The organism is Pseudomonas sp. 8(2025), assembly GCF_052665325.1.
This window is the reverse complement of record NZ_JBQOIE010000012.1, coordinates 164435-220335: the sequence shown is the minus strand read 5'-3', so window position 1 is coordinate 220335 and position 55901 is coordinate 164435. Positions and strand designations below refer to the sequence as shown.

Below are 55901 nucleotides of genomic sequence, written 5' to 3'. Positions count from 1 at the left end.
CTGAAGCCGGGCGCCTCAGGTGGCGCCCGGGCGGTACAGTTCCAGCAGCGAATAGGCCAGCCCCACCACGGCCACTGCCAGCAGCACCAGGCTCGACACCCCCGTCACCAGGCGCTTGTACTTCAGCGAGAAGCCCTGGCGCGCCACCAGGATATAGGCCCCCAGCACCGCCAGGTCGATCAGTACCCAGACCAGGGTCAGCAGCAGTGCGCTGTGTTCGAAGGTGCGGCCGACCTGGATGAACTGGGGGAAGAACGAGACAAAGAAGATGATGTCCTTGGGGTTGCCGATGCCCACCACAAAGCCGGTGGCCAGGCCCCTGCCGCGCCCGGCCAGGGGCTTGGCCGGTGCTTGCGCAGCGGGTTGGGCGGCGGCCTCGCGCAACCCCTGCACGGCCAGCCAGGCAATGAAGCAGCAGCCCAGCACGCTGATCCAGTGGATCAGCCGTGGGTCCAGGGCCAGCCCGCCGGAGAGCATCAGCACCGCCAGCAGGGCCAGCAGCAACGACGCCGCGTTGGTGCCCAGGGCGGTCAGCAGCGCCTGGCGCGGGCCGGCGTTCATGCTGGTGCTGACGATCAGCGCCACCACCGGCCCCGGGGTCGCCACCAGCATCAGCACGCTCAGGGTATAGGCCAGCAATAACGACATGTTCACATCCACCCGGCAACTCCTCGATCATTGGCAAAGGCCCTAGCCTGAAGGCTTGAGCCTGCGTTGAAAAACGCAAAAAGCTGTGACCTACTATGATTTTTAATCATGCTGAGTGCTTGCCGATGGTCGAGTCCCTGCCGCCGCTCTATGCCTTGCGCGCCTTTGAAGTGGCGGCCCGTTCCAGCTCCTTCACCCGGGCCGCAGAGGAGCTGTCCCTGACCCAAAGCGCCATCAGCCGGCATATCCGCACCCTGGAAAGCCAGTTCGGCTGCCGCCTGTTCGAGCGCCACGGCCCCAGGTTGGTACTCACTGACGTCGGGCAGCGCCTGGCCCGGGAGCTCAAGGCCGGGTTCCGGATCATCGAGGACGCCTGTCTGCCGCTGCGCAGCGGCAGTGGCCAATTACGCCTCAAGGCCCCTTCGACACTGACCATGCGTTGGCTGCTGCGGGCCCTGGACCAGCTCAAGCACCAGCAGCCGTCGCTGGCGGTGCAACTGGCCAGCGTGTGGATGGATTTCGATCATGTGGATTTTCATGCCGAGCCCTATGACTGCGCGATTCTGCTGGGCAACGGGCAGTTCGGCGCCGGGGTCGAGGCCTGCAAGCTGTTCGATGAGTGGCTGATTCCCATCGGCCCTCCGGAGGCTGTGGATGCGCCGCCCTGGACCCTGGAACGGCTCAGGGAGGCGCCACTGATCCACCCTTCGGCGGACCGCCGCGACTGGCGGCGCTGGCTGCAGGCCCAGGGCCTGCTGGGGCAGGTACGGCTGGACCGGGGCAACGTCTTCGACACCCTGGACCAGGCGATCTGCGCGGCCATGCGTGGCCACGGGCTGTCCATCGCCGACCTGTACCTGGTGGCCGAGGACATCCGCCAGGGCCTGGTCAGCCTGCCGTTTCCCCGTGCGCTGGCCTCGGGGGACGGCTATTACCTGGTGTGGCTGCTGGACAGCCCGCGCCGGGAACAGATCGACGGCCTGCGCGCCTTTCTGCTGGAGCAAGTGGTATCCATCGATGACCTTGAACTGGCTGACCTGACGCCTGGCGCGGGCTGATGGCGGGGCCGCTTCAACGGCGCAGCATGACCCAGTCGCGGTGCAGGTCGGCGCCGCAGGGGAACAGGGTTTCGCCGACCCTCACAAAGCCGTTGCGCTGGTAGAAACGGATCGCCCGGGCATTGTGTTCGTTGACGGTCAGGCGCAGGGGGCCGGGCTGTTGTGCCAGGGTCTGTGCCAGCAGGAACTGGGCGGCGCCACTGCCATGGTGGGCGGCATCCAGGTAGCAACGGGTCAGCTCGGCGATGCCGTCGGCACCGGCCACCCCGAGGTCCTGCGGGTGCAGGTTGACCAGGCTGTAGCCGATGACCCGGTTGTCATCGAGCAGCACCCGCAACTGTTTGCCGGGGGCTTCCAGCAGTGCGCTGAAATGTTCGGGCAGCAGGTTTTCCTGGATAAAGGCCTCGATCTCCGTTGCCGGGGTGTCCGGCGGGCAGGCGAGGGCAAAGGTCTGGCGGGCGATCTGGCTCAGGCGCTGGGTGTCGGCTTGCTGTGCGTTGCGCAAACATAGCGGCATGGCTCTGCTCCCTGAAGAAAAACGCCAGCATAGCCGGCCTGCGCGCGCTTCACTGGCCTGCCAGCCGGTTGCCACAGGATCACACCGCCCCTGTAGGAGCTGGCTTGCCAGCGAAAGGGCCCGCAAGACCGCCTTCGCCGGCCAGCCGGCGGCTACAGGATGATGTAGTCGTTGTGCTGCACGATGCCCTGGTGAGGGCCCTTCACCAGGTGCACGTAGCGGCCGTCCGCCAGGTCGATGGGCAGGCAGTCGTCGACGTCCAGCAGGGCATCGGTGTGGGATTTGTGCCAGTGGGCAAGCATCTGCTGCTTGCCTTTGGCCTTGGCCTGCGCCTTGTCCCGGGCCACCACCAGCAGGTAACGGTGGGCTTCGCCGAAGGTCGCTGCTTCATAGCCGCCCAGGTTGATGAAGTACAGGCGCGGCGCATCCGCCGCCGGGGCCAGGGCGCTGAGTTCGAGCCTGTAGTCGTCGATACCGTCCACCCGCATCCATGAGTCGATGTGCAGCCCCGCCTGGCTGCCGAACCAGCCTTCGCGCAGTTGCGGGTAGGCCGCTTCGAGGCTGTCGGCGACCACGAACTGCACATCATGGACTTCGATTTTCGCTCTGGGGTGCTTGCCCCCCAGCATCACCACAAACAGCATGCAGGCTCCTTGTTCCGGGCTAGGTGGTGGCGCGTGCCGCCACCGCGGGCGCACGTTTTACCTCAAGCCGGGCGCCGGGCCAAGGCCAACGGTGTCAGCGGCCATGCAACCGGCGGCTGTCCGCAGGGGCCTGGCAACGCTCTTGCAGTCCATAGTCGCGCAGCACCGTCGCCACCCGCAGCCGGTAGTCGGCAAATACCTCACCGCGGCCCCGGGCCTGCGCCTGGCGGTGGCATTCCAGGTTGCGCCACTGGGCCACGGCCTGCTCGTCACGCCAGAACGACAGGGACAGCAGTTTTTCCGGCTGGGCCAGGCTCTGGAAACGTTCGATGGAGATGAAACCGTCGATCTCCCCCAGCTGGTTTTTCAGCCCGGCCGCCAGCTCCAGGTAGGCGTCGCGCTGGCCCGAAGCTGGCAGTACTTCGAAGATCACCGCGATCATTGTTCGGCCTCCCCGCGGTCGCTGAACAGCGGAATACGCCCGTTGACCGAGGCCAGGTACTGCCAGTCCAGGGCCAGTGCATCCAGGCCGGGGCCCTGCAACAGGGCGCGCAACAGGCATTGGACTATGCCCAGGGCCAGCTCCCGGCCAGGGCAGCGGTGGGCTCCGGCGCCGAAGCTGAAGCCCTGATGCGCCGGGTTGCTGCCGGTAATGGCGGCTAGCGCCGGGTCCTGGTTGGCCGCGGCCAGCAGCACCAGAATGGTTTCGCCGGCTTGCAGTTCCACGCCGTGCACGGTGCAGGGCGCGGTGACGAAGCGCCGGGTGTTCTGCACCGGCGGGTCCAGGCGCTGGCGCTCCAGCAGCCAGTCGCCCAGCAGGCCCGGTTCCTGGCGCAGGCGCTGCTGCATGGCCGGTGCAGCCAGCAGGGCGACCAGGCTGTTGCCGACCAGGCCGGCGCAGGCGTCATGGGTCTGCGCCAGCAGGCCCGCCAGATTGGCCCGCAGGTCCGCTGGAGCAAGCTCACCACTGCGGTCGAGAATCTGCCGCAGCAGCGGGCTGTGTTGCGGGGCCTGCACCAGGGCCTGCATCTGCGCGTCCAGCTCCAGTGCTGCCCGGTCGGCGGCCTGCAATCGGGGCTGATCGCTCAGGGGCGAGAAGCAGGCGACGAATTCCCCGGTGCGCCGGGCGAGTGTTTCGCACTGTTCGGCGGGGACGCCAAGCAGGCTGGCCAGCAACGCCACCGGCAGTACGAACTGCCAGTGTTGCAGGTCGGCGGCGCAGGCCGGAGCCACGAGGGCCGGTTGCCACCTGGCCAGATGGGCCTCCAACCCGGCGGTACAGAGACCCTGCAAGGCCGGCTCGATGGCCGCACGCGGGCAACGCTGGCGCGGGCCATCGTTCATCCGCATCAGGCGGCCGAACAGCTGCCCGGCCGGCCTTCCGGCAATTGCCTGGGGTACCGGCTCGGTACTGGGGCGCACCTGGCAGGCCGGGTGGTCGAGCACCGCTGCCACCGCCGCGGCGCTGCTGGCGACCCATAGCCTGAGGGCGCAATCGTAGGTCAGGCCGCCCCGGGCGCGGAGGCGGGTGTAGTAGAAGTACGGGTCTGAGTGAGTAGCAGCGCTGATCGCGTCCATGATTTATCTCTTTGTTCTGCAGATATCCAGGCTGCTACTATCCTGACCCTTTCGAAGACACGATTCGTCAGGGAGCGAAATATGAATGTAGTGCAGAACGACATAGGGGTATCCCAAGTGGCGGCGGCCATCGCCGAGCCGGCGCGCACCCGCATGCTCTGTGCGCTGATGGACGGCCACGCACGCACCAGCACCGAGCTGGCGGCGATTGCCGAGGTCAGCACCTCTACCGCCAGCGCCCATCTGGCCAAGCTCAAGGAGGCGGGGCTATTGCGGGTGCAGGTCCAGGGCCGGCACCGTTACTACTGCCTCGGCGACCCGCTGGTGGCCCAGGCCCTGGAGGCGCTGATGGTGATCGGCCAGGGCCGCGCACCCAGCTTCACCCCGCGCACCCCGGACCGCCTGCAGTTCGCTCGTACCTGCTACGACCACCTGGCGGGCACCCTGGGGGTGCAGTTGCACGACCGGATGTTCGAGGCCGGCTGGTTGCTGGCGGCCGAGGAGGGTGAGGCCTACCGGGTCAGCTACAGCGGCGAAGAGTTTTTCCGCAGCCTGGGGATCGAGGTGGCCGGGCTCAAGGCCTTGCGTCGACGCTTTGCCTGCCCGTGCCTGGACTGGAGCATGCGCCGTCCGCACCTGGGGGGCGCCCTGGGGGCGGCGCTGTTGCAGGCCTTGCTGGAGCGCAAATGGCTGATCCGGGACCTGGACAGCCGCGCCCTGAGCCTGACCGGCACCGGCGGACGCTACATCAGCAAGCGCTTTGGCATGGCCCTGATCCAGCCGGCCCGGCCGCTGTCGTCCTCGGCCGTCATTGAATTGCAACGCCTCGGCGGCTGAAGCCTGCAAGCTCCAGTTCGAGAGCCCGGGCCGTGCATCATTCGGGCTGCAGGGCATCGAGCAGGTCGCGATCGAGCTCCAGCATGGCCTGCTCCAGGCGAGCCAGTGCGGCCTTGATCTCGGTGCTGGCGGCCCCCTGCAGGCAGGCTCGCTCCAGGTATTCGCATTGCTGGATCAGCACCTGTGCCTTGATGATTTGCGCCGCGCCGCGAATCCGGTGGGCCAGGTCGGCAACCCCCTGGTGGGTCTCGCTGGCCAGCTGCTCGCGGATGTCCATGAGGTCTTTCTGGTTGCTCTGGTGCAAGCCGCGCAGTACTCGCTGGATGACCTTGGGGTTGCCATTGGTGAGGTAGTCGAGTTGCTGGATGTCGTAGCGCTCGCGGGGGGCCTGCGATTGCACGCGGGGCAGGGCGGCCAGGGAGCGCAGGCGCAGATCGAGGTCGGGCAGGGCGATGGGCTTGAACAGGCAGCCGTTCATTCCGGCATCGCGGCAGCGCTGTTCCTCTTCGGGCTGGACATTGGCGGTAAAGCCGAGGATGTGCACGGGCGCGCTCTGCTGTTCGCGTTCGCTCGCGCGAATATGCCGGGCCAGTTGATAGCCGCTCATGACCGGCATGTTGCAGTCGGTGATGACCAGGTCGAAGGGCTCCTCTCGCCAGATCTTGAACGCCTCGGCGCCATTGCTCGCCTGGCTCAACGAGTAGCCGAGGTACTTCAACTGCTCGCAGAGCAACTGCCGGTTGGCCTGGCTGTCATCCACCACCAGGATGTGCAGCGCCTGCCGCGCGGCGACCGCTGGCGCGGCAGGCGGGAGCACGGTGGGGGCCTGCGGCAGGGCGGGCAGGCGGCTCAGGCGCAGTTGCACCCGCACCTCGGTGCCCAGCCCGGGCTGGCTGTGCAGGGTCAGGGTGCCGCCCATCATTTCGCACAGGGTGCGGCAGATCACCAGCCCCAGGCCAGTGCCGGAACGGGCATCCTGATGCTGCCCGAGCACCTGGCTGAAAGGCTTGAACAGCTGTTGCAGATCGTCGGCGGCGATGCCGATACCGCTGTCCTTGACCGTCAGCAGCAACGCCAGGTACTCCGGTTCGCTGGGCCCGGTTGCCAGGCGCACCTGTACACCGCCTTGCTGGGTGAACTTGATGGCATTGCTGATCAGGTTGGAGAGGATCTGCTTGAAACGCAGTGGATCCACCAGCACGTCGTCAGCGGCGTGGCTGTCCAGCTCCAATTCCAGGCGCAGGCCCTTTTGCCGGGCCAGGCCGTCGAAGACCCGGAACACCGGCTCCACCAGCCCCCGCAGGTTGGCCCGCTCCGGGCTCAGGCTCAGGTGGCCGCTCTCGATCCGGGCGATGTCGAGGATATCGCCGATCAGTTCCAGCAGGGTTTGCGCCGAACTGTAGGCCACCTCGATCGAGGGCCGGTCGAACTGGCCCTGATCGGCGCGCTTGAGCGCCAGTTCGAGCATGCCCAGCACCGCGCTCATGGGCGTGCGGATCTCATGGCTCATGGTGGCCAGGAAGGTGGTCTTGGCCCGGTTGGCCTTGTCTGCCTCATCCTTGGCCTGGGTCAGCTCTTGCAGCAGTTGCTGGCGTTCGCTGATGTCCAGCCAGCCGCCGATGATGCCCTGGATTTCGCCCTCGGCATTTCGATAGGGCAGCATCCAGTGGTAGATCCGCATCTCCTGGCCGCGGATATGCACCGTACGGTCGATCAGCAAGGGCGGGCCGCCGTCGAAGATGCTTTGGAAGTCCTTGGAGAACTGCTCGGCTTCGGGCACCGCCAATTGTTCGAGATCGGTCCCCAGCATGCTCTGGCGATCGGTGCCCATGCTCTTCAGGTAGCTGTCGTTGCAGATCACCAGGCGCCGCTTCAGGTCGCGCACGTAGATCGGGTTGGGCGTGCCGTTGATCAGTGCGTCCATGAAGCGCAACTGATCGTTGAGGGCGTGTTCGGCCTTTTCGCGCTGGCGAACCTGGCGACGCATGGCGTAGCCCCAGGCCAGGGAGATCAGTAACAGGAGTATCGAACCGGCCCCGGCCAGGTAGAGGGTGGTGCGGTAGTCGCGCCAGGAGGGCGGGGCGACGGCGGCCTTGGAGCGCCAGCGATTGTTGAGCTCGGTGATGGCGTCGGGCGAGATGCTGCGCAAGGACTTGTCGATGATGCTGAACAACTCCAGCTGGTCACGGCGCACGGCAAAGGATTCATTGAGCAACGGCAGGTCGAGGGCTGGCCTGACCTTGAGCTGGTCCTCCTTGATGCGCGGCAGGTTGAAGCTGACGGCGATTTCCGCCTGCACCGTGCCGTCTGCCTTGTGGTCGCGCAGCAGCGACAGGGCTTCGAAGTTGGTCTGCACCTCTTTGATGCGGATCTGTGGATAGCGGTGGTGCAGCTGCGATACCAGGGCATGCCCGCTGCCGATCAACAGGGTCTTGCCGGCCATGTCTTCGAGGCTTTTCGGCGCATCGGCGGCGTCGCGGGTGACCAGCATGTAGGGCCCGACCAGGTAGGGCCGGGTGAATTGCAGGTAGGTTTCGCGCTCTGGGGTGCGCGCCCGGTCGGCAACCATCTGCACCCGGCCGTTGCGCACGGCCTCGTTGAGGTCCTTGAAGCTGGGCAGCGCAGTGATGTCGAAGCTCAGCCCGGTCTTGGCCTCCAGCATGGTCAGCAGGTCGGCGGTAATGCCCAGGTAATTGTTGTCGGCGTCGAAGTAGGACATCGGCGGCAGGTAGCGGTGAATGCCAATGCGCACCACCGGGTTGTTTTCGATCCAGCGCTGTTCCTCGGCCGTCAGGCTGGTTTTCTCCATGCTCAGCAGCAGACGGTCGCCCCAGCGATTGCGGATGCTGGTGCCCTGTTCCTTGTGGACTGCTTGCAGCGCGTTGTCGAGCAGGTGCTGCAAGCGTTGGTTGTCCGGGGCCATCGCGAAGCTAAAGCCGCTGGTGCTGGCAGGGCCGCTGTAGATGATCCGCAGGTAGTCGCTGTAGTTGCGCGAGATCAGAAACTGCGCCAGCACCGCGTCGCCAAGCAGCATGTCGGCATCGCCGAAGGCTACCGCGGCCATGGCCGCATCGGCACTGGTGTAGCTTTCGATCCGGGCCTTGGGGTACATGGCCTGGGCCACGGGCAGGCTGATGGTGTCCAGGGAAATGGCCAGCCTGTACCCCTGCAAACCGTTTTTCAGCGACGGTGAATCCCCCAGGCGAGCGACCAGTGTCGGGCGAGTGGCCAGATAGGTCTGGCTGCGCAACAGTTGACGTCGCTCGGCCTCGCCTTGAGTGACGCTGCCCATGAAGTCGATCTCACCCTTGGCCAGGGCACTGAACACCTGCTCGCGGGTGTCATAGGCGCGAACGCTGATCTTCACGCCCAGGGCATCGCCCAGCAGGCCGGCATAGTCGGCGGTGATGCCTTCGTATTCCTTGGCTTCGTTGACCATTTCCAGCGGTGGCAGGTTTTGCTGCGAGGTGCCCAGAACCAGTTCACGCTTGTTGCGCAGCCATTGCCAATCGTCGCCGCTCAATGGCAGTGGCTGGTGGTGGGGAGATTCATAGTTGAGCAGTTGCAAGGCGCGCGCGGGGTCGCCCATCGCCGGGAGGCATGTCAGCCACATCAGCATGGGCAGGATGAAGCGAGGCATTGGGGCTCCTGAACGAATAACGGCCCAAGGATGAGTCGAGAAGGAGTGGCAGGCTGAGCAGCCACCATACAAGAGCCTACCGTCAATGCTGGAAGTCAATATAGATCACGGGAGGGCGCAGAAAATCGGCCCATTTTCCTGGGTTGCCGGGGCTTGGGCAAGTGCGCTGCCGGGCGGTGGTCGGGCGTCCCTGGATCAGGGCTAGTGGCGGCCCGTCCTCAAGCCCGGGGCTGGACGCCTGTGGCAATAGTGGTAAAGCTGTGCGTCCTTCAACGTTGGCAGGGCCTTGCATGCTCATCGTTTTCAGCGGCTTGCCGGGCACCGGCAAGACCACCATCGCCCGTACCCTGGCGCCACACCTGGCGGCCACCTACCTGCGCATCGACAGCATCGAACAGGGCCTGCGTGACGCTGGCCTGGCGCAGGTGGGCAAGGCCGGCTACCAAATTGCCCTGCAACTGGCGGAGGCCAACCTGGCCCTGGGCAATCGGGTACTGGCCGACTGCGTCAATCCGGTGCAGGAAAGCCGCCAGGCCTGGCAGGCCCTGGCCAGCAGACAGGGGGTGAGGCTGCTGGAGATCGAGGTGGTGTGCTCCGATCTTGCGGAGCATCGGCGCCGGGTCGAGACCCGCCAGTTGGACGTGCCGGGCCTGCGCCCGCCCAGCTGGAAATCGGTGCTCGAGCATGACTATCAGCCCTGGGCGAGCTCGCCGCTGCGCCTGGACACCGCGCAGCTCTCACCGCAGCAGGCGCTGGCCGTGATTCTGGCGTGCCTGCCGGGCGCCTGAGGTTGCCGGGGGCAGCGGCGCCAAGTCTTTGAACCTTGATGGTGCGCTGATGGTCAGTGCTCAGGGCCCCGCGATGGCGCCTCAAGGCCGCGCTGTGGGGCGGCATTGGCCGGAAAACTCCCGATAACGGGGCAAAACATGCAGCGCGGGGGCTTTGTGCACCGATTCTGTTCGCGCAGGGCCGCGAGCGGCGCCGGCTACGCTGCTGGGGCTTTGCTGCTGGATGTTCTCCAGCGTTCTTTATGTCTCTTTTTTGAATCTATTTGTCGCCAAGAGGTCATTTTTGCCACGGGCCACCTCCGGGGCGGCGCACCGTGCATTTGCGGCATAGCGATTGCTATCACTCTTTCAGGGGGGCTGGGCCCCTCACGCTCGAAGCCGGGTCACGCACACACAGGGTTCAAATAAAAAGCCGTTCACGTCACGGCAAGGAGTTGGCTATGTCCCGCGCTTTCTTTGATGAAATGTATGCTGCCGATGGCGTCTGCCGGCCTCACTACCAGGGGTTTTCCCGCTGGCTGGCGGACACTCCTCTGGAACTTTTGGACCAGCGCCGGCGCGAAGCCGACCTGCTGTTCCACCGCGCCGGTATCACCTTCACCCTGTACGGCGACGAGCAGGGCACCGAGCGCCTGATTCCCTTCGACATCATTCCCCGCAGCATCAAGGCCAGCGAATGGCGCACCGTGGAGCGCGGCTGCATCCAGCGGGTGCAGGCGCTGAACCTGTTCCTCGCCGACCTCTATCACGGCCAGCGGATTCTCAAGGAAGGCATCATCCCCGCCGAACAGGTGCTGGCCAACGAGGGCTACCAGGTGGCGATGCAGGGCCTGGACCTGCACCGCGGCATCTATGCCCATATCGCCGGGGTCGACCTGGTGCGCGACGGCGACGGCAGCTACTACGTGCTCGAAGACAACCTGCGCACTCCCAGCGGTGTCAGCTACATGCTCGAAGACCGCAAGATGATGATGCGCCTGTTCCCCGAACTGTTCGCCGCCCAGCGCATCGCGCCCATCGACCATTACCCGAACCTGCTGCTGGACACCCTGAAAAGCTCCAGCCCCCTGGATAACCCGACCGTGGTGGTACTGACCCCGGGGCGCTTCAACAGTGCCTATTTCGAACATGCGTTCCTGGCCCGGGAGATGGGCGTGGAACTGGTGGAAGGCGCCGACCTGTTCGTGCGTGACGACCGGGTGTACATGCGCACCACCGCCGGTGCCCAGGCGGTGGACGTGATCTACCGACGCCTGGATGACGCCTACCTGGACCCGCTGTCGTTCAACCCCGATTCCATGCTCGGGGTGCCGGGGCTGATCGCCGCCTACCGCTGCGGCAACGTGGTGCTGGCCAATGCCGTGGGCACCGGGGTGGCCGACGACAAGTCGATCTACCCCTATGTGGACGAGATGATCCGCTTTTACCTCAGCGAGGAACCGATCCTCAAGAACGTGCCCACCTGGCAGTGCCGCAAGCCCGCCGAACTGTCCCACGTGCTGGCCAACCTGGCGCAGTTGGTGGTCAAGGAAACCCAGGGGTCCGGCGGCTACGGCATGCTGGTGGGGCCGGCGGCCACGGCGGCGCAGATCGAGGAATTCCGCGTGCGGATCAAGGCCCGGCCCGAGGCCTATATCGCCCAGCCGACCCTGTCGCTGTCCACCTGCCCGACCTTTGTCGAAAGCGGCATCGCGCCGCGGCATATCGACCTGCGGCCGTTCGTGCTTTCGGGCCGGGAAACCCGCCTGGTGCCCGGCGGCCTGACCCGGGTCGCGTTGCGCGAGGGCTCGCTGGTGGTCAACTCGTCCCAGGGCGGCGGGACCAAAGACACCTGGGTGGTGGAGGACTGAACCATGCTTTCAAGAACCGCAGCCGATCTGTACTGGATGTCCCGCTACCTGGAGCGTGCCGAGAACCTGGCACGCATGCTCGAAGTCAGTTATTCGCTGTCGCTGATGCCCCAGGCCGGGCGCGGCGACGGCCAGGCCGAACTGGCCATGTCGCTGCTGGCCGCCGGCACCCTGGATGATTACCACCAGCGCCACGGCGAACTCAACAGCGAGCGCATGCTGCATTTCTTCGCCCTCGACGAGAGCAACCCGGGCAGCATCTACTGCTGCCTGCGCGCGGCACGCAGCAACGCCCACGCGGTGCGCGGGCGGATCACCGCCGACATGTGGGAAAATATCAACGCCACCTGGCTGGAGATGCGCAACATCGCCCGCAACGGCCTGGGGCGCTACGGCATCAGCCAGTTCTGCGAGTGGGTCAAGGAGCGTTCGCACCTGTTCCGCGGCGCTACCGCCGGCACCATCATGCGCAACGATGCCTATCGCTTCATCCGCCTGGGGACCTTTATCGAACGCGCCGACAACACCCTGCGCCTGCTGGATGCGCGCTATGAAATGTTCGGCGAGGAGTCCGAGGAGGTCAGCGACGACTCGGCCCGCGGCTACTACCAGTGGAGCGCCTTGCTTCGCGCCTTGTCCTCCTTCGAGGCGTTCAACGAGATCTACCGCAACGCCCCGGGGGCCGAGCAGGTGTCCGAAATGCTGCTGCTGCGCGCCGATGTGCCGCGCTCGCTGCACGCCTGCGTCGAGGAGCTGGACCAGATCCTCGCCGCCCTGCCGGGGGACAACGGCCGCCCGGCACAGCGCCTGGCCGCCGAGCTGAATGCGCGGCTGCGCTACACCGGGATCAACGAGATTCTCGACTCCGGGCTGCACCAGTGGCTGACCGACTGCATCGCTCAGATCCGCCACCTGGGGCAAACCGTGCACGAGTCCTATCTGGAGGTGGTATGAAACTGTCCATTCGTCACGACACGACCTACAGCTACACCGATGAAGTCTGCACCAGCATCCAGTTCCTGCGCCTGACGCCCCAGAACAGCCTGCGCCAGCAGATCCTCCAATGGCACCTGGAGCTGCCGCGGCGGGTGCGTGCCCAGCGCGATCCCTACGGCAACATCCTCCACGTCATGACCCTGGACGAGCCCCACGGCGCGATCGTCCTCAGCGCCTTCGGCGAAGTGCAGATCGACCCGCTGCGCGAAGTGGAGGGCGACAGCCAGTCGCCGCTGCCGTTCCTGCGCAGCAGCCACCTGAGCAAGGCCGACCCGGCCCTGAGCGACTTTGCCCGACAGCATTGTGGCGAGCGCCGCGATCGCGCCGCGCTGATCGAGCTGATGCAGGCCCTGGCCGAGCACATGCCCTACAGCCCTGGCGCCACCGGGGTCGGCAGCACCGGCGCGCAAGCCTTTGCCGGCGGCGCCGGCGTCTGCCAGGACCACACCCATGCGTTCCTGGCCTGCGCCCGCAGCCTGGGCATACCGGCGCGCTACGTGTCCGGCTACCTGTGCACCGAGGACCAGAGCCACCTGGCCAGCCATGCCTGGGCCGAAGCCTGGCTGGATGACGGCTGGTACAGCTTCGACGTGACCAACCGCCTGGACCGCCCCGAGCGCCACCTGAAACTGGCGGTGGGCCTGGATTATCTGGACGCCTGCCCGGTACGCGGCATGCGTCGCGGTGGCGGGGCGGAGCAGATGCACGCGCAGGTGCAGGTCAGTTCCATGATGCAGGTCCAGCATCAATAGGCGCGCCGGGCTCAGTCGCGGCCCATGGCTTGGCGGCGGTATTCATCCGGGGTGGTGCCCATCATCCGCCGGAACATGCTGATAAAGGCCGAGGCGCTGCTGTAGCCCAGGTCCAGGCCGATGCTTTCCACGGTCCGTCCCTGTTCCAGCAGGGCCAGGGCCTGCACCACCTTCAGGCGCTGGCGCCATTCCACCAGTGACATGCCCAGCTCGCGCTGGCTGCGCCGCATCAGCGTGCGTTCGCTGGTGTTGGCGGCATGGGCCAGTTGCGGCAGCGAGCGCGGGTCGCCTGGGTTGGCCTTGAGGGTGCGCAGCACCGGGCCCAGCAGCGGGTCGTCGGAAGAGGGCAGGTAGCTGCCGGCGCAGGAGGCATGCCCCAGCTTGTCCACCAGCACCTGCAGCAGGCGCTGTTGCTCGTCGCTCTGGGGCAGGCCCGGTGGCGCCTGGCGCAAGTCGTCCAGGAGCGCCAGGACCAGCGGGCTGAGGCTCAGGGCGCAGTGCCGGGCGGGCAGGGCGGTGCACAGCTCGGGCGCCAGGTACAGCGAGCAGTGGCAGGCTTCGTGGCGGTTGAAGCCCATGTGCTCGACATTCGGCGGCAGCCAGATGCCGTACTGCGGCGGCGCCAGGTAATGGTGGTCGCCCAGCTCGATTTCCATCACCCCGCTGTAGGCATAGACGAACTCGCCCCACGGATGGCGGTGGCGCGGGTAGGTGGCGTGGGCCGGCAGGTTGGCCGCGCGAAAGAAGATCGGCGCCGGCAGGGCTTCGCTGAAAGGTGGCAGGTGCAACTGTTGCGCGGCTTTGTTCACGGCGGGCACCGGTTGGCGGATAAGTGCTATGGGCTGGCGGATTAAAACTATATCTAGGAAAACTGTCAGGCGGACAATCCTTCATCACTTTTTCTCGATGAAGGATCTGCCATGGCCACTCGCCAACCCCTGGATGCCACCGCCTGCAGCCTGATGGTCGGCCTGTGCGCGATCTGGGGCCTGCAGCAGGTGGCGCTCAAGGCCACTGCATCGGACATCGCCCCGGTGCTGCAGATTGCCCTGCGCTCCGGCGGCGCGGCGCTGCTGGTGGGGCTGCTGATGTGCTGGCGCGGCGAGCGCCTGGGGCTGGGCGACGGCCATTGGCGCCCGGGCCTGCTGGTGGGCGGGCTGTTCGCCCTGGAGTTTTTGCTGGTGGGTGAAGGGCTGCGCTACACCACGGCCTCGCACATGGCGATCTTTCTCTATACCGCGCCGATCTTCGCCGCCCTGGGGCTGCACTGGCTGATGCCGGCCGAGCGGTTGAAACCCGCGCAGTGGCTGGGTATCGGTGTGGCCTTTGGCGGCATAGTCGTGGCCTTTAGCGGCCCCGCCGCGGCCGGGCACGGCGGTGGCAGCCATGTGCTGCTGGGGGATTTTCTCGGGGTGCTGGGCGGGGTCGCCTGGGGCGCGACCACCGTGGTGGTGCGCTGTTCGCGGCTAGCCTCCAGCCCCACCACCCGGACCCTGCAGTATCAACTGCTGGGGGCCTTTGTCTGGCTCGGGCTGGCGGCGCTGCTGAGCGATCAGACCAGCATCCATTTCACTCCGTTGGTGGTCGCCAGCCTGGGCTTCCAGGTGTTGGTGGTGTCGTTCGCCAGCTTCCTGATCTGGTTCACCCTGCTGCGCCGCTACCCGGCCTCGCGGTTGGGCGTGCTGTCGTTCATGACCCCGCTGTTCGGCATCGGTTTCGGGGTCTGGCTGCTGCATGAGCCGCTGGAGCCGAACTTCATTTTCGGCGCGTTGCTGGTGCTGGCGGGGATTGTCATGGTCAGCGGCTACGAATGGCTGCGCCAGCGTTTCAAGCGCAATCGCGAAAGCCCGGTGGCGCCGCGCGGTTCTTGAACGCCCGGGCGCTGGCAAGTCGGCTCCTGCCAGCGAGACCGTTCCCGGGACGATTCAACGTTTCGCCGCCTCAAGGGCGTTGCGAATGTCTTCCTGCAACTGGCGGGCACCGCTGCAGGCAGGGTCGGCGGGGCCGTGCTTGCAGGACTTATCCAGCACCTTCAGCGCCAGATCGGCGTCGGGCGCTACGCCTATGCCCCGGCTCAGGTGGAAGCCGTACATGGTGCAGGCCCAGGGGTCATCCAGCTCACAGGCCTTGTTGAAGGTCTGCACTGCACAGTACCGGGTGCCCTGGCTGTCGGCGTCGGCCGTGAGCATGCCGGCGGCGCGGTTGGTGCAGCCGGAGACCAGGCCCAGGCTGCAAGCGCGCTGGTACAGCGGTTCATAGCCTTCGGCAGGCCCTTTGGCCTGTTGCAGGGTGGTTGCCAGCCAGTAGCAATCGTTGCCGTCGCCGGCCTCGCAGCGCTGCAGGCAGGCCCCCAGCTGCTCCGGGGTTTCGCAGCGGTTGGCCTGCGTGGCCCGTATCGCGGCCCTGGCCGGCATGTTGTCGCCGGGGCATTGCCTGGCCTGGGCCTGCCAGTCCTGCCGGGCCTGGACTTTGGCGTACAGGGCAGCGATCAGTTCCTGGTCGGTGGGCGCGGCGCTGGCGGCAATGCTCGACAGCAAGGCCATGCCGAACAGGCAGAAACGGTAGAGGCGATGCATGGGGCAGAGTCCTTTCCAGGGGGCGTGGGCGCGGGGGGTATCTTAAGGATTTTCGCCAATAGCTCCAGGCTGCCGACGGGGTGGCGAGACGTTTTTTTTCAATTTCCCCCCGGCAGCTCTCTTGTGGTCCCGGGGTTTTACTCTGTACTGTATATAAAAACAGTATCCGGGCCCGACCATGCAACTGATCGACAAGCTGAGCATCCTCGCCGATGCCGCCAAGTACGACGCTTCCTGCGCCAGCAGCGGCGCGCCCAAGCGCAGTTCCGAAGGCAAGAGCGGGCTGGGTTCGAGCAATGGCATGGGCATCTGCCACAGCTATACGCCGGACGGGCGCTGCGTTTCGCTGCTCAAGGTGCTGCTGACCAATTTCTGCCTCTACGACTGCCAGTACTGCGTCAATCGCCGTTCCAGCGACGTACCCCGGGCACGCTTCAGCCCCGAGGAAGTCGTGCGCCTGACCCTGGATTTCTACCGGCGCAATTGCGTCAGCGGGCTGTTCCTCAGCTCGGGGATCATCCGCTCGGCGGACTACACCATGGAGCAACTGGTGCAGGTGGCCAGGCTGCTGCGCGAAGAGCACGAGTTCCGTGGCTACATCCACCTCAAGACCATCCCCGACGCCGACCCGTTGCTGATCGAGCAGGCCGGGCGCTACGCCGACCGCCTCAGCGTCAACGTCGAGCTGCCCACCGACCAGGGCCTCAAGGCCCTGGCCCCGGAAAAGCACCTGGGTTCGATCAAGCAGGCCATGGGCACCATCTATACCGGCGAGCAGACGGTGCTCAACGAGCCCCGGGCGCCGCGCTTCGCCCCGGCCGGGCAGAGCACCCAGATGATCGTCGGCGCCGATGACACCGACGACAGCACCATCCTCCACAGCGCCGAGGCGCTGTACGGCAACTTCCGCCTGCGCCGGGTCTATTACTCGGCCTTCAGCCCGATTCCCAACAGCCCGAAAAGCGTACCCCTGGCCGCGCCACCGCTGATGCGCGAGCACCGCCTGTACCAGGCCGACTTCCTGCTGCGCGGCTATGGCTTCAGCGCCAACGAACTGTTCCAGGGGCCGGGGCACCTGGCCCTGGACATGGACCCCAAGCTGGCCTGGGCCCTGGACAACCGCAGCGTGTTTCCCCTGGACCTGAACCGTGCCGAACCGGCGATGATCTCGCGCATTCCGGGGATCGGCCTGCGCACTACCCAGCGCCTGGTGGAACTGCGCCGCGAGCGGCGTATCCGCTACGAGGACCTGGCGCGCATGCGCTGTGTGCTGAGCAAGGCCAGGCCGTTCTTTATCACCAGCGACTATCACCCGCAGCAGGCGGAGACCAGCAGCGCGCTGCTCTACCAGCAACTGCGGGAACGCCCGCAACCGCAGCAGATGGGGCTTTGGGGATGATCAGCCTGGACTGTGACGACCTGTTCGACACCTGGCGCCAGCAGGCGCGCTGGCTGCTCAGCCATTCCATCGACCCGAGCCGGGTCAGTTGGTCCGGGACGCAGGAGGCCGATCTGTTCGCCAGCGATGAGGCTTGCCCTGAGCAGCCCGGTCCGTTTCGTGCGCGGATTCCCCTGGCCCTGCTGGAGCTGCTGGAACGGGCCGCCTGCTATCGCGGCGAGCAGCGCTGGAGCCTGTTGTACGAGGTGCTGTGGCGGGTCAGCCATGGCGACCGCACGGCCATGCTCAGCGGCGATCAACTGGGCAGCGAGTTGCAGCGGCGAATCAAGCAAGTCGACCGCGAGGCCCATCACCTGCATGCCTTCGTGCGCTTCGTCAGCTTGCCCGCGGGCCGCTCACAGCTGGCCGAGCAGCCTGAATACGTGGCCTGGCACGAGCCGGCCCACGACATCCTGGCCCAGGCCAGCCGGCATTTCATCGGGCGCATGGGGCGCCACCGCTGGATGATCGCCACGCCCCGGGACGGGGTGTATTTCGACGGTACGCAACTGCACCACCACAGGCGCTGCCCCAGCGCCTGGCGGCAACTGGCCCAGGCCGGTGAAGACCCCGGGGGCGAGCTGTGGCTGGCCTACTACAGCCATATCTTCAACCCGGCGCGGCTCAACCCCCGGGTGATGCAGGGGCATTTGCCGGCGCGCTTCTGGAAGCACCTGCCGGAGGGGCCGCTGATTCCGGCACTGATCAACCAGGCCCGCCACGGCAAGCAGCGCGACGGGCAGGCCAGCCAGGTGGCAGCACGGCCAGGCAAGCGGATCGGCCAGCCGCGCGGCGATAGCGCTGGGCAGGCCCCAGGGCCTTCCCTGACAATGGGCGGCTTTGAACAATGAGGCAGGCAGCCAATGGATGACGGCGTGGATGACGGCAAGGGCATTACCGAGGAATTCTGGTCGAAGGGAGTGACTGACGACGCGAAGATGATGTGGCGGGTGGGCAGCCGCGGCGTGACCTTCCTGGCGGCGCTGCTGCTGCCCAAGACCGGGTTCAAGGTCGTGGACATCGCGGTTGGAGTGCTGACCATGCTGATCCCCTTGCTGGTGATCGAAACCCAGAGGGCCTATTCGAAGTTTTCCCCCGGGTTTCTCGCCTGGGTGATCCGCATCAGTGTCTTTGCCAGCGGTGTGGCCATGGCCAGCCTGGGGCTGGTGGTCTACTTCGGGGTCGTGATGCCTTTGGTTTCAGCGGTGGGCATGCATTTTTTTCAACAGAGCGCCAGCCTCCAGTCCCAGGGGCAGAGCGGGGTGGAACTGGTCGGTTTCTGGTGGATGGCGGCTGTCACCGGCTTTGCCGTGATGTATGCAGTGTTCAAGAATTTTCGCGAGACCAAGGTGTTCGAGATCGTCTATCACCTGCCACGCAACGGCGTGAGGCAGCTCATGCAGGAGCGGCCGCTGCGCGCCAGCAACTGGCCGATGTTCGTCTGGTTCGAGCTCTGCGTGTTGATCGCGAGCTTTTTCTACACCTTGATGGCATCCCAGGCCGCGCTGCTGGTGGTGGATGGAACGCAACAGGTGCTGATGTTGTTCGGTATCAGCCTCTGAGGGGGAGCCCCGCCTTCGGCTGGCATCCTGCAGGCTCCAGGCATGAAAAAGCCCGCCCCTGGCAACCAGGGGCGGGCTCGGCTGAAGCAGGGGGGGGAATCAGACCTTGACGATCCAGCCCGCTGGCGCTTCGACGTCGCCGGTCTGCACACCGGTCAGCTCTTTATAGAGCTTCTGGGTGATCGGGCCGACTTCTTTTTCGCTGTAGAACACGTGCAGCTTGTTCTGGTACTCGATGCCGCCGATCGGCGTGATCACCGCAGCAGTACCGCAGGCACCGGCTTCCTTGAAGTCCGCCAGCTTGTCGATGAACACGTCGCCTTCGACCACTTCCAGGCCCAGGCGGGTCTTGGCCAGCTCGATCAGCGACAGGCGGGTGATGCCCGGCAGTACCGATGGCGAGTTGGGGGTGACGAATTTGTCGTCATGGGTGATGCCGAAGAAGTTGGCCGAACCCACTTCCTCGATCTTGCTGTGGGTCAGCGGGTCGAGGTAGATGCAGTCGGCGAAGCTGGCCTTCTTGGCCTGGGCGCCGGGCATCAGGCTGGCGGCGTAGTTGCCACCGACCTTGGCCGCGCCGGTGCCCTGAGGCGCCGCGCGGTCGTAGCTGGAGATCAGGAAGTTGTGCGGGGTCAGGCCGCCCTTGAAGTAGGCGCCGACCGGGATGGCGAAGATCGAGAAGATGAACTCCGGCGCGGTGCGCACGCCGATGTTGTCGCCGACGCCGATCACGAACGGGCGCAGGTACAGCGCGCCGCCGGTGCCGTAGGGCGGGATGAAGCGTTCGTTGGCCTTGACCACGGCCTTGCAGGCTTCGATGAACTGTTCGGTGGAGACCTGCGGCATCAGCAGGCGGGCGCAGCTGCGCTGCATGCGTGCGGCGTTCTGGTCCGGACGGAACAGGTTGATCGAACCGTCCTTGCAGCGGTAGGCCTTGAGGCCTTCGAAACATTGCTGGCCATAGTGCAGGGCGGTGGAGCCCTCGCTGATGTGCAGCACATTGTCTTCAGTCAGGGTGCCTGCGTCCCACTCGCCGTTACGCCAGTGCGACAGATAGCGCTTGTCTGTCTTGATGTAGTCAAAACCCAGCTTGTCCCAATTGATGCTTTCGTTACCCATGACACCCTCTATCGCTTAACAACCGTCGGAACGGCTCAAGGCTTCTGACGTTTTTTTGGATGGGCACAACAATACTGCATTCCGGGGGCGTGCCGCATCCCGGACGATGGGAGGGGGCGCAAAAAAACTTAGCCTGCTTATGAAGCTTCCCCCTAACAGCCCCATACCCCTGTAGGAGCGAGCTTGCTCGCGAAGGCCGCTTGGCTGTCCACGCTGGCCCTTTCGCGGGCCAGCCGCGCTCCTACCTGGGCACTGTCCTGTGTGCCCCTTGAATGGTTACAGATGCAGGGCGTGGCCCAGTGCCCGCAGCGCCGCTTCCTGGACCGCTTCACCCAGGGTCGGGTGGGCGTGGATGGTGCCGCCGATGTCTTCCAGGCGCGCGCCCATTTCCAGGGATTGGCCGAACGCCGTGGACAACTCGGAGACTCCGACTCCCACTGCCTGCCAGCCGACAATCAGGTGATTGTCACTTCGGGCCACCACCCGCACGAAACCGCTTTTCGATTCCAGGGTCATGGCCCGGCCATTGGCCGCGAACGGGAAGCTGCTGACGATGCAATCCAGGCCGGCAGCGCGGGCCTCGTCCGGGGTCTTGCCCACCACCACCAGTTCCGGGTCGGTGAAGCACACCGCGGGGATCGCTGCCGGGTTGAATTCCCGGTGCTTGCCGGCAATCAGCTCGGCGACCATCTCGCCCTGGGCCATGGCCCGGTGCGCGAGCATCGGCTCACCGCTCAGGTCGCCGATGGCCCAGACGTTGCGCATGCTGGTCTGGCAACGGTGGTCGATCTTGATGGCCGCGCCGTTCATGTCCAGGTTCAGGCTTTCCAGGTTCCAGCCCTGGGTGTTGGGCTTGCGGCCCACCGCCACCAGAACCTGGTCGGTGGCCAGGTTCAGGGTGTCGCCATTGGGTTCGCGTACCTGCAGGCTGCTGCTGGCGGCATCGAAGCCCAGCACGCTGTGCTTGAGGTAGAGCTTGATCCCCAACTGCTTCACCGAGTCCAGCACCGGCTGGGTCAGTTCGCCGTCGTAGGCGGGCAGAATGCGTTCCTGGGCCTCCACCACGCTGACCTCGACCCCGAGCTTGCGGTAGGCGATGCCCAGTTCCAGGCCGATGTAGCCGCCGCCGACCACGGTCAGGCGCTTGGGCAGGGTCTTGGGCGCCAGGGCCTCGGTGGAGGAAATGATCGGCCCGCCGATGGGCAGCATCGGCAGGTTGACGCTTTTCGAACCGGTGGCCAGCAGCAGGTGCTCGCACTGGATGCGGGTATCGGCGCCTTCGATTTCCACGGTCTTGCCGTCGATGACCCTGGCCCAGCCCTGGATCACCTGGACCTTGTTTTTCTTCAGCAGCGCGGCGACCCCGGTGGTCAGGCGGTCGACGATGCCGTCCTTCCATTCCACGCTCTTGCCGATGTTCAGGGTTGGCGCCGCCACTTCGATGCCCAGGGCCGAGCCCTGGCTGTGGTGGCGGGTCTGGTGGAACTGCTCGGCGACATGGATCAGCGCCTTGGACGGGATGCAACCGATGTTCAGGCAGGTGCCGCCCAGGGACTGGCCCTCCACCAGAATGGTGGAGATGCCCAGCTGGCCGGCGCGGATGGCCGCCACATAACCGCCAGGGCCGCCGCCGATGATCAACAGTTGGGTATTGAGAGTCTGTTGCATGTCTTACTCCACAAACAGCGTGGCGGGTTGTTCGAGCAGGCCGCGAATGGCCTGGATGAATTGCGCAGCGTCCATGCCGTCGACCACCCGATGATCGAAGGAGCTGGAGAGGTTCATCATCTTGCGGATCACGATCTGGCCCTTGATCACCATGGGCCGCTCGACGATGCGGTTGACCCCGACAATCGCCACTTCCGGCAGGTTCAGCACCGGCGTGCTGACGATCCCGCCCAGCGCGCCGAGGCTGGTGAGGGTGATGGTGGAACCGGAGAGTTCATCCCGGGCGGCCTTGCCGCTGCGAGCGGCCTGGGCCAGGCGCGAAATTTCCTCGGCGTTGCCCCACAGGCTGCGGGCTTCGGCGTGGCGCACCACCGGTACCATCAGGCCGACGTCGCTCTGGGTGGCGACCCCGACATGCACCGCGCCGTGGCGGGTGATGACCTGGGCTTCGTCGTCATAGCGCGCGTTGATCTGCGGGAAGTCGCGCAGGGCGACGACCATGGCCCGCACCAGGAACGGCAGCAGGGTCAGCTTGCCGCGGGTGGCGCCGTGCTTTTCATTGAGGTGGATGCGCAGCTCTTCCAGGGCGGTGACGTCCACTTCCTCGACATAGCTGAAGTGCGCGGCGCGATGCTTGGACTCCTGCATGCGCTGGGCGATCTTGCGGCGCATGCCAATGACCTGGATCTGCTCTTCATCATGGCGCTCGGCATAGCCGGCCCCTGGCGCCGAGTAACCCTTGAGCGGCTGGCTGTCCTGGGCCAGGTAGGCGTCCAGGTCTTCGTGCAGGATGCGCCCGGCCGGGCCGCTGCCTTGCACCAGGCGCAGCTGGATACCCAGGTCCAGGGCGTGCTTGCGTACCGCCGGCGAGGCCAGCGGACGCTCGTCGGCTTCCCGGGCCACCGGTGCCTGGGGCACTGGGCGGCAGGCTGCTGCTGGACTGGCGACGGTTTTTTCCGCTTTGGGGGCTTGGGCCACTGGCGCGGCGGCCACGGGCTTATTAATAGCTGCCGGCTCTTTTGCCGCCGGTGCGGCTGCCTGGGCGGATTCCTTGAGGTTGCCCGCGCCTTCGACCTCGATGCTGATGAGGATGCTGCCCACCGCCATCACTTCACCGGGCTCGCCGCCCAGGGAGATGACCTTACCGTGCACCGGGGAGGGGATGTCGACCATCGCCTTGTCGGTCATCACGTCTGCCAGAACCTGATCTTCCACTACCTGATCGCCGACCTTGACGTGCCACTGCGCCAGTTCAACTTCCGCGATGCCTTCGCCGATGTCCGGCATCTTGATAACGTGCGTGCCCATTCAGACCTCCATGACCCGTTGCAGCGCCGCGCCCACTCGGGACGGCCCTGGGAAATATGCCCACTCCTGCGCGTGGGGATACGGCGTATCCCAACCGGTGACGCGCTCGATCGGGGCTTCCAGGTGGTGGAAGCAGTGTTCCTGCACCAGCGACACCAGTTCGGCGCCGAAACCGCAGGTGCGGGTGGCTTCATGCACCACCACGCAACGGCCGGTCTTCTTCACCGACTTGACGATGGTGTCCAGGTCCAGGGGCCACAGGCTGCGCAGGTCGATGACCTCGGCGTCGATGCCGGTTTCCTCGGCCGCCACTTGCGACACGTAGACGGTGGTGCCGTAGGTGAGGATGGTCACGTCCTTGCCCGGGCGGGCGATGGCCGCCACGTCCAGCGGCACCTTGTAGTAGCCGTCCGGCACCTGGGCCGCCGGGTGTTTCGACCAGGGGGTTACCGGGCGATCGTGGTGGCCGTCGAAGGGGCCGTTATACAGGCGCTTGGGTTCGAGGAAGATCACCGGGTCATCGTTCTCGATGGAGGCGATCAGCAGGCCCTTGGCGTCGTAGGGGTTGGACGGCATCACGGTGCGCAGGCCGCAGACCTGGGTAAACATCGCCTCGATGCTCTGGCTGTGGGTCTGCCCGCCGTAGATGCCGCCGCCGCAAGGCATGCGCAGGGTCATGGGCGCGGTGAACTGGCCGGCGGAGCGATAGCGCAGGCGCGCGGCTTCGGAAATGATCTGGTCCGAGGCCGGGTAGACGTAGTCGGCGAACTGGATTTCCGCCACCGGACGCAGGCCGTAGGCGCCCATGCCGATGGCCGCGCCGACGATGCCGCTTTCCGAGATCGGCGCGTCGAACACCCGCGAGGTGCCGTACTTGGCCTGCAGGCCTTCGGTGCAGCGGAACACGCCGCCGAAGTAGCCCACGTCCTGGCCGAACACCACGACGTTGTCGTCACGCTCGAGCATCACATCCATGGCCGAGCGCAGGGCCTGGATCATGGTCATGGTGGTGGTGGTCATGGCGGTGTCCAGCTGGATATTGTTGTTGTGATCGTTCATTTCAGATCCCCAGTTCCTGGCGTTGGCGTTTCAAGTGCTCGGGCATGTCCTTGTAGACATCCTCGAACATGGTCGCGGCGCTGGGGATCTGGCCGCCGGCGAGGGTGCCGTACTGCTCGGCTTCCTTCTGGGCGGCGATGACCTGGGCTTCCAGCTCGGCACTGACCGCGGCGTGTTCCTCTTCGGACCACTGGCCGATCTTGATCAGGTGCTGCTTGAGGCGGGCAATCGGATCGCCCAGGGGGAAGTGGCTCCAGTCGTCGGCCGGGCGGTACTTGGACGGGTCGTCGGAGGTGGAGTGCGGGCCGGCGCGGTAGGTGACCCACTCGATCAGGGTCGGGCCAAGGTTGCGGCGGGCACGTTCGGCGGCCCAGCGCGAGGCGGTGTAGACGGCGATGAAATCGTTGCCGTCGACCCGCAGGGAGGCGATGCCGCAGCCCACGCCGCGTCCGGCGAAGGTGGTGGCTTCACCGCCGGCGATGGCCTGGAAGGTGGAGATCGCCCACTGGTTGTTGACCACGTTGAGGATTACCGGTGCGCGGTAGACGTGGGCGAAGGTCAGGGCGGTGTGGAAGTCCGACTCGGCGGTGGCGCCGTCGCCGATCCAGGCCGAGGCGATCTTGGTATCGCCCTTGATCGCCGAGGCCATGCCCCAGCCCACGCCCTGCACGAACTGGGTCGCCAGGTTGCCGGAGATAGTAAAGAACCCGGATTCCTTCACCGAGTACATGATCGGCAGCTGGCGCCCCTTGAGCGGATCGCGCTCGTTGGACAGCAGTTGGCAGATCATCTCCACCAGCGGCACTTCCCGGGCCATCAGGATGCTTTGCTGGCGGTAGGTGGGGAAGCACATGTCGTCGATGTTCAACGCCAGGGCCTGGGCACTGCCGATGGCTTCCTCGCCCAGGCTCTGCATATAGAAGGACATCTTCTTCTGCCGTTGGGCGACCACCATGCGGTTGTCGAAGATCCGCGTCTTGAGCATGGCGCGCATGCCCTGGCGGAGGATCTCCACAGGCACGTCCGCGGCCCAGTCGCCCAGGGCGTTGCCCTGATCGTCGAGCACGCGGATCAGGCCACGGGCCAGGTCGGCGCAGTCGGCAGGTTCGATATCGATAGGAGGTTTGCGGGCCAGGCCGGCATCGTTCAGACGCAGGTAGGTGAAGTCGGTCTTGCAGCCGGGACGCCCCGAGGGCTCGGGAACGTGCAGGCGTAGCGGTGCATACGCTGGGGTCATGGCTTTCTACGCTCGATCTTGTGGATTTCTTGTAATTGGGCGCGCTAGCTGACAGTCATTCCCTGGGTAAGAGAAATCTTGTCCTACAAACATCATAGGCCGGGCGTAGAAGAATATTTATCTCTGTTTCATTGCACTGGACGGTATTTGCAGATAAAAAATCTGCATAAACATAAAAAACAGGTTGTTTTGTCTCATGCGCAAACTGGACCGTACCGATATCGGCATTCTCAACAGTCTTCAGGAGAATGCCCGCATCACCAACGCTGACCTCGCCCGCTCGGTGAATCTTTCGCCCACCCCGTGCTTCAACCGGGTCAAGGCCATGGAGGAGCTGGGGCTGATCCGCGAGCAGGTGACCCTGCTGGATGCCGACCTGTTGGGGTTGCACGTCAATGTGTTCATCCACGTCAGCCTGGAGAAGCAGGTGGAAGAGGCCTTGCAGCACTTCGAGGAGGCCATCGCCGACCGCCCGGAGGTGATGGAGTGCTACCTGATGGCCGGTGATCCGGACTATCTGATCCGGGTGCTGGTGCCCAGCATCCAGTCCCTGGAACGCTTCATGATGGACTTCCTGACCAAGGTCCCCGGGGTGGCCAATATCCGTTCCAGCTTCGCCCTCAAGCAGGTGCGCTACAAGACCGCGCTGCCCTTGCCGGCCAACGGCCTGACCCTGGGCACCTGAGGTTCAGGCCGGGACTTCGCTCCACAGCTGTTGCAGTTGCTTGAAGTCCCAGGCCTCTTGCGCTTCCCGGGCGACGATGTGTTCCTCGCCCTGCAGCCGTGAAAGGTCCAGGACCCGTTGCGGCAGGGGCATCTTCGAGCGTGTGGAAAAGAACACCTTGACCTTGGGCAGTAGCAGCGACTCGCTGTTCTGCTCCAGGACCACCGCCAGCTTGCCGCTGTTCAGGCGCACCAGGGAACCCACCGGGTAGATGCCCACGCACTTGACCAGGGCCTGCAACACCCGCGGGCCGAAATGCCCGGTCCAGCCGGACATGCGCTGCAAGGCTTCGGCCGGGTCCCAGCCCCGGTTGTAGGGGCGGGTCGAGGTCACGGCGTCATACACGTCGCAGACCGCACCCATCTGTGCGAACAGACTGATCTGCTCCCCCGCCAGGTGGTGCGGGTAGCCGCTGCCGTCGATCTTTTCGTGATGGTGCAGGCACACATCCAGCACCAGCGCGTCCAGCTGCGGGTTCTGGCGCAGGATGGCACCACCGGCGGCAGGGTGCAGCTTGATCCGCTCGAACTCGTCGGCGGAGAGTTTTTCCGGTTTGTTGAGGATGCTGTCGGGGATGGTCAGCTTGCCGATGTCGTGCAGCAGCCCGGCGACTCCGGCCTGGTGCACCTGCTCCACCGGCAGCTCCAGTTGCCGGGCCACCGCCACCATCAGCGCGCAGACCGCCACCGAGTGCATGTAGGTGTAGTCGTCGGCGGTCTTGAGCCGGGCCAGGCTGATCAGCACGTCGGGGTGGCGCAGCAGCGAGCTGGAGATGTTGTGCACCAGCTCGTCCACCTGGACCAGCTCGATGGCCTGGCCCATGCGCACCTCCTGGAACATCTGCATCACCGCCTTCTTGGAGTGGGCGCAGATCTTCAGCGCACGCTGGATTTCCTCGGCCCGCTCGACCCGCAGCGGGGCTTCGCTCTTGAGCGGCGGCTGGGCGGCCGGCGCGCTGGGATGCGGGTTCGCCGGCAGGTCCAGGCCCTTGTCCGAGTCGATCCACAGGCTGCTGACATTGGACTGGCGCAGGCGCTGCAGGTCGGCGTGGCTATTGAGCACGAAGCCGGCTTTCCAGAACGAATGGTCCAGCCACGAACCGCAGAACTGGTGGATATACATGCCCATCTGCAACTGCTGCACGGAAATGAGTTTGAGCACGGTCGAGCCCCCCACCTGATTCAGACCGGCCCGGGCGCCAAGAGGCGGCCCGGGCTGGCTGATCGATAACGCTCCTTGCCGTTACTTATCCTGAGCCGCTTGACCGGTCGCGCCCGGTCAGAGGGAGAAGCGTGCCACCAGTTTGTTCAGACTGACCGCCAGTGACGACAGTTCACTGCTGGCGATGGAAGTCTGGCTGGCGGCGGACGAGCTTTGCAGCGACAGGTCGCGGATGCTCATCAGGTTCTGGTCCACCGAGCGTGCCACCTGGGCCTGTTCCTCCGAGGCGGTGGCGATCATCAGGTTGCGTTCGTTGATTTCGCTGATGGCCTGGGTGATATGACCGATGGCGGCGCCGGCCTCGTGGGCGATGGCCAGGGTCTGGCTGGCGTCCTCGCTGCTTTGCTGCATAGACAGCATAGCCTTGCTCGAACCGCTCTGGATGCCCTGGATCATCTGCTCGATCTCCTGGGTCGAGAGCTGGGTGCGGTGGGCGAGGGCGCGCACTTCATCGGCCACCACGGCGAAGCCGCGGCCCTGTTCCCCGGCCCGGGCGGCCTCGATCGCGGCGTTCAGGGCCAGCAGGTTGGTCTGCTCGGCAATGGCGCGGATCACATCCAGGACCTTGGTGATGTCCTGGGCCTGCTGGGCCAGGCCGGCCATTTCCAGCCGGGTGTGTTCCACGGTGCCGGTGAGTTTCTCGATGGAGTGGATGGTCTGCTCGACCCGCTCCTTGCCCAGCCCGGCCGAGCGCTCGGAGGCCTGGGTGGATTGCGAGGCGGACACCGCGTTGCGCGCCACTTCCTCCACCGCAGCGGTCATTTCATTGACCGCGGTGGCGGCCTGGTCGGTCTCCATGCTCTGTTGCTGGATGCCGGCGTTGGACTCGCGGGTGATGGCGCTCATTTCCTCGGCCGCGGACGCCAGTTGGGTGGACGAATCGGCGATGTGGCGGATGGTGGATTTCAGGCTGTCGAGCATGGCCTGGGTGGATTTCTGCAGGTCGGTCAGCTCGTCCTGGCCGCTGACGTCCACCTGGGCCCGCAAGTCGCCCTCGGCGATCTTCTGGGTGGTGGCCAGCAGCGACAGCACCGGGCGGATGATGCTGCGGGTGAACAGGGTGGCGATGAGGATCGTCAGGACAATCGCCAGGACGATGATCACCGAGGTCAGGGTCAGGCCGGTGTCGAACTGTTGGCCTGCCTGGTTGGCGGAGTGCTCGGCGCCGTTTTCGTTGATGGCGATCAGTGCCTCGATGGCGGACTGCAGGGTGTTGGCCAGGGGCACGGTGACCTGGTTGATGTAGTCGCTGGTCTGTTGTGCAGTGTTGGTCTTGCTGCTCTCGATCAGCACCGCCAGCTTGTCCAGGTAGTCCTGGGCGCCGCGCTTGACCTGATCAAAGGTGGTTTTTTCCTCGGCGCTGGAAACCAGCGGTTCGTAATCCTTGATGGCCTGGGCCAGGCTGGCCTTCAGGGTCCCCAGCTTGTCCAGCGAAGCGGCTTTCTGGGCATCGTTCTCAGTGGCGTAGTGCAGTGCTTCCAGGCGCACGCGCAAGGTGCCGGATTCGATTTTCGTGGCTTGCCTGACGCTGGGCAGCCAGTTGGTTTGCAGATCCAGTGCCGCGTCGTGAATCTGTCCCATTTTCCACAGTGCCAGCCCTCCCAGACCAATCAGCAGTACACAGATGGCGCCGAAACTCAGTAGCGCCCTGGAAGTCAGTTTCATGTTTCTTGTCACCATAAAGGCACCTTGCAGGTTGGAGTGATACAGCCAAGTACGTTTCGACTCCTTGTCGCCTTGATATCACTCTGATCTCAAAGTTGTGAAAAATCTGCATAGATGTAAAAAAATATTTCTACGGGTGTTTTCCTGTTCAGCCCGCAGACAGCTTGAGCCCTTGCAGGACGCCGTGCTTGACCTTCATCAAGGCGCTTTCCGGGGTTTTGCGCCATGCTCGGCGCCTGTCCAATTGAAAAGGAAAAGGCCCATGTCCAAGCCTGAAACAACGGCGCCCACGGCCAAGGCTGTATTACCGATTGGATTGCTGATCGCCGTGCTGGCGATGGTTGCCGTGCTGCTGTTGCCACTGCCCGCCGACCTGCCGGTGGCGGGGCACCGGATGCTGGCGATCCTGGCCTTTGCCGTGGTGGTGTGGATCAGCGAGGCGGTGTCCTACGAGGCCAGCGCGATCATGATCACCGCCTTGATGGCCTTCCTCATCGGCACCGCGCCGACCCTGCAGGACCCGAGCCAGCTCTATGGCAGCTCGGCGGCCATCGGCCTGGCCCTGACCGGGTTTTCCAATTCGGCCCTGGCCCTGGTGGCCGGTGCCTTGTTCATCGCCGCCGCCATGACCCACACCGGCCTCGACCGGCGCATCGCCCTGGTGACCCTGACCCGGGTCGGCACCAGCACCCGGCGCATCCTTATCGGGGCTATTGCCGTGACCATCCTTCTCAGCCTGCTGGTGCCCAGCGCCACGGCCCGCAGTGCCTGCGTGGTGCCGATCATGATGGGGGTGATTGCCGCCTTCGGCGTCGACAAGCGCTCCAATATCGCCGCCGGGCTGATGATCGTCGTGGCCCAGGGCACCAGCATCTGGAACGTCGGGATCCAGACCGCCGCGGCGCAGAACCTGCTGACCGTGGGCTTCATGGACAAGATGCTCGGCCAGCGCGTGGCCTGGCTCGACTGGCTGATCGCCGGCGCGCCCTGGGCGGTGATCATGTCTTTGGTGCTGCTGTGGCTGGTGCTGAAACTGCTGCCGCCTGAAACCGACAGCATTCCCGGCGGCAAGGAGGCGGTGGCCCAGTCCCTGGCGGACATCGGGCCCATGACCGGGCCGCAGAAACGCCTGCTGGCGGTATCGGTGCTGCTGCTTTTGGCCTGGTCCACCGAAGGCAAGCTGCACCCCTTCGACACCACGACCACCACCTACGCCGGGCTGGTGATACTGCTGCTGCCGCGGATCGGCATCATGACCTGGAAGGATGTGCAGTCGCGCATTCCCTGGGGCACGGTGATCGTCTTCGGGGTCGGCATCAGCCTGGGGTCGGCGCTGCTCAGCACCCAGGCCGGGCAGTGGCTGGGGAGCCAGGTAGTGGCCCATACCGGCCTGGACCAGGTGGGGCCTTTGGCGGTGTTCGCGATTCTCGCGGCGTTCCTGATCCTCATCCACCTGGGGTTCGCCAGCGCCACGGCGCTGACCTCGGCCTTGCTGCCGATCCTGATCGCCGTGCTGCAGACCCTGCCGGGTGAGTTCAGCCGCCTGGGCATGACCATGCTCCTGGGCTTTGTGGTCAGCTACGGCTTCATCCTGCCGATCAACGCACCGCAGAACATGGTCTGCCTGGGCACCGAGACCTTCAACGCGCGGCAGTTCGCCAAGGTCGGACTGCTGGTGACGCTGATCGGCTACCTGCTGATGCTGGTGTTCGCCATGACCTGGTGGAAATGGCTGGGCTGGATGTAGGAAAAGTAAATCCCTTCACAGTGACCCGCTGAACACCCGGGTCACGCTGCCGGCCAGGCGCACCTTGCCCTGGCCGTCCCAGCTCACCGTCACCGGCCCGCCATCGCACAGCACCCGCACCGGGCTGTCCAGCAGGCCGCGGCGGATGCCGTTGACTGCCGCTGCGCAGGAGCAGGAGCCGGAACCCAGGGGGATGGCGCCATTGCGCTCCCAGATGCGCAGGCGGATGGTCTGGCGGTCGATCACTTGGATGAAGTGCACATTGGTCTTGTGTGGAAACAGCGGGTCGCTCTCGATCTGTGGGCCCAGCGTGGCAATGTCTAGCGGTGCCAGGTCGTCGACGAAAAAACTGCAATGGGGGTTGCCCATGCTGCACGCCGCCGGTGTTCCCGGCAGTGGCAGGTGCAGGCTGTCCAGCTCTCGGGTCAGGGGGATGGACTGCCAGTCGAACGAAGGCAGGCCCATTTCCACCGACACCGACCGATCCTCAAGGCGCAGGCATTGCTGCAGGCCGCGGGCGGTTTTCACCTGCACCGAGGTGACGCCGCTTTCCTGCATCAGCAGATCGGCGGCGCCGCGGGTGGCGCTGCCGCAGGTGTCCAGGCTGGAACCATCGGCGTTGAAGAAGGTCAGTTGCGCCGCGCTGTCGCTGCAATCGCCGAGCAGCACCAACTGATTGAAACCGATGCCACGCCGGCGGTCCCCCAGGGCCCTGGCCAGCTCGCGGGTGATCGGGTTGGTGCGGCCACGGGCATCGATCAGCACGAAGTCGTCACCATTGGCGTGCATCTTCACAAAGTTCAGGGGCATTCGGGCTCCAACAGGCGAGGGCAGGGAAGGGCGGGGGCCAGCGCATGCAGGATTCCGAAAAAAAGCCACCGACGCCAGCGCCTTAAAATAAAATTCATCCTGCAAGCCCGGGCATTGCCTGGGCGGCGGGATTTTCCGGCACACTGCCGGACCACCGGGAATATCGCCGACCGCCGCAACAGCGGCCGGCACAGCACAAGGTCATGGCATGGATCACTACGCCCCGCGCAACTGGCAGCCCCACGAAAAGCCCAGCTTGCCCGGCTCTCCCTCGACACCGTTGCACCCCACCCACAAGCGCCTGGCCTATGCGCTGGTGGGCTTGCTGGTGGCCATCACCGGTGGCCTGGGCAACTCGTTGGTGATCGCCAACCTGCCGTACCTGCAGGGGGCGCTGGGGGCGACCACCGCGGAAATGGCCTGGCTGCCGGCCGCCTACGTGATGACCAACGTGTCGATGAACCTGTTGCTGGTGAAGTTTCGCCAGCAGTTCGGCCTGCGCGCCTTCACCGAAGTGTTCCTGGTGCTCTACGCCCTGGTGACCTTCGGCCACCTGTTCGTCAACGACCTGAGCTCGGCCATCGCCGTGCGCGCGGCCCACGGCATGGTCGGCGCGGCGCTGAGCTCCCTGGGCCTGTACTACATGGTCCAGGCCTTCCCGGCGAAGTGGCGGCTCAAGGCCCTGGTGCTGGGGCTGGGCGCCTCGCAACTGGCCTTGCCCCTGGCCCGGCTGTTTTCCGAGGACCTGCTGCAGATCGCCGAATGGCGCGGCCTGTACCTGTTCGAACTGGGCCTGGCGCTGACCTCCCTGGGCTGCGTGTTCATGCTCAAGCTGCCGCCGGGGGACCGCTTCCGTACCTTCGAGAAGCTCGATTTCCTGACCTTTGCCCTATTGGCCACTGGCGTGGCCCTGCTGTGCGCGGTGCTGTCCCTGGGGCGCATCGACTGGTGGCTGGAGGCGCCGTGGATCGGCTACGCCAGCGCCGCCTCGATCCTGCTGATCATGGCGGGGCTGTGCATCGAACATAACCGCAGCAACCCGATGCTGATGACCCGCTGGCTGGGCAGCGGGGCGATAATCCGCCTGGCCCTGGCAGTGATACTGATTCGCATGGTGCTGTCGGAACAGTCCACCGGCGCCGTAGGCTTTCTCCAGGCGCTGAACATGAGCAGCCAGCAGATGCGCATGCTCTACGGGGTGATGCTGCTGGGCAGCATTGCCGGGCTGGCCACCAGCGCCCTGACCATCAACCCGGCGCACCTGCTGATGCCACTGGTCATTTCCCTGGCGCTGATGGCCGTGGGGTCGGTAATGGACAGCTTTTCGAGCAACCTCACGCGCCCGGCCAACATGTACTTCAGCCAGTTCCTGCTGGCCTTCGGCGGTACGTTCTTTCTTGGCCCGACCATGGTCCTGGGCACCCGCAACGTGCTGACCAACCCGCGCAACCTGGTGAGCTTCTCGGTGCTGTTCGGCATCTGCCAGAACCTTGGCGGGCTGATCGGCTCGGCCTTGCTCGGGACCTTCCAGATCGTGCGCGAGAAGTACCATTCCAGCCATATCGTCGAGCAGTTGACCCTGCTCGATCCCCAGGTCCTGGCCCGGGTACAGAGCGGCGGGGCGGCCTACGGCAAGGTCATCGCCGACCCGGACCTGCGCACCCTGCAAGGCATACGCAGCCTGGCCACCGCGGCCACGCGCGAAGCCAACGTACTGGCCTATAACGATGTATTCATGCTGATCGCGGTGATTGCGGTACTGACCATGATCTGGATATTCATTCGCAGCCTGTGGCTGATGAGCACGACCCAAGCGGTCGCGCCTGCTGCCCCGGCTCCCGTTCAACAAAGTGGTGCCTCTTCTTCATGAGCGAAACCGTCAACCCCACCACCAACGCCATTGCCTCGACTCCCGAGCCCAGCGGCCCGCCGACCATGCCGGCCACCGAGCCACGGCCGCTGGCGGTGCGCATCATCTCGTCCCTGGGCTTTGCCGCCATCGCCATCGTCGGTGTGCTGATCGTGCTCTACGCCTGGCAACTGCCACCCTTCTCCAGCGCCATCGAAAGCACCGAGAACGCCCTGGTGCGGGGGCAGGTGACCATCATCGGCCCGCAGCTCAGTGGCTACGTGTTCGAAGTGCCGGTGCAGGACTTCCAGCAGGTCAAGGCCGGCGACCTGCTGGTGCGCCTTGACGACCGCATCTACCAGCAGCGCCTGGACCAGTCCCTGGCGCAACTGGCGGTGCAGAAGGCGGCCCTGGCCAATGCCCTGCAACAGCGCAACAGCGCCGAAGCCACCATCAAGCTGCGCCAGGCGGCCCTGGCCGACAGCCAGGCCCAGGCGCGCAAGAGCGCGGCCGACCTGCAACGCAACGAAGCACTGATTGCCGACGGCTCGGTGTCCCGGCGTGAACTGGACGTGACCCGCGCGGCCAATGCCCAGACCGTGGCCGCCGTGGCCCAGGCCCAGGCGCAACTGGAAATAGCCCGCCAGGACCTGCAGACCGTGATCGTCAACCGCGGCTCCCTGGAAGCGGCGGTGGCCAGCGCCGAAGCCGCAGTGGAACTGGCGCGGATCGACCTGTCCAACACCCGCATCCTCGCCCCGCGGGACGGCCAGCTGGGGCAGATCGGCGTGCGCCTGGGGGCCTACGTCAACTCCGGCGCCCAGCTCATGGCCCTGGTGCCGAACCAGCTGTGGGTGATTGCCAACATGAAGGAAACCCAGATGGACAACGTCCGGGTCGGGCAGCCGGTGAGCTTTACCGTGGACGCCCTGAACCACCGCAAATTCACCGGCAAGGTGCAGCGGATCTCCCCGGCCACCGGTTCCGAGTTCGCCTTGCTGCAGGCCGACAATGCTACCGGCAACTTCGTCAAGATTGCCCAGCGGGTGCCGGTGCGGATCACCGTCGACCCGGACCAGCCGGAGCTTGAACGCCTGCGCCCGGGGTTGTCGGTGGTGGTCAGCATTGATACCAGCCAATAGCCGACACAGCACCTCACGTAGGAGCTGGCTTGCCGGCGAAGGGGCCGGCAAGATTTGCACCGATGCTGCAAACGCCTTCGCTGGCAAGCCAGCTCCTGCAAGGGCTGGGTTTTCCCAAGGCTCGATGCTTTGCGTAGGAGCCGGCTTGCCGGCGAAGCGGTTCGTAAGATTTGCAGCGATGCTGCCGACGCTTTCGCTGGCAAGCCAGCTCCTACAGGCTGAGGTTTAGACCGCCTGCATCGGCGGCAAGGTGCCCAGCAACGAGACCGCCGCCACTGCGGCCACTCCCAGCAGCCATTCCAGCTGCACGCTGTTGCGCAGGCTCGACAGGCGCTGGTCGCAACCGCGGATTCGCAGGCGGTTGAACAGCGCCAGCCCCAGCATCCCCGCCACCAGCAGCACCTTGATCAGCAGGATCAGGGCAAAACCATTGAACAATGGAGTCGGCCACCATTGCCCGGTGAGCACCCGCACGTTGATCAGGCCGGTTAGCAGCAAGCCGGTTACCAGCCCATAACCCACGCCGCTGAAGCGCTTTAACAAGGGCTCGACAGACAGCCCAGCGGGTTGCCGCAACACCAGCAACAACACCAGCAAGCCCCCCAACCAGATGGCGACGCAGCTTAAATGCACGATCTGATTGAGGATCAGCAACTGCCCCGCCAACCCATCGAGCATGGCGCCGTGGCCCACCGGAGCCAGGGTTGCCAGGAGCAGGGCGCCCAGGCCCAGTTGCAGTGGCAGGCGCCTGCCCAGCGGGGTCAGCAGCAGGCCCAGCAACAGCAGGTTGAGCGACAGGTGCCAGCTCCACACCTGGCCGAAGAAGGTCTTGCCCAGCACCAACTGCACGGTCGCCAGGTCCAGCGCTGCCGGCCAGGAGCCGGCCATGCTGGCGGTGATCAGCAGCAGCCAGCACAGGCCGCTGCCCAGGCCGGCCAGCGCCAGCCAGCGGCTGAGCCGATCGAGCTGTCGATGCACGGCGGCATGGCCGCTCTGCGCGGAATCTCGGCCCAGCAACAGCGGACGAAACACCCAGGCGCCGACCAGGGTCAACACCACCGCAAAGTGCACGAAGCGGCACAGCACCAGCCATGACGCCATGGATTACTGGCTCACCTTGAAGCTGTAGCTGCCTTCGCTCTTGTGGGTATCCACCGACACGGCGTGCCATTCCACCTTGTACTCGCCGGCGCGCAGCGGCGTGGCGGCCGGGGTGACCACCAGGGTCTTCTTGTCCGCGCCTTCGGTGGCGACGCTTTTGATCTCCACCGGGGCGCCGTCCTTGCTCAGCTTGACCTGGGTGAAGGCCGCTTCCACGCCTTCGGTGAATACAAGACGCAGCTCGCTGGGCGCGCTGACACTGCCTTGGGCCGGCGGGGTCGAGCTTTTCAGGTGGGCGTGGGCGAACACCGAACTGGCGGCCAGCAGGGAGGTCAGCAGGGCGGTGGTGGTGAAGAGGTTTTTCAGGGACATGGCAGGTTTACCTTTAAAGAGAATGGGGCTCATTGGTCTTGCAACTGCATGTGAATGATCGGAAACGGCCGGCCTTCACCGTCGGTTTCCGAACGACCGCAGTCGACGAAGCCGTAGCGACGGTAGAAACCATGGGCCTGGGGGTTCTGTTCGTTGACGTCGACCTTGAGGCCGGGACGGCGTACGTGATCCAGGAGCTTTCGACCGACGCCCTGGCCCCGTTGGGCCGGTTCGATGAACAGCATTTGTACCGTGTCGTCGCTGGTGGCGATAAAACCGCCGGGGCTGGCGTCGGGGTTCTCCCAGACCCAGGCCTCAAGGGCCGGCAGGTAGCTGTCGCGTACCAGCGGGTACAGGCGCTGGATATCGTCTTCAGCGATAAAGTCATGGGTGGCGCGGACCGAACGCTCCCAGAGCGCGGTCAGCAGGGCGTCGTCCGCGGCGACGCGAGGGCGAATCTTCATGAGCATGTTCCATCGGTAACAGGACAGATGGCCGGCGATGGTGCAGGGCCGGCATTCGGGCAGAGACCTGTATGCCCGTGTCGCGAATTAACGCCTGGACGGAGCACCGCAGTGGCTGCTGCAAATGAGCGGGAGGCCGATCCTACCCAATATGGCCGGGTGGTGAAAGACCGACGCAGGCCGGCGATGTCGCAGGCTTGACAGCTCCCCGCAGCGGGCGGGCGGATGCTAGTCTTGCCCCAGACTGTTTTCGTAGGAGCCCTCATGGGCAATCACAAGATCGAGATTCGTCGCAGCAACGTGGAAAAGATCCTCCTGGGTGCCGAGAAAATCTTCGCTGAAAAAGGCTATGCCGGCACCGCCATGGCCGACATCGCCGAAGAAGTGCAACTGCCGCGCTCCAACCTGCATTACTACTTCAGCACCAAGAACGAGCTGTACAGCGCTGTGCTCCTGGACCTGCTGGATGTGTGGAAACAGGACGCATTGTGTTTCGAGATGTTCGATGACCCGCGGGTGGTGCTCAGCAGCTACATCCGCGCCAAGATGCAGCATTCACGCAGCCGGCCCTATGGCTCCAAGGTCTGGGCCAACGAAATCATGCACGGCGCCCCGACCCTGGGCGAGACCCTGGATGCCAGCCTATACGACTGGGCGAAGATGAAGGAAGCGAAGATCCGCCAGTGGGTGGAGGACGGGCGGATCCTGCCGGTGGAGCCGTCGAGCCTGCTGTACATGATCTGGGCCTCGACCCAGCACTATGCCGACTTCGATCATCAAGTGATGATCCTCAACGACCATCAACCTTTATCGGATTTGCAATTTGAACGCGCAGTCCAGACCGTCACCAGCGTCATCCTGCGGGGTATCGGGCTGGAGCCCTGAATCTGCATCGCCGCTTCCCGTAGGAGCGGGCTTGCCAGCGAAGGGGCCCGCAAGACCGCCTTCGCCGGCAAGAGCAGGCCTCTCTCTCAAACAGCTTCGCGGTAGGGGTTGCGCGGGTCGTGCAGCCAGTCGAGGAACGGTTTGCCCGTGTCCTGGGGCACCATCTCGATGCAGTCCTGCACCGGGCAGGTGATCTGGCACAGGTTGCAGCCCACGCATTCGTCGTCGATCACTTCATATACATGGCTGCCGTCGGCTTGCCGGAGGCTGGCAATCGCCTGGTGCGAGGTGTCTTCGCAGGCGATATGGCAGCGGCCGCAGCCAATGCAGGCCTGCTGGTCGATCCTGGCGATCACCTGGTAGTTGATGTCCAGGTACTTCCAGTCGGTGGTGTTGCCCACCGCGCGCCCGGAGAAGTCCTGCAGGCTGCGATAGCCCTGGCTGTCCATCCACCGCGACAGCCCATCCTTCATTTCCTCGACGATGCGAAAGCCATGCAGCATTGCCGCCGTACACACCTGCACGGCGCCACAGCCCAGGGCGACGAACTCCGCCGCATCGCGCCAGCTGCCGATGCCGCCGATGCCACAGATCGGCAGGCCGCGGGTCTGCGGATCGCGGGCAATTTCCGCGACCATGTTCAGGGCGATCGGCTTGACCGCCGAGCCGCAATAACCGCCGTGGGTGCTCTGGCTACCCACCATGGGGTGGGCCACCATGCGCTCCAGGTCGACGCTGGTGATGGAGTTGATGGTGTTGATCAGCGACACCGCGTCCGCCCCGCCACGATGGGCGGCGCGGGCGGCGGTGCGGATGTCGGTGATGTTCGGCGTGAGCTTGACGATCACCGGCAGCGAGCAATAAGTCTTGCACCAGCGAGTCACCTGCTCGACATACTCCGGCACCTGGCCCACCGCCGCACCCATGCCCCGTTCCGGCATGCCGTGGGGGCAGCCGAAGTTCAGTTCGATGCCGTCGGCACCGGTGGCTTCCACCAGCGGCAGGATGGCTTTCCACGACTCTTCGACGCAGGGCACCATCAGCGAGACGATCAGCGCCCGGTCTGGCCAGTCCTTCTTCACCTGGGTGATTTCCTTGAGGTTGATCTCCAGGGAGCGGTCGGTGATCAGCTCGATGTTGTTGATCCCCATCACTTCGCGGTTCGGTCCGAAATGCGCCGAATAACGGGACGAGACGTTGACCGCCGCCGGGTCCTCACCCAGGGTTTTCCAGACCACACCACCCCAGCCGGCCTCGAACGCGCGGACCACGTTGTAGGCCTTGTCGGTGGGTGGCGCTGAGGCCAGCCAGAACGGATTGGGGGCTTTGATACCGGCGAAGACAATCGACAGATCGGCCATTTACGCAGCCTCCACATTGAGCATGAGTTGGGCATGCATGGCTTCTGCGGCCAGCTTGCCGTGTTGCACTGCCTGCACGGTCAGGTCCTGGCCGAGGCTGACGCAGTCGCCCCCGGCATACACCCCGGGAATGCTGGTGCGCAGCTGTTCGTCCACCTGGATCCGCTCGCCGCTGCGTTGCAGCTCCCGGGCCAGCGGGTCGCTCAGGGCTGTAGCGTCGAAGCTCTGGCCGATGGCCTTGAAGATCGCATCGGCGGCCAGTTCGAAGGTGTCGCCGGTGGTTTGCAGGCGGCCTTCCACCATGCGGGTACGGGCGAAGCGCATGCCGCGCACCCGGCCCTGGTCATCCAGCAGCACCTGTTGCGGCGCGGCCCAGGTCAGCAGGCGCACCTGATTGGCCTTGGCGATGTCCTGTTCATGCTCGGTGGCGCCCATGTCCTCGACGCCCCGGCGGTACACCAGGTTGACGTCACTGGCACCCAGGCGCGCCATCTGCACCGCCATGTCGATGGCGGTATTGCCAGCGCCGAGCACGATGCAGCGCTCGGCCAGGGGCAGTTGGCTGAGATCGTCGGCCTGGCGCAATTCGCGAATGTAGTCGGTGGCGGCCAGCAGCCCGGGGGCGTCTTCATGCTCCAGCCCCAGTTGCTTGCTGGCGGCCAGCCCGAGGCCAAGGAACACCGCGTCGAACTGCTGGTGCAGCTCGGTCAGGCTCAGGTTGGCGCCCAGCTTGTGCCCGTGGCGGATCTCGATGCCGCCCACTCCGAGGAGGAATTCCAGCTCCTGCTGGGCGAAGTCGTCCACCAGCTTGTACTTGGCGATCCCGTATTCGTTGAGGCCGCCGGCCTTGTCCCGGGCTTCGAAAACCACCACTTCATGGCCGTGCAGGGCGCAGCGGTGGGCGCAGGACAAACCCGCCGGGCCGGCGCCGACCACGGCAATGCGCTTGCCGGTGGGCGCGGCGCGCTGGAACGGGTGCTGGGTGAAGTGCGCGTTGTCCAGGGCATAGCGCTGCAACAGGCCGATCAGCACCGGCGCGCACTCCTGGGCGTTGTTGCGCACGCAGGCCTGCTGGCAGAGGATTTCCGTGGGGCAGACCCGGGCGCAGCTGCCGCCGAGGATGTTGGCCGAGAGAATCTTCTGCGCCGCACCCTGGACGTTGTCGGTGTGGATATTGCGGATGAACGAAGGAATGTCGATCTCGCTGGGGCAGGCGTTGACGCAGGGCGCGTCGTAGCAATACAGGCAGCGCGAAGCTTCCAGATGGGCCTGGCGGGCGTTGAGTGGCGGCGCCAGGTCGCTGAAGTGGCTGGCCAGGGTGGCGTTGTCCAGGGTCGGGTGGGGCAAGTGGTTCAAGGTCTTGATCACGGTTTTGGCCTCACGGTTCGTTTCTTGGTTGCCTCTGACGGGCATTTTCTATAGCTGGGATCACCCATATCCGTAGGAGCCGGCTTGCCGGCGAATAGGCCTTTGACTCTTACAAGGGATCTGCGGGCGCCTTCGCTGGCAAGCCAGCTCCTACAGGGGGCATGGGTTTCTGTAGGAGCGAGCTTGCTCGCGATAGGGGGGGCAACGCCCCCCCGGGATCAGCGTTTAACCGCCGTCGGCTTGTGCCGCTCGGCGCGCTTGCTCAAGAGGTCGAACACCGCCGGGTAGGCCGGGCGTTCGATGTAGCGCCCGGCACCGCGTTCGGCCCGCAGGTCGCCGTCGGCCCACACCAGCTTGCCCTGGCTGATGGTGTGGCTGGGCACGCCGCGCACGGTCTTGCCTTCGAAGATGTTGAAGTCCACCTGCTGGTGGTGGGTCTTGGCGGAAATGGTGCGGCTGCCTTGCGGGTCCCAGAGCACCAGGTCGGCGTCGGCGCCGACGCGGATCGCGCCCTTGTGCGGGTAGAGGTTGAAGATCTTCGCGGTGTTGGTGGAGGTCAGGGCGACGAATTCCTGCATCGACAGGCGCCCGCTGTTCACCCCTTCATCCCACAGCACCGCCATGCGGTCCTCGATGCCGGCGGTGCCGTTGGGGATCTTGCTGAAATCATCGCGGCCGGCGGCTTTCTGTTCGGCGCAGAAGCAGCAGTGGTCGGTGGCGGTGGTGTGCAGGTTGCCCGATTGCAGGCCGCGCCACAGGGCCTCCTGATGGCCACGGGGGCGGAAGGGCGGGCTCATGACGTAACCTGCGGCGGTCTGCCAGTCCGGGTCGCGGTACACGCTGTCGTCCAGCAGCAGGTGCCCGGCCAGCACTTCACCGTAGACCGGCTGGCCCTTGCCCCGGGCATAGCTGATTTCGTCCAGGGCTTCCTGGGTCGAGACGTGCACCAGGTACAGCGGCGTGCCCAGGGTCTCGGCGATGCGAATGGCCCGGCTGGCGGCTTCGCCTTCGACTTGCGAAGGCCGCGACAACGGGTGGGCTTCCGGCCCGGTAATGCCCTGGGCCAGCAGCTTGCGTTGCAGGTGATACACCAGCTCGCCGTTTTCCGCGTGTACCGTGGGTACCGCCCCCAGTTCCAGGCAGCGCTCGAAGCTCGCCACCAGGGTGTCGTCGGCGGCCATGATGGCGTTCTTGTAGGCCATGAAGTGCTTGAAGCTGTTGATGCCGTGGTGCTGCACCAGCTCGGCCATTTCCTCGCGCACCTGCTCGCTCCACCAGGTGATGGCCACGTGGAAGCCGTAGTCGCTGGCGGATTTTTCCGCCCAGCCGCGCCACTGCTGGAAGGCCTCCAGCAACGACTGCTGGGGGTTGGGAATCACGAAGTCGATGATCGAGGTGGTGCCCCCCGCCAGGCCCGCCGCCGTGCCGCTGAAGAAGTCTTCGCTGGCCACGGTGCCCATGAACGGCAGTTGCATGTGGGTATGGGGATCGATGCCGCCGGGCATCAAGTATTGGCCGCTGCCGTCGAGCACTTCACAACCGGTGGGAACATCCAGATTGTTGCCGATGGCGCGAATCACACCCTCTGCGCAGAGTACATCGGCCTTGTAACTTTCATCATGGGTAATAACGGTGGCGCCACGGATCAACAGAGACATTCCGAGTTCCTCGCAGGCATGACCGACTGCTGTCGGTTCTAACTTTTTATTGAACGCACTGATAACTTAAACAATCCTGTCATCGGTGACAGGATTAGAAGCTAGTCGCACTTCAAAGAAACATCAAGAATATTTTTTATAAGCTTATATTCAATATAACTTATTGAAATATAAAGATTAAAAGTTCAAATCTGCAAAATGGTGCAGCCTCTCACCATTTTGACGCACTTGACAGGATCAAAAAATAGTCGAGATTTCCTATGTCAAATCAGCTGCTTGAGGAGGCGCTGGGAAGACCGATAAATGACTAAGAAAATAACCGTGCACTGCTTTGGGTCCTGAACGAATGGACAACTTGCCAAACACCCGGCCTGAGTGGATTGGCAACTAACCAGGGGCTTGAAAGTTGCTTGCATAAAACCCAATGACATCAGTTGTTTACATGGATTCCGCCAACCGTGCAGCAACGACCGCGCAAGTACTTGGCATCTTTATTGAGTGCCGCCGCAGGTCGATGTGCCGGAGGGTGGAAGTCGTAAGTTCTCCGGCCATCGTCCGGCGCGCTGTCCCTTGGTGCGCCGGCCTGATGAGCAAAATAATCAGAACAACAGTGGAGCGGCCATGCAACAGATCAGATCCCAGGTGACCGAGCGCGCCGGCTTGTACGAGCTGGACGCCGGCAGCGACGTACTCGACAGCCCCCGTTACAACCACGACATAGCACCGACCAAGGTCCAGGAGCGCACCTGGAACAGATGGCACATCACCGCACTGTGGATCGGCATGTCGATCTGCGTGCCCACCTACACCCTGGGCGGGGTGCTCACTGCCTACTTCGGCCTCAGTGTCGGCGAGGCGCTGCTGGCGATCCTGCTGGCCAATATCGTGGTGCTGGTGCCCCTGACCCTCAACGCCTTTGCCGGCACCAAGTACGGCATTCCGTTCCCAGTGCTGCTGCGCTCCTCGTTCGGCATCATCGGCTCCAACGTGCCGTGCCTGATCCGCGCCCTGGTGGCCTGCGGCTGGTTCGGCATCCAGACGATGTTCGGCGGGCTGGCGATCCACCTGTTCCTGGGCTCGATCTTCGAGGGCTGGAAGGCCCTGGGCGGCACCGGCGAGGTGATCGGCTTCATGATTTTCTGGACCCTCAACCTGTGGGTGGTGCTGCGCGGCGCCGAGTCGATCAAGTGGCTGGAAACATTGTCCGCGCCGCTGCTGGTGGCGGTGGGCATCGGCCTGCTGGTATGGGCCTTGCCCAGCGTGTCGCTGACTGAGCTGTTGGCGATCCCGCCCAAGCGTCCCGAGGGCGCCAGCGTCACCGGCTACTTCATGGCCGGGCTCACGGCGATGGTGGGTTTCTGGGCCACCTTGTCGCTGAACATTCCCGACTTCAGCCGCTACGCGAAAAGCCAGAAGGACCAGATCCTCGGACAGATCTTCGGCTTGCCGCTGACCATGTTCCTGTTCGCCGCCCTGGGGGTGGTGATGACCGCCGCCTCGGTGAAACTGGTGGGGGTCACGGTGTCCGACCCGGTGAGCCTGATCGGCCACATCCAGAGCCCGGGCTGGGTGGCCCTGGCCATGGCGTTGATCATCATCGCCACCTTGTCCACCAACACCGCGGCCAACATCGTCTCGCCCACCAACGACTTCCAGAACCTGGCGCCCAAGCTGATCGGCCGCACCACCGCGGTGATCCTCACCGGCCTGGTGGGGCTGGCGCTGATGGGCCACGAGTTGCTGAAAAAGCTCGGCCTGCTGATTTCCGACGTCAGCCTGGAGACCGTGTATTCCAACTGGTTGCTGGGTTATTCCAGCCTGCTGGGGCCGATTGCCGGGATCATGGTGGTGGACTACTTCATCATCAAGAAACAGCGCCTGGACCTGGCCGGCCTGTACCGCGACGACGTCTACCCGGCGTGGAACTGGCACGGTTTCATCGCCTTCGGCGTACCGGTGGCCCTGACCCTGATGTCCCTGGGCAGCAGCGCCTTCAACTGGTTCTACAGCTACGGCTGGTTCACCGGCTCGGCCCTGGGCGGGTTGATCTACTACGGCCTGTGCAGCTTGCGCAGCCCCCAGGTGGCGACCGCTAAGACCCCAACATGAACACCCAGCCAGCGTGCTCGCGGGCAGCACCCCCGTCCCGTAGGAGCTGGCTTGCCAGCGAAGGCGTCGGCACGGGCGATGCACCTCTTGCGGGCCCCTTCGCCGGCAAGCGCAACGCCGCCCGGCCGGCTCCTACCGATTGTTGCTAGGCCGTTATCCCGGGCGTTGCGCCACGCATCCCCCGACAAAACCAGAAGAAACGCCTGAGGAAATCACCATGAACGCTGCCGTCGAGGTTCTGCAATCCAGCCATCAGCACATCAACCGCGACCGCCTGTGGCAGTCGCTCATGGAACTGGCCAGGCTCGGCGCCACGGTCAAGGGCGGGGTCTGTCGCCTGGCCCTGACCGACCTTGACCGCCAGGCCCGCGACCTGTTCGTGAAGTGGTGCGAGGAGGCCGGTTGCGCGGTCACGGTGGATGGCATCGGCAACATCTTCGCCCGCCGCCCCGGGCGCAACCCGCAGTTGCCACCGGTGATGACCGGTAGCCATATCGACACCCAGCCCACCGGTGGCAAGTTCGACGGCTGCTTCGGCGTATTGGCCGGGCTGGAAGTGCTGCGCACCCTCAACGACCTCAAGCTGGAAACCGAAGCGCCCCTGGAAGTGGTGGTGTGGACCAACGAAGAGGGCTCGCGCTTCCCACCGTGCATGATGGGTTCCGGGGTGTTCGCCGAGAAGTTCACCCTGCAAGACACCCTGGCCAAGACCGACGTCGACGGCGTCAGCGTCGGCGAGGCGTTGAATGCCATCGGCTACGCCGGCACGCGCCCGGTCAGCGGGCACCCGGTGGGCGCCTACTTCGAGGCGCACATCGAGCAAGGCCCGATCCTGGAAGACGAGCGCAAGACCATAGGTGTGGTGCTCGGCGCCCTCGGCCAGAAGTGGTTCGACCTCAAGCTGCGTGGCGTCGAGGCCCACGCCGGCCCGACCCCGATGCACCTGCGCAAGGACGCCCTGGTGGGCGCCGCCGCCGTGGTGGCGGCGGTCAATCGCGCCGCCCTCGGCCACCAGCCTCACGCCTGCGGCACCGTTGGCTGCCTGCAAGCCTACCCGGGTTCGCGCAACGTGATTCCGGGCGAGGTGCGCATGACCCTGGACTTCCGCCACCTGGAGCCGGCGCGCCTGGACTCGATGATTGCCGAGGTGCGCCAGGTGATCGACAACACCTGCGAAGAACACGGCCTGAGCTTCGAACTGACCCCCACCGCGGACTTTCCGCCGCTGTACTTCGACCCGGTGTGCGTCGATGCGGTGCGCGGCGCCGCGCAGGGGTTGGGGTTGTCCCACATGGACATCGTCAGCGGTGCCGGGCATGACGCGATCTTCGTTGCCGAGCTGGGCCCGGCGGGGATGATCTTCGTGCCTTGCGAAGGTGGCATCAGCCACAACGAAATCGAGAATGCCGACCCCGACGACCTCGCCGCCGGCTGCGCGGTGCTGCTGCGCGCCATGCTCGCCGCCTCCCAGGCCATCGCCCAGCGCCAAGCGTAGGAGCCGGCAAGATGTGCATCGCCGGTGCCGACGCCTTCGCTGGCAAGCCCGCTCCTACACGGGGCTTGTGGTGTTTCCACGAATCCGCCCACACCACCATTCCCGTAGGAGCCGGCTTGCCGGCGAAGAGGCCCGCAAGACATGTATCGCCCGTTTCGGCGCCTTCGCTGGCAAGCCAGCTCCTACAGGGGGCTTGTGGTGTTTCCACGAATCCGCCCACACCGCCATTCCCGTAGGAGCCGGCTTGCCGGCGAAGGGGCCCGCAAGACATGTATCGCCCGTGCCGGCGCCTTCGCTGGCAAGCCAGCTCCTACAGGGGGCTTGTGGTGTTTCCACGAACCTGCCCACACCACCATTCCCGTAGGAGCCGGCTTGCCGGCGAAGAGGCCGGCAAGACATGCATCGCCCGTTTCGGCGCCTTCGCTGGCAAGTCAGTTCCTGCAAGGGGCATCGTGGTGGGCTTTGCCTGGCGTACACTGGCGAACTTTTCCCATGGGATGCCGAATATGCACAGGATGGTGCTCTGCCTGGCCCTGGCTCTGAGTCTCGGCGGTTGTATCGATTACAAATGGGGCCACGACTGGAAGGCCGACAGTCCGGGCGGCTGGCAAGACGCAAGCGTTGTCGGTTTCGACAAAGGCACGGCGTTCCAACTGGCCTGCGGGGGTAGCCCACTCTATGTGAACGTGGAGACCCACGCCTCCCATCAACTTTTATCGCTGTTCTTCATCCCGTTGTTTTCCGCGTCGGACGATGACGGCCATGTATGGATCAGGGCCAGTCACCCCAGCCTGATGGCATGTGCTTCGCCTGCGCAAAACCCTCTGCTGCTGAAGCTGGACAACCGGCCCATTCAGGCAGTTGGCTTCTCGCGGCGTAGCGGCGAAGGCCTGTGCATCATCGACCTGGGCCCGCGCGAGTTGCAGGGCGAACAGCTGTCGATCGAGGTCAACCAGGCCTTGCTGCCCTGCGCAGTGGCGCCGATGACCCTGAAAAAGGACAGTTTCTTCTGCCTGCGGGCTACAAAGTTCGGCGGCTCGACACCGTGCGGTCGGTAGCCAAGAAGCAAGGCCCTGCGTACCGAACGCGGCCCGACCTTTCGCAGCCTCGCGGGCTCGGCAGCGGCTACAGGGTCTGTGGTGAGCTGGGTTTTTGTAGCCGCTGCCGCAGGCTGCGCACGCCCGGCACGGGCGTAGGGGGCAGGGCCGAGATAGAGCTGCCAGCCGAACCTAAGCTAATTCCTAAAAAGTATTTATTTTAGATTTGTTAGATCGATTAGCTTTTAGCGACTTTCCTGTCTCCCAGAAGGTTCGCCCCCATGCGCCTGCCCTTTGCTTTGCGTCGTAGCTTGTCGATCACCGCCCTGGCCGGCCTGGCGCTGGGCATGGCCCTCAATGCCCAGGCCGATACCGACCTGCGCATCGGCTATCAGAAATCCTCGACCCTGCTGGCCTTGCTCAAGGCCCAGGGCACCCTGGAAAAACAGCTGGCGGGGCAGGGCGTCAACATCACCTGGCACGAGTTCACCAGTGGCCTGCCGTTGGCGGAATCGCTGAATGTGGGCAATGTCGATATCAGCGCCGATGTCGCCGACACGGTGCCGGTCTTCGCCCAGGCCGCCGGGGCCCAGCTGACCTATTTCGCCAGCGAAACTCCCTCCCCGGCGGCCCAGTCCATCGTCATTCCCAAGGATTCGCCGCTCAAGTCCCTGGCCGACCTCAAGGGCAAGCGCATCGCCGTGACCAAGGCCGCCGGCAGCCACTACCTGCTGATCGCCGCCTTGCGCGAAGCGGGCTTGAGCTTCGCCGATATCCAGCCGGTGTACCTGACCCCGGCCGATGGCCGCGCGGCGCTGGAAACCGCCAAGGTCGATGCCTGGGTCACCTGGGAACCCTTTGTCGCCAGCGCCCAGCGCCAGCAGGGCGCGCGGGTGCTGCACGACGGCCAGGGGCTGGCCAGCTATCGCCGTTACTACCTGGCTTCCAATGACTACGCCAAGGCCCATCCCGAGGTGCTGCAGCAAGTGTTCGCCGAGTTGCAGAAGACCGGCACCTGGGTCAAGGCGCACCCGGCCGAGGCGGCAAAACTGCTGGGCCCGCTGTGGGGCAACCTGGATGTGCCGACGGTGGAACTGGCCAACAGCCGCCGCACCTACAAGGTAGAAGCGGTCAAGCCCGACGCCCTGGGCGAGCAGCAGAAAATCGCCGATGCCTTCTACCAGGAAAAGCTGTTGCCCAAGCCAGTGGATGCCCGGGCCGTGCAGTTGTGGAGCCCCAAATCCTTGTAGTGGATCGTTAGGTCGCTTTCGCTTGTAGGAGCCGGTTTGCCGGCGAACAGGCCCCCCTTTTTCTTGTTCACCGCCGGCTACGCCATTCCGCGCCCGGCGTCAGGAGTTCCCGTGTCTGCCGTTCACCCCCAAGAGGCCTTTGCCGTCCCTGCCTCGTCCAGCCCGCCTGCGGTTAACACCGACGTGGTGCTGGAATTGCGCCACCTGACCAAGCACTACGCCCGCCGCCGTGGCCAGTCCGCTCCGCCTGCGGTTGAGCAGGTCAGCCTCAAGGTGCGCCGTGGCGAAGTGCTGTGCCTGATGGGCACCTCCGGCAGCGGCAAGTCCACCTTGCTGCGCCATATCAACCGGTTGATCGCGCCCAGCAGCGGCGAGGTGCTGATCGACGGTTCGGCCATCAGCCAGCTTTCGGCCAGGGAACTGCGCACCCTGCGTTCGCGGCGCATCGGCATGGTGTTCCAGCACTTCGGCCTGCTGCCCCATCGCAGCGTGCGCGACAACGTCGCCTTGCCCCTGGAACTGCGCGGCGAGCCTGAGGCCCTGCGCCATGCCGCAGCCGACGTGCAACTGCAGGCCATGGGCCTGGAAGGCTGGGGCGAGCACTATCCCCATGAGCTGTCCGGCGGCATGCAGCAGCGGGTCGGCCTGGCCCGGGCCCTGGTCAGCGAACCGGACATCCTGCTGATGGACGAACCCTTCAGCGCCCTGGACCCGACCATCCGCCGCGACCTGCAAAGCCACTTTCTGCAGGTGGTGCGCGAGCGCGGCATCACCACCTTGCTGGTGACCCACGACCCGGCGGAAGCCCTGCGCCTGGCGGACCGCATCGCCGTGCTGCGCCAGGGCCAGCTGATTCAGGTCGGCACGCCCGAGGAATTGCTGAAGCAGCCGGCGGATGCCGAAGTGGCGGACTTCTTCCAGGAACACGGCGCCCGCAGCGCCACGCCGGTGGCGACGATTGCCCCGCGCAAGAGCGCGACGACCCCGGCGCCGGTCAACCCCGGACTGTCCTCTGCCCAGGCCCTGCTGCTAGGGCCCGCCGCCCTGGCCGCCAGCGGTCGCGGGGGCCTGTACTGGCTGGGCTTCGCCCTGGAACTGGGGGCGGCCGCAGCCTTGGGGCAAGGGCTGGCCACGGCCAGTTTCGCCTGGGCCGCCCTGGCGCTCATCGGCTTGCTGCTCAGCCGCGTGTTGAGCCTGGCCCTGGCCCGCCGCCCCAGCCGCCTGGGGCGTTCGGACTGGCGTCTGCCGTGGCTGGTGTTGCTGCTGTCCCAGGTCCTGGTGCTGTGGCGGGTGTTGGCCACCGATGCCTCTGGCCCCTGGCTGCAATTTCCCGCCGACCGGCAAGTGCTGCTGGGCACCGCCGCGGCCATCGATCAACTGATTGCCTGGTCCCAGGTGACGTTCGAAAGCACCTTCGTCGGCGTGATAGTCGCCGTGCGCACGGTGATCGAAAGCATCGAAAGCCTGCTGGGCTGGCTGCCCTGGCCGGTGCCGGCCCTGGCCCTGGTGCTGCTGGCCTGGCGCAGCGCCGGCGCCGCCCTGGCCCTGACCAGTGCCGCGGCCTTGCTCTACATCGGCCTGTTCGGTTTCTGGGAGCGGACCATCGCCACCCTGGCCCTGGTGGGCTCCTCGGTGCTGATCTCGCTGTTGATCGGCGTACCCGCCGGCATCCTCCTGGCCAAGCGCGCCCTGGCCCGGCGCCTGATCACTCCGCTCCTGGACGTGATGCAGACCTTGCCCACCTTCGTGTACCTGATCCCGGCGGTGGCGTTCTTCTCGGTGGGCAAGACCCCGGCGGTGATCGCCACGGTGATCTTCGCCCTGGCGCCGATGATCCGCCTCACCGCCCTGGGGATTCAGGAAGTGCCCAAGACCGCCGTCGAGGCGGCCCTGGCCCACGGCGCCACGCCGTGGCAGATCCTGACCAAGGTCGAACTGCCCCTGGCTGCGGGCTCCTTGCTGCTGGGGATCAACCAGACCCTGGTGATGAGCCTGTCGATGGTGGTGGTGGCGGCGCTGATCGGCGCCGGCGGCCTGGGCTACGACGTGATGACCGCGCTGCGCAACATCAAGGGCGGCGAGGGCATGCTGGCCGGCGCCGCGATCGTGTTCTGCGCGCTGATTCCCGACCGCATCATTCAAGCGACCCTGCGCCAGCGGGATCGCACATTGCATCAATCATGAGGTGTCCCTTGAACAAGTCGTTTACCCGTACCCTTGGCGCCGCCGCGCTGTTGTTGGGGTTGTCCCTGCCGGTGCTGGCCAAGGACAAGATCGTCATTGGCGAGCAGAACTGGACCGGCGCCATCGCCATCCAGAACATCCTTGGCGAAGTGATCAAGAGCCGCCTCGACGGCGAGGTTTCCTACCTCGCCGGTGACGTGCCGGTGCTGTTCGCCGCCGCCGCCAAGGGCGACGGCTCGGTGGACGTGCTCACCGATATCTGGCTGCCCAACCAGTCCGCCGCCTGGGCCAAATACGTCACCGGCGGCACTCGCTCGCTGGTGCCCAACAAGCAGCCGTACCTGGGGGTGCAGGGCTTCTACATCCCCGGCTACCTGCAAGACAAATACGGCGTGAAGTCGGTCTACGACCTGCAAAAGCCCGAAGTGGCGAAACTCTTCGAACCCCTGGGCGGCGGCAAGGCGCAACTGCTGGTGGGCCCGGCGGGTTGGGAATCGACCTACATCGGCGAGATCAAGGCCAAGGATTTCGGCTTTGCCGACAAATTCGAATCGGTGTCCACCGAAGCCTCGGTGACCTACGCCAAGCTGGCCGCGGCCTACAAGGCCCAACGCGGCGTGGTGTTCTACGCCTACACCCCGGACTGGATCTTCTCCGCCTTCGACCTGCGCCGCCTGGATGAACCGGCGTTCGACGGCTACGCCCAGGACAACAAGAAGGGCGACCCGCTGTACAAGGCCGACGGCTGCTGGAAATTCATCAGCCCCACGGTGGATGCCGACTGGCTGAGCAAGAGCAAGATCACCTGCGCCTACCCGGATGCCCGGGTGTATGTCCTGGCGTCCAGCGCCCTGCAAAAACGCGCACCGCGAATTGCCGCGTTCCTGGAGAACTTCAGCATCGAGCCTCAGGCCCTGAACGACCTGATTCTCAAGATTGAAAAGGAACAGCAACCGGCGGCGCAGGCGGCCAAGGAATGGGTCGCCGCGCATCCGCAGATCGTTGATGGCTGGCTGGGTGCCAGCGGCGAGAAAGTGGGAGTGGCGCAATGAGTGGGGCGCCGGTGAACAGCCTCGAACAGGCGACCTTCGGCGCCGGTTGTTTCTGGGGCGCGGAAGCCGCGTTTCGGGCGCTGCCTGGGGTCGTGGACAGCCGCGTCGGCTACGCCGTGGAAGCGGCGGACGAAGCCTTGCAGATAGAAGTGGTGCAGGTGGATTTCGACCCGCAGGTGCTGGCGTATACCCGCCTGATCGAACACTTCTGGGACCTGCACGATCCGACCTCGGTGGATCGCCAGGGCGAACATGGCGGGGTGAAATATCGCTCGGCGATTTTCCACACCAACGCCGCGCAAGCCGAACAGGCGAGGGCGGCCAAGACCGCCCTGCAAGACTCCGGACGCCTCAACAAACCCGTGGCCACGGTCATCGTGCCCCTGGGTCGCTTCGACCTGGCGGATGAAGCGCACCAGCGTTACCTGGAGAAGAACGGCCTGAGCAGTTGCCACATTTGATCGTTTGCAGGTACGCAGGCTGTAGGAGCCGGCTTGCCGGCGAAGGGGGCCGCGAGCCATGCATCGTCTGGGCGGACGCCTTCGCTGGCAAGCCAGCTCCTACACGGTGGGACGGTACACACCGCTCCACCTTCAGGTCGGCCGGCAGGCCGCCCCCCGGGCATTGATTACTTTGGGCTGGGCCGGCATTCCGGCATTTCCAAAGTGAGTCGCTGTAAGAGCGAAACCCTAAGCGGGCGTGACCGCAGCAACGGATATGTACACCACCGCAGTAAAAATGAAACGCAACAACGGATGTGTATTTCGAACCTCCCTGACGACCTCTATATCATCCCTTAAAATAAATTAGAGGGTGTCGTCACAAGCCCCCAAAAACATTGATGGTTGGTTTATCCAGTTAGACGGCCAGCGTGTCGTGGCACTTGCAAGCCATCGGCGGCACGATATCTAGATTAATTTGTGGAACTCGCTGAAGCTTCATTTATCTAGCCGTTCACCGTCAGAGGAACTGATGGTGAAGCAATACTTCTGCTCAGATATTTGTATTGCCCTCTGGGCTATCAAAGCTTGTGGGCATGAGATTAAGCAGGCATCTGGGCAGAAAAACATAGTTTGTTTTTATCCAAATCTCTCGCATACGCTGAAAAGTATGGTCCCCGTTGGCCGGGTTTACCCTCGCAGGTACCGCCTAATTCAATCACCTTTTCATGAAAGCTTTTTACTTTTTCTACAGAGTCAACATTAAAACCAATCATCGTGCCATTTCCATTTGTTGCAGGCTCCTTGTTAAAGGGAGTTGCTAGCGCAAATGAGAAATTGCTGCTTTGCCAGTAAGTCATTCTGTCTGTTGATATCACGTACTTGAGTTCTGTTTCCTCAAAGAGTGCATTGTAGAACTCAATTGCGGCCTCCATGTTATTTGTACCTAGGACGCAGTAGTTGATTCTCATAGTTTAATGTCTCGTATTTGTAGCAGGGTTTAGTACTCATGATTAGCATGTTAAAGCTGTTCATTGTCGTCATTATGCTGCAGGGCAGTGACAGTTTCCGTCAGGATTGATCGATACGCACAGCAAGGGTAGGCCGCTGAGTTTGGGGAAATCCTACGTTAAGCCGGCTCGGCTTAAGTGCGTGTCATGCCCTTGCAACTCATCGGCGCCACGATATCTCCGACAATGTGTGGAGTTTGCTGAAACCGCATTTAGCCGGCCGCGAAGGTACCTGGGGAGGACGAGCCAAGGTTCACCAACACCGTATTGTGGATTGGCGCGCCGGGGCACCTTGGAGAGACCCGCCAGGCGATCATGTTTCAGGTTTCAAGCCCCACCTTTCCACCCCCCACCCAACGCCACCACCAACCCCACACTGGCCTGCAACTCCCTTGTCTGCACCGCCTGCAACCCCCGCTGGGCCTGCAAGGCTGCGGTCTGCGCCGTCACCACATCCAGGTAACTCACTGCTCCGGCCTGATAGCTGTTCATGGCCAAGGTCTGCGTGTGCTGGGCAGCATTCACCGCCGCCTGTTGGTCCAGCGCTTCCTGGCGCAAATCCCGCAGTTGCCCCAGGTTATCCTCCACCTCGCGCACCGCCCGCAGCACTTGCCCACGGTAATGGGCGGCGGCTTCTTCGAACTCGGCGTGGGCCTGGCGCTCATTGGCGCTCAGCCGCCCGCCGTCAAAAATCGGCAGGTTCACTAACGGCCCCAGGGCCCAATAGCGATTGCCCGCCGCCAGCAGGTTGCCCACGCCCTGGGTCTGGCCACCGAGCATGCCGGTCAGGCTGAAATCCGGATACCAGGCGGCGCGGGCGATACCGATGCCGGCATTGGCGGCGTACACACGGCGTTCGGCGGCGGCAATGTCCGGCCTTCGTTGCAGCAGGGTGCTGGGCAGTTGCCGGGGAATGCTCGGCAGGCTCAAGAGTTGCGCAGAGGGCGCCAGGTGGAATTGGCTGGCCGGCTCGCCCACCAGTTCGCCGATGGCGTGTTCGGTGAGGTTGCGCTGGGCGCGCACTTCGTCCAGTTCGGCTTCGGCGCTAGCCAGTTGGCTCTGGGCCCGGGTCAGGTCCAGTTCCGAGGCGATCTGCCCTTGATAACGGTCGCGGGTCAGTTGCAGGGCCTGGGCGTAATCCTCCAGGGAGTGGCTGAGGATGCGGCTCTGGGCGTCCAGGCCATTGAGTTGCACATACAGGCTCGCTAGCTGTTTTTGCAGGCTCAGGCGCGCGGCTGCCAAGTCGTCTCCGGAGGCTTGGGCCTGGGCATCTCCGGCAGCCGCTTGATTGCGAATCCGCCCCCAGAGGTCGAGGTCCAAGCCCAGGGCAAAACCGGCGGTGTTGCTGTTGTAGATCGACGGTTGCGTGCTGCCGCGCAGGGGGCGGCTGTCCGACTGACGCTGGCGCAACGGCTGGGCGCTGGCGCTGATCTGCGGGAACAGCCCGGCCTGCAGCTGGCTGGCGTAGGTCTGGGCGCCGTCATAGTGAGCCAGGGCCGCGGCGAGGTCCGGGTTGGCCTGGAGCAGGCGCTGTTGCAGGTCGTTGAGACGCGGGTCCTGGTACAGCAGCCACCACTGTTCGGCAATGACCTGGGGCGTGGCGGCCGGGTGCCAGGGGCCGTCGGCGTTCTGTTCGCGATACTGCGCCGGCAGGTCGATGGGCGGCACCTGGTAGTGGGGCGCCAGGGAGCAGCCGTGCAGGGCCAGCAACAGCAGGGCGGCGAGGGGCTTAAGCCTTGGGCGCATGTTCGCCTCCCGCGTCCGCCAGTTGCACCAGATCACCTTCGCGCAGGGCGTCCGGCGGGTTGTCGATGACTTGATCCGTGGCTTGCAGGCCCTGGTCGATCACCAGCCGCTCGCCCAGGTCCAGGCCAATATGGATGCTGCGCAGGTGCACGCGTTTTGCACTGTCGATCACCGCCACTTGGGTGCCCTGGGCGCGGAAGATCAGGGCGCTGGCGGGGATGCTCACACCGTGGGTGTCGGCGGGAATCGCCAGCGTGGCTTCGGCATAGTCGCCGGGCATCAGGGCGCCGTCGGGGTTGGCGGCGACGAACTGTGCCAGCAGGGTGCCGGAGCGTGGGTCGATGGCGGTGGAGTCGCCCAGCAGTTGCGCGCTGAAGTGCTGGCCGGGATGTTCCGGCACGCTCAACTGCGCCACCAGTCCAGGGCGGATCACGCTGGCGTAGTTCTGCGGAATCGGCACGTAGAGCCGCAGTTTGTGGGTGTCCGCCAGGTCGAACAGCTCCGGGTCGCTGTCGTTGTCGGCCTTGATCAGCTGGCCGATATCGGTGTGGCGGGCGGTGAGGGTGCCGGCAAACGGCGCGCGAATGGTTTTGTAGTCTTCCAGCGCCGAGAGCCGTGCATAGTCGGCGGCGGCCGCCTCGGCGTTGGCTTTGGCGGCGGCTGCGTTGGAGGTCTTTTCATCGGCTTCCTGGCGCGATACCGAGTGGCTGGCCAAGAGGTTCTGCCAGCGCTCGGCGGTGGTCTGGGCCAGCCGGGCATTGGCTTGCTGCTGGGTCATCCGCGCCCGGGCCTGGGCCACTTGCTGGTCCAGGTCGGGGCTGTCGATATGGGCCAGTACCTGCCCGGCGGCCACGTGGGTGCCTATGTCCTGGGTCCAGTCCTTGAGGTAGCCGCTGACCCGGGCATGGATCGGCGCCTTGCTCCAGGCTTCCAGGTGCGCCGGCAGGCGCAGGGTGTCGCCCAGCACGTTGTGCTGCGGCTGGAACACCAGCACTTGCGGCACGGCGGCGGTTTCGGTCCAGGCAACGACGGCCCGTTCATGCCGGGTGCGCGCGGCCAGGCCGCTGGCCACCAGCAGGGCAGCCAGGCTCAGGCCGCCGATGCCCAGCAGCATCAGGCGTTTGCGCGAAGGGGTGTGATCAGGCGACATGGGTGTTTTCTCCAGCAACAGCGGATTGGGGACGGCGGCCGTGGACCAGGCTGAAGACCACGGGGACAAAGATCAGGGTGGCCACGGTGGCGAGCAACAGCCCGCCGATCACCGCGCGGCCCAGGGGCGCGTTCTGCTCTTCGGAAAGGGCCAGGGGCAGCATGCCGATGATCATCGCCAGGGCGGTCATGCACACCGGGCGAAAGCGCGTGTAGCCGGCTTCCAGGGCAGCCTTGAGGGCATCGCCGTGTTCCGCCAGGCGCTCGCGGCAGAAACTCACCACCAGGATCGAGTTGGCGGTGGCCACCCCCATGCACAGGATGGCTCCGGTCAGCGCCGGCACCGACAGCGAGGTGCCGCTCAAGAACAGCATCCACACGATTCCGGCCAGGGCCGCTGGCAACGCGGTGATGATCACGAACGGATCGACCCAGGACTGGAAGTTGACCACGATCAGCAGGTAGATCAGCACCACCGCCCCCAGCAGACCCAGGCTCAGGCCGCTGAAGGCTTCATGCAGGGCATCGATCTGCCCGTGCAGGCTGACCGTGGCGCCCTTGGGCCGCAGGGCCGCGGCGTCGTCCAGGACCTTTTGCATGTCGTGGGCCACGGCGCCCAGGTCGCGGCCCTGGACGTTGGCGTACAGGTCCAGTGTGGGCTGGATGTTGTAGTGGCTGACCACCGCCGGGCTCTCGACCCGGGAGATGTCCGCCAGGCCGCCGAGGATCTGCGACTGGCCGTTGCTGCCGGTGACCGGCAGCGCCTCCAGGGCCGGCAGGCTGTCCA

49 protein-coding genes (2 of these 49 running past the window's edge) are annotated in these 55901 nt (G+C 65.0%); 23 read left to right on the top strand and 26 right to left on the bottom strand.

All coding sequences use genetic code 11. From position 1 onward, the window contains the following. Positions 1-4, top strand: the end of a protein-coding gene (gene dmeF, locus ACUXVH_RS22605) for a CDF family Co(II)/Ni(II) efflux transporter DmeF (RefSeq protein ID WP_065363787.1). It extends 950 nt beyond the left edge of the window; only the last 4 of its 954 coding nucleotides appear in the window; the start codon falls outside the window, past its left edge; the stop codon is at positions 2-4. 11 nt (positions 5-15) lie between these two features. On the opposite strand, the gene ACUXVH_RS22600 is transcribed toward dmeF, so the two are convergent. Next, complete coding sequence (locus ACUXVH_RS22600) at positions 16-654, bottom strand: LysE family translocator (protein WP_041752745.1); 639 nt, start codon at positions 652-654, stop codon at positions 16-18. Positions 655-773: 119 nt separating this feature from the next. Here ACUXVH_RS22600 and ACUXVH_RS22595 point away from each other — a divergent pair, with 119 nt between their 5' ends. Continuing rightward, positions 774-1706 carry a LysR substrate-binding domain-containing protein gene (locus tag ACUXVH_RS22595; RefSeq protein WP_065363788.1) on the top strand — a complete coding sequence of 311 codons (933 nt, stop codon included), beginning with the start codon at positions 774-776 and terminating at the stop codon, positions 1704-1706. 13 nt (positions 1707-1719) lie between these two features. Here ACUXVH_RS22595 and ACUXVH_RS22590 read toward each other — a convergent pair whose 3' ends face one another. From ACUXVH_RS22590 to ACUXVH_RS22575, 4 genes are all read right to left on the bottom strand, one after another. After that, a complete protein-coding gene (locus ACUXVH_RS22590; protein ID WP_019094386.1) occupies positions 1720-2223 on the bottom strand; it encodes a GNAT family N-acetyltransferase in 504 nt (167 codons plus the stop codon). 152 nt (positions 2224-2375) lie between these two features. Then, positions 2376-2867, bottom strand: coding sequence for a DUF1543 domain-containing protein (locus ACUXVH_RS22585; RefSeq protein ID WP_065363789.1), 492 nt, complete (start codon positions 2865-2867; stop codon positions 2376-2378). Positions 2868-2961: 94 nt separating this feature from the next. Then, positions 2962-3309, bottom strand: a complete 348-nt coding sequence (locus ACUXVH_RS22580) for an antibiotic biosynthesis monooxygenase family protein (protein WP_047286049.1) — start codon at positions 3307-3309, stop codon at positions 2962-2964. Further along, complete coding sequence (locus ACUXVH_RS22575; protein ID WP_065363790.1) at positions 3306-4445, bottom strand: cytochrome P450; 1140 nt, start codon at positions 4443-4445, stop codon at positions 3306-3308. Before ACUXVH_RS22575 ends, ACUXVH_RS22580 begins: the two co-directional genes overlap by 4 nt. A gap of 81 nt (positions 4446-4526) precedes the next feature. On the opposite strand from ACUXVH_RS22575, the gene ACUXVH_RS22570 reads away from it, so the two are divergent. Continuing rightward, positions 4527-5282 (top strand): ArsR/SmtB family transcription factor, encoded by a 756-nt coding sequence (locus ACUXVH_RS22570; RefSeq protein WP_065363791.1) that lies wholly within the window; start codon positions 4527-4529, stop codon positions 5280-5282. Positions 5283-5319: 37 nt separating this feature from the next. Here the strand turns inward: ACUXVH_RS22570 and ACUXVH_RS22565 are convergent, their stop codons facing one another. Then, positions 5320-8922 carry a transporter substrate-binding domain-containing protein gene (locus ACUXVH_RS22565; protein WP_065363792.1) on the bottom strand — a complete coding sequence of 1201 codons (3603 nt, stop codon included), beginning with the start codon at positions 8920-8922 and terminating at the stop codon, positions 5320-5322. Between the two features lie 290 nt (positions 8923-9212). Here ACUXVH_RS22565 and ACUXVH_RS22560 point away from each other — a divergent pair, with 290 nt between their 5' ends. The 4 genes from ACUXVH_RS22560 to ACUXVH_RS22545 all read left to right on the top strand — a co-directional run bounded on the left by ACUXVH_RS22560 (position 9213) and on the right by ACUXVH_RS22545 (position 13308). After that, positions 9213-9710 carry an AAA family ATPase gene (locus ACUXVH_RS22560; protein ID WP_065363793.1) on the top strand — a complete coding sequence of 166 codons (498 nt, stop codon included), beginning with the start codon at positions 9213-9215 and terminating at the stop codon, positions 9708-9710. A gap of 440 nt (positions 9711-10150) precedes the next feature. Continuing rightward, entirely contained in the window at positions 10151-11560 is a 1410-nt protein-coding gene (locus tag ACUXVH_RS22555) for a circularly permuted type 2 ATP-grasp protein (RefSeq protein WP_053157857.1), read from the top strand. A 3-nt stretch (positions 11561-11563) separates the two neighbouring features. Then, positions 11564-12514: an alpha-E domain-containing protein gene (locus tag ACUXVH_RS22550; RefSeq protein ID WP_011060816.1), complete on the top strand. Its 951-nt coding sequence runs from the start codon at positions 11564-11566 to the stop codon at positions 12512-12514. Next, positions 12511-13308: a transglutaminase family protein gene (locus ACUXVH_RS22545; RefSeq protein ID WP_011060817.1), complete on the top strand. Its 798-nt coding sequence runs from the start codon at positions 12511-12513 to the stop codon at positions 13306-13308. Before ACUXVH_RS22550 ends, ACUXVH_RS22545 begins: the two co-directional genes overlap by 4 nt. A gap of 11 nt (positions 13309-13319) precedes the next feature. Here ACUXVH_RS22545 and ACUXVH_RS22540 read toward each other — a convergent pair whose 3' ends face one another. After that, entirely contained in the window at positions 13320-14117 is a 798-nt protein-coding gene (locus ACUXVH_RS22540; RefSeq protein ID WP_019094321.1) for an AraC family transcriptional regulator, read from the bottom strand. 111 nt (positions 14118-14228) lie between these two features. On the opposite strand from ACUXVH_RS22540, the gene ACUXVH_RS22535 reads away from it, so the two are divergent. After that, positions 14229-15179: a DMT family transporter gene (locus tag ACUXVH_RS22535; RefSeq protein ID WP_065363794.1), complete on the top strand. Its 951-nt coding sequence runs from the start codon at positions 14229-14231 to the stop codon at positions 15177-15179. A gap of 54 nt (positions 15180-15233) precedes the next feature. Here ACUXVH_RS22535 and ACUXVH_RS22530 read toward each other — a convergent pair whose 3' ends face one another. Then, positions 15234-15884 (bottom strand): sel1 repeat family protein, encoded by a 651-nt coding sequence (locus ACUXVH_RS22530; protein WP_065363795.1) that lies wholly within the window; start codon positions 15882-15884, stop codon positions 15234-15236. Between the two features lie 178 nt (positions 15885-16062). Between ACUXVH_RS22530 and ACUXVH_RS22525 the strand changes: the two genes are divergently transcribed. From ACUXVH_RS22525 to ACUXVH_RS22515, 3 genes are read left to right on the top strand one after another with little or no spacing between them, the layout of a single operon-like run. After that, entirely contained in the window at positions 16063-17283 is a 1221-nt protein-coding gene (locus tag ACUXVH_RS22525; RefSeq protein WP_065363796.1) for a putative DNA modification/repair radical SAM protein, read from the top strand. Then, positions 17280-18173, top strand: coding sequence for a TIGR03915 family putative DNA repair protein (locus tag ACUXVH_RS22520; RefSeq protein ID WP_065363797.1), 894 nt, complete (start codon positions 17280-17282; stop codon positions 18171-18173). Before ACUXVH_RS22525 ends, ACUXVH_RS22520 begins: the two co-directional genes overlap by 4 nt. 12 nt (positions 18174-18185) lie before the next feature. Next, positions 18186-18884, top strand: coding sequence for a hypothetical protein (locus ACUXVH_RS22515; RefSeq protein ID WP_065363798.1), 699 nt, complete (start codon positions 18186-18188; stop codon positions 18882-18884). Between the two features lie 99 nt (positions 18885-18983). On the opposite strand, the gene ACUXVH_RS22510 is transcribed toward ACUXVH_RS22515, so the two are convergent. From ACUXVH_RS22510 to ACUXVH_RS22490, 5 genes are all read right to left on the bottom strand, one after another. After that, on the bottom strand, positions 18984-20003 hold the full coding sequence (locus tag ACUXVH_RS22510; RefSeq protein WP_011060826.1) for a branched-chain amino acid aminotransferase: 1020 nt from the start codon (positions 20001-20003) through the stop codon (positions 18984-18986). A gap of 276 nt (positions 20004-20279) precedes the next feature. Next, positions 20280-21671, bottom strand: coding sequence for a dihydrolipoyl dehydrogenase (lpdA, locus tag ACUXVH_RS22505; protein ID WP_041117646.1), 1392 nt, complete (start codon positions 21669-21671; stop codon positions 20280-20282). Between the two features lie 3 nt (positions 21672-21674). Then, a complete protein-coding gene (locus ACUXVH_RS22500) occupies positions 21675-22979 on the bottom strand; it encodes a dihydrolipoamide acetyltransferase family protein (RefSeq protein ID WP_065363799.1) in 1305 nt (434 codons plus the stop codon). Then, entirely contained in the window at positions 22980-24038 is a 1059-nt protein-coding gene (locus ACUXVH_RS22495; protein ID WP_011060829.1) for an alpha-ketoacid dehydrogenase subunit beta, read from the bottom strand. Between the two features lies 1 nt (position 24039). Beyond that, the gene (locus tag ACUXVH_RS22490; RefSeq protein WP_065363800.1) at positions 24040-25275 is read right to left on the bottom strand and encodes a 3-methyl-2-oxobutanoate dehydrogenase (2-methylpropanoyl-transferring) subunit alpha; all 1236 of its coding nucleotides are present in this window, start codon (positions 25273-25275) and stop codon (positions 24040-24042) included. A gap of 196 nt (positions 25276-25471) precedes the next feature. Between ACUXVH_RS22490 and bkdR the strand changes: the two genes are divergently transcribed. Beyond that, positions 25472-25960 carry a Bkd operon transcriptional regulator BkdR gene (gene bkdR / locus ACUXVH_RS22485; RefSeq protein WP_011060831.1) on the top strand — a complete coding sequence of 163 codons (489 nt, stop codon included), beginning with the start codon at positions 25472-25474 and terminating at the stop codon, positions 25958-25960. 3 nt (positions 25961-25963) lie between these two features. Here bkdR and ACUXVH_RS22480 read toward each other — a convergent pair whose 3' ends face one another. After that, complete coding sequence (locus ACUXVH_RS22480) at positions 25964-27160, bottom strand: HD-GYP domain-containing protein (RefSeq protein WP_065363801.1); 1197 nt, start codon at positions 27158-27160, stop codon at positions 25964-25966. Between the two features lie 117 nt (positions 27161-27277). Further along, complete coding sequence (locus tag ACUXVH_RS22475; RefSeq protein ID WP_370508230.1) at positions 27278-28885, bottom strand: methyl-accepting chemotaxis protein; 1608 nt, start codon at positions 28883-28885, stop codon at positions 27278-27280. A gap of 262 nt (positions 28886-29147) precedes the next feature. Here ACUXVH_RS22475 and ACUXVH_RS22470 point away from each other — a divergent pair, with 262 nt between their 5' ends. Continuing rightward, the gene (locus ACUXVH_RS22470; RefSeq protein ID WP_065363802.1) at positions 29148-30632 is read left to right on the top strand and encodes a DASS family sodium-coupled anion symporter; all 1485 of its coding nucleotides are present in this window, start codon (positions 29148-29150) and stop codon (positions 30630-30632) included. A 15-nt stretch (positions 30633-30647) separates the two neighbouring features. Here ACUXVH_RS22470 and dapF read toward each other — a convergent pair whose 3' ends face one another. Then, positions 30648-31442, bottom strand: a complete 795-nt coding sequence (gene dapF, locus ACUXVH_RS22465) for a diaminopimelate epimerase (protein WP_123397421.1) — start codon at positions 31440-31442, stop codon at positions 30648-30650. 208 nt (positions 31443-31650) lie between these two features. Between dapF and ACUXVH_RS22460 the strand changes: the two genes are divergently transcribed. Beyond that, on the top strand, positions 31651-33312 hold the full coding sequence (locus tag ACUXVH_RS22460) for an MFS transporter (RefSeq protein ID WP_011060836.1): 1662 nt from the start codon (positions 31651-31653) through the stop codon (positions 33310-33312). Then, a complete protein-coding gene (locus tag ACUXVH_RS22455; protein ID WP_019094312.1) occupies positions 33309-34433 on the top strand; it encodes an HlyD family secretion protein in 1125 nt (374 codons plus the stop codon). Before ACUXVH_RS22460 ends, ACUXVH_RS22455 begins: the two co-directional genes overlap by 4 nt. A 225-nt stretch (positions 34434-34658) precedes the next feature. Here the strand turns inward: ACUXVH_RS22455 and copD are convergent, their stop codons facing one another. From copD to ACUXVH_RS22440, 3 genes are read right to left on the bottom strand one after another with little or no spacing between them, the layout of a single operon-like run. Next, the gene (gene copD, locus ACUXVH_RS22450) at positions 34659-35534 is read right to left on the bottom strand and encodes a copper homeostasis membrane protein CopD (RefSeq protein ID WP_065363804.1); all 876 of its coding nucleotides are present in this window, start codon (positions 35532-35534) and stop codon (positions 34659-34661) included. 3 nt (positions 35535-35537) lie between these two features. Further along, positions 35538-35906, bottom strand: a complete 369-nt coding sequence (gene copC / locus ACUXVH_RS22445; protein ID WP_065363805.1) for a copper homeostasis periplasmic binding protein CopC — start codon at positions 35904-35906, stop codon at positions 35538-35540. A 29-nt stretch (positions 35907-35935) separates the two neighbouring features. Beyond that, on the bottom strand, positions 35936-36370 hold the full coding sequence (locus ACUXVH_RS22440; RefSeq protein WP_065363806.1) for a GNAT family N-acetyltransferase: 435 nt from the start codon (positions 36368-36370) through the stop codon (positions 35936-35938). A 264-nt stretch (positions 36371-36634) separates the two neighbouring features. Here ACUXVH_RS22440 and ACUXVH_RS22435 point away from each other — a divergent pair, with 264 nt between their 5' ends. Further along, positions 36635-37255, top strand: a complete 621-nt coding sequence (locus ACUXVH_RS22435; protein ID WP_011060841.1) for a TetR/AcrR family transcriptional regulator — start codon at positions 36635-36637, stop codon at positions 37253-37255. An 86-nt stretch (positions 37256-37341) separates the two neighbouring features. Here the strand turns inward: ACUXVH_RS22435 and preA are convergent, their stop codons facing one another. The 3 genes from preA to hydA all read right to left on the bottom strand — a co-directional run bounded on the left by preA (position 37342) and on the right by hydA (position 41642). Then, on the bottom strand, positions 37342-38616 hold the full coding sequence (gene preA, locus ACUXVH_RS22430; protein WP_065363807.1) for an NAD-dependent dihydropyrimidine dehydrogenase subunit PreA: 1275 nt from the start codon (positions 38614-38616) through the stop codon (positions 37342-37344). Then, positions 38617-39984 (bottom strand): NAD(P)-dependent oxidoreductase, encoded by a 1368-nt coding sequence (locus ACUXVH_RS22425; protein ID WP_176707105.1) that lies wholly within the window; start codon positions 39982-39984, stop codon positions 38617-38619. It abuts the gene before it with no gap. A 218-nt stretch (positions 39985-40202) separates the two neighbouring features. Beyond that, positions 40203-41642, bottom strand: a complete 1440-nt coding sequence (hydA, locus tag ACUXVH_RS22420) for a dihydropyrimidinase (protein ID WP_445495959.1) — start codon at positions 41640-41642, stop codon at positions 40203-40205. A 621-nt stretch (positions 41643-42263) separates the two neighbouring features. Between hydA and ACUXVH_RS22415 the strand changes: the two genes are divergently transcribed. From ACUXVH_RS22415 to msrA, 7 genes are all read left to right on the top strand, one after another. Then, the gene (locus ACUXVH_RS22415; protein ID WP_065363810.1) at positions 42264-43751 is read left to right on the top strand and encodes an NCS1 family nucleobase:cation symporter-1; all 1488 of its coding nucleotides are present in this window, start codon (positions 42264-42266) and stop codon (positions 43749-43751) included. A 217-nt stretch (positions 43752-43968) separates the two neighbouring features. Further along, on the top strand, positions 43969-45246 hold the full coding sequence (locus ACUXVH_RS22410) for a Zn-dependent hydrolase (protein WP_065363811.1): 1278 nt from the start codon (positions 43969-43971) through the stop codon (positions 45244-45246). A 326-nt stretch (positions 45247-45572) separates the two neighbouring features. After that, complete coding sequence (locus ACUXVH_RS22405; protein WP_255313429.1) at positions 45573-46304, top strand: hypothetical protein; 732 nt, start codon at positions 45573-45575, stop codon at positions 46302-46304. A 260-nt stretch (positions 46305-46564) separates the two neighbouring features. Beyond that, positions 46565-47533 (top strand): aliphatic sulfonate ABC transporter substrate-binding protein, encoded by a 969-nt coding sequence (locus ACUXVH_RS22400; RefSeq protein ID WP_019093858.1) that lies wholly within the window; start codon positions 46565-46567, stop codon positions 47531-47533. Between the two features lie 111 nt (positions 47534-47644). Then, on the top strand, positions 47645-49717 hold the full coding sequence (locus ACUXVH_RS22395; RefSeq protein ID WP_065363812.1) for an ATP-binding cassette domain-containing protein: 2073 nt from the start codon (positions 47645-47647) through the stop codon (positions 49715-49717). Next, on the top strand, positions 49714-50769 hold the full coding sequence (locus ACUXVH_RS22390; RefSeq protein ID WP_065363813.1) for an ABC transporter substrate-binding protein: 1056 nt from the start codon (positions 49714-49716) through the stop codon (positions 50767-50769). The genes ACUXVH_RS22395 and ACUXVH_RS22390 overlap by 4 nt, the downstream gene beginning before the upstream one ends. Then, the gene (gene msrA, locus ACUXVH_RS22385; protein WP_217438425.1) at positions 50766-51230 is read left to right on the top strand and encodes a peptide-methionine (S)-S-oxide reductase MsrA; all 465 of its coding nucleotides are present in this window, start codon (positions 50766-50768) and stop codon (positions 51228-51230) included. Before ACUXVH_RS22390 ends, msrA begins: the two co-directional genes overlap by 4 nt. A 581-nt stretch (positions 51231-51811) precedes the next feature. Here the strand turns inward: msrA and ACUXVH_RS22380 are convergent. The 4 genes from ACUXVH_RS22380 to ACUXVH_RS22365 all read right to left on the bottom strand — a co-directional run. After that, positions 51812-52180 carry a VOC family protein gene (locus ACUXVH_RS22380; protein WP_073698932.1) on the bottom strand — a complete coding sequence of 123 codons (369 nt, stop codon included), beginning with the start codon at positions 52178-52180 and terminating at the stop codon, positions 51812-51814. A gap of 366 nt (positions 52181-52546) precedes the next feature. Further along, positions 52547-53965: an efflux transporter outer membrane subunit gene (locus ACUXVH_RS22375; RefSeq protein ID WP_065363815.1), complete on the bottom strand. Its 1419-nt coding sequence runs from the start codon at positions 53963-53965 to the stop codon at positions 52547-52549. Next, positions 53949-55115, bottom strand: a complete 1167-nt coding sequence (locus tag ACUXVH_RS22370) for an efflux RND transporter periplasmic adaptor subunit (protein ID WP_065363816.1) — start codon at positions 55113-55115, stop codon at positions 53949-53951. The genes ACUXVH_RS22375 and ACUXVH_RS22370 overlap by 17 nt, the downstream gene beginning before the upstream one ends. Further along, positions 55105-55901, bottom strand: partial view of an efflux RND transporter permease subunit gene (locus ACUXVH_RS22365; RefSeq protein WP_065363817.1) — the final stretch only. Its footprint extends 2425 nt past the window's final position; the window shows 797 of its 3222 coding nt (coding positions 2426-3222); its start codon lies off the right edge, out of view; its stop codon occupies positions 55105-55107. Before ACUXVH_RS22365 ends, ACUXVH_RS22370 begins: the two co-directional genes overlap by 11 nt.

What these genes read in the sequence shown, in the direction of transcription:
- ACUXVH_RS22595 (WP_065363788.1), top strand. Translation starts at nt 774, where the DNA reads ATGGTCGAGTCCCTGCCGCCGCTCTATGCCTTGCGCGCCTTTGAAGTG.
- ACUXVH_RS22590 (WP_019094386.1), bottom strand. Translation starts at nt 2,223, where the DNA reads ATGCCGCTATGTTTGCGCAACGCACAGCAAGCCGACACCCAGCGCCTG.
- ACUXVH_RS22585 (WP_065363789.1), bottom strand. Translation starts at nt 2,867, where the DNA reads ATGCTGTTTGTGGTGATGCTGGGGGGCAAGCACCCCAGAGCGAAAATC.
- ACUXVH_RS22580 (WP_047286049.1), bottom strand. Translation starts at nt 3,309, where the DNA reads ATGATCGCGGTGATCTTCGAAGTACTGCCAGCTTCGGGCCAGCGCGAC.
- ACUXVH_RS22575 (WP_065363790.1), bottom strand. Translation starts at nt 4,445, where the DNA reads ATGGACGCGATCAGCGCTGCTACTCACTCAGACCCGTACTTCTACTAC.
- ACUXVH_RS22570 (WP_065363791.1), top strand. Translation starts at nt 4,527, where the DNA reads ATGAATGTAGTGCAGAACGACATAGGGGTATCCCAAGTGGCGGCGGCC.
- ACUXVH_RS22565 (WP_065363792.1), bottom strand. Translation starts at nt 8,922, where the DNA reads ATGCCTCGCTTCATCCTGCCCATGCTGATGTGGCTGACATGCCTCCCG.
- ACUXVH_RS22560 (WP_065363793.1), top strand. Translation starts at nt 9,213, where the DNA reads ATGCTCATCGTTTTCAGCGGCTTGCCGGGCACCGGCAAGACCACCATC.
- ACUXVH_RS22555 (WP_053157857.1), top strand. Translation starts at nt 10,151, where the DNA reads ATGTCCCGCGCTTTCTTTGATGAAATGTATGCTGCCGATGGCGTCTGC.
- ACUXVH_RS22550 (WP_011060816.1), top strand. Translation starts at nt 11,564, where the DNA reads ATGCTTTCAAGAACCGCAGCCGATCTGTACTGGATGTCCCGCTACCTG.
- ACUXVH_RS22545 (WP_011060817.1), top strand. Translation starts at nt 12,511, where the DNA reads ATGAAACTGTCCATTCGTCACGACACGACCTACAGCTACACCGATGAA.
- ACUXVH_RS22535 (WP_065363794.1), top strand. Translation starts at nt 14,229, where the DNA reads ATGGCCACTCGCCAACCCCTGGATGCCACCGCCTGCAGCCTGATGGTC.
- ACUXVH_RS22530 (WP_065363795.1), bottom strand. Translation starts at nt 15,884, where the DNA reads ATGCATCGCCTCTACCGTTTCTGCCTGTTCGGCATGGCCTTGCTGTCG.
- ACUXVH_RS22525 (WP_065363796.1), top strand. Translation starts at nt 16,063, where the DNA reads ATGCAACTGATCGACAAGCTGAGCATCCTCGCCGATGCCGCCAAGTAC.
- ACUXVH_RS22520 (WP_065363797.1), top strand. Translation starts at nt 17,280, where the DNA reads ATGATCAGCCTGGACTGTGACGACCTGTTCGACACCTGGCGCCAGCAG.
- ACUXVH_RS22515 (WP_065363798.1), top strand. Translation starts at nt 18,186, where the DNA reads ATGGATGACGGCGTGGATGACGGCAAGGGCATTACCGAGGAATTCTGG.
- ACUXVH_RS22510 (WP_011060826.1), bottom strand. Translation starts at nt 20,003, where the DNA reads ATGGGTAACGAAAGCATCAATTGGGACAAGCTGGGTTTTGACTACATC.
- lpdA (WP_041117646.1), bottom strand. Translation starts at nt 21,671, where the DNA reads ATGCAACAGACTCTCAATACCCAACTGTTGATCATCGGCGGCGGCCCT.
- ACUXVH_RS22500 (WP_065363799.1), bottom strand. Translation starts at nt 22,979, where the DNA reads ATGGGCACGCACGTTATCAAGATGCCGGACATCGGCGAAGGCATCGCG.
- ACUXVH_RS22495 (WP_011060829.1), bottom strand. Translation starts at nt 24,038, where the DNA reads ATGAACGATCACAACAACAATATCCAGCTGGACACCGCCATGACCACC.
- ACUXVH_RS22490 (WP_065363800.1), bottom strand. Translation starts at nt 25,275, where the DNA reads ATGACCCCAGCGTATGCACCGCTACGCCTGCACGTTCCCGAGCCCTCG.
- bkdR (WP_011060831.1), top strand. Translation starts at nt 25,472, where the DNA reads ATGCGCAAACTGGACCGTACCGATATCGGCATTCTCAACAGTCTTCAG.
- ACUXVH_RS22475 (WP_370508230.1), bottom strand. Translation starts at nt 28,885, where the DNA reads ATGAAACTGACTTCCAGGGCGCTACTGAGTTTCGGCGCCATCTGTGTA.
- ACUXVH_RS22470 (WP_065363802.1), top strand. Translation starts at nt 29,148, where the DNA reads ATGTCCAAGCCTGAAACAACGGCGCCCACGGCCAAGGCTGTATTACCG.
- dapF (WP_123397421.1), bottom strand. Translation starts at nt 31,442, where the DNA reads ATGCCCCTGAACTTTGTGAAGATGCACGCCAATGGTGACGACTTCGTG.
- ACUXVH_RS22460 (WP_011060836.1), top strand. Translation starts at nt 31,651, where the DNA reads ATGGATCACTACGCCCCGCGCAACTGGCAGCCCCACGAAAAGCCCAGC.
- ACUXVH_RS22455 (WP_019094312.1), top strand. Translation starts at nt 33,309, where the DNA reads ATGAGCGAAACCGTCAACCCCACCACCAACGCCATTGCCTCGACTCCC.
- copD (WP_065363804.1), bottom strand. Translation starts at nt 35,534, where the DNA reads ATGGCGTCATGGCTGGTGCTGTGCCGCTTCGTGCACTTTGCGGTGGTG.
- copC (WP_065363805.1), bottom strand. Translation starts at nt 35,906, where the DNA reads ATGTCCCTGAAAAACCTCTTCACCACCACCGCCCTGCTGACCTCCCTG.
- ACUXVH_RS22440 (WP_065363806.1), bottom strand. Translation starts at nt 36,370, where the DNA reads ATGAAGATTCGCCCTCGCGTCGCCGCGGACGACGCCCTGCTGACCGCG.
- ACUXVH_RS22435 (WP_011060841.1), top strand. Translation starts at nt 36,635, where the DNA reads ATGGGCAATCACAAGATCGAGATTCGTCGCAGCAACGTGGAAAAGATC.
- preA (WP_065363807.1), bottom strand. Translation starts at nt 38,616, where the DNA reads ATGGCCGATCTGTCGATTGTCTTCGCCGGTATCAAAGCCCCCAATCCG.
- hydA (WP_445495959.1), bottom strand. Translation starts at nt 41,642, where the DNA reads ATGTCTCTGTTGATCCGTGGCGCCACCGTTATTACCCATGATGAAAGT.
- ACUXVH_RS22415 (WP_065363810.1), top strand. Translation starts at nt 42,264, where the DNA reads ATGCAACAGATCAGATCCCAGGTGACCGAGCGCGCCGGCTTGTACGAG.
- ACUXVH_RS22410 (WP_065363811.1), top strand. Translation starts at nt 43,969, where the DNA reads ATGAACGCTGCCGTCGAGGTTCTGCAATCCAGCCATCAGCACATCAAC.
- ACUXVH_RS22400 (WP_019093858.1), top strand. Translation starts at nt 46,565, where the DNA reads ATGCGCCTGCCCTTTGCTTTGCGTCGTAGCTTGTCGATCACCGCCCTG.
- ACUXVH_RS22390 (WP_065363813.1), top strand. Translation starts at nt 49,714, where the DNA reads ATGAGGTGTCCCTTGAACAAGTCGTTTACCCGTACCCTTGGCGCCGCC.
- msrA (WP_217438425.1), top strand. Translation starts at nt 50,766, where the DNA reads ATGAGTGGGGCGCCGGTGAACAGCCTCGAACAGGCGACCTTCGGCGCC.
- ACUXVH_RS22380 (WP_073698932.1), bottom strand. Translation starts at nt 52,180, where the DNA reads ATGAGAATCAACTACTGCGTCCTAGGTACAAATAACATGGAGGCCGCA.
- ACUXVH_RS22375 (WP_065363815.1), bottom strand. Translation starts at nt 53,965, where the DNA reads ATGCGCCCAAGGCTTAAGCCCCTCGCCGCCCTGCTGTTGCTGGCCCTG.
- ACUXVH_RS22370 (WP_065363816.1), bottom strand. Translation starts at nt 55,115, where the DNA reads ATGTCGCCTGATCACACCCCTTCGCGCAAACGCCTGATGCTGCTGGGC.